General features: G+C 41.1%; 55 protein-coding genes and 26 tRNA genes. 31 read left to right on the forward strand and 50 right to left on the reverse strand.

Annotated features, from left to right (window positions below):
• The 6 genes from ACEYW6_RS27350 to ACEYW6_RS27375 form a co-directional block, all read left to right on the forward strand.
• On the forward strand, positions 1-2,486 hold a 2,486-nt coding region (locus ACEYW6_RS27350; RefSeq protein WP_412982235.1), incomplete at its 5' end, for a plasmid replication protein, CyRepA1 family.
• Positions 2,487-3,104: 618 nt separating this feature from the next.
• On the forward strand, positions 3,105-4,286 hold the full coding sequence (locus ACEYW6_RS27355) for a hypothetical protein (RefSeq protein ID WP_412982236.1): 1,182 nt from the start codon (positions 3,105-3,107) through the stop codon (positions 4,284-4,286).
• The gene (locus ACEYW6_RS27360) at positions 4,283-5,461 is read left to right on the forward strand and encodes a glutathionylspermidine synthase family protein (protein WP_412982237.1); all 1,179 of its coding nucleotides are present in this window, start codon (positions 4,283-4,285) and stop codon (positions 5,459-5,461) included. Before ACEYW6_RS27355 ends, ACEYW6_RS27360 begins: the two co-directional genes overlap by 4 nt.
• Before the next feature lie 375 nt (positions 5,462-5,836).
• The gene (locus ACEYW6_RS27365) at positions 5,837-6,259 is read left to right on the forward strand and encodes a hypothetical protein (protein ID WP_412982238.1); all 423 of its coding nucleotides are present in this window, start codon (positions 5,837-5,839) and stop codon (positions 6,257-6,259) included.
• Between the two features lie 57 nt (positions 6,260-6,316).
• On the forward strand, positions 6,317-6,592 hold the full coding sequence (locus ACEYW6_RS27370) for a hypothetical protein (RefSeq protein WP_412982239.1): 276 nt from the start codon (positions 6,317-6,319) through the stop codon (positions 6,590-6,592).
• Between the two features lie 209 nt (positions 6,593-6,801).
• Positions 6,802-7,032, forward strand: coding sequence for a hypothetical protein (locus ACEYW6_RS27375; protein WP_094344845.1), 231 nt, complete (start codon positions 6,802-6,804; stop codon positions 7,030-7,032).
• Positions 7,033-7,054: 22 nt separating this feature from the next.
• Here ACEYW6_RS27375 and ACEYW6_RS27380 read toward each other — a convergent pair whose 3' ends face one another.
• The 3 genes from ACEYW6_RS27380 to ACEYW6_RS27390 all read right to left on the reverse strand — a co-directional run bounded on the left by ACEYW6_RS27380 (position 7,055) and on the right by ACEYW6_RS27390 (position 9,332).
• Positions 7,055-7,987, reverse strand: coding sequence for a ParB/RepB/Spo0J family partition protein (locus ACEYW6_RS27380; RefSeq protein ID WP_174710982.1), 933 nt, complete (start codon positions 7,985-7,987; stop codon positions 7,055-7,057).
• Positions 7,974-8,615 carry a ParA family protein gene (locus ACEYW6_RS27385; protein ID WP_174710983.1) on the reverse strand — a complete coding sequence of 214 codons (642 nt, stop codon included), beginning with the start codon at positions 8,613-8,615 and terminating at the stop codon, positions 7,974-7,976. The genes ACEYW6_RS27380 and ACEYW6_RS27385 overlap by 14 nt, the downstream gene beginning before the upstream one ends.
• Positions 8,616-8,858: 243 nt before the next feature.
• Positions 8,859-9,332 carry a shikimate kinase gene (locus ACEYW6_RS27390; RefSeq protein ID WP_174710984.1) on the reverse strand — a complete coding sequence of 158 codons (474 nt, stop codon included), beginning with the start codon at positions 9,330-9,332 and terminating at the stop codon, positions 8,859-8,861.
• Between the two features lie 224 nt (positions 9,333-9,556).
• Here ACEYW6_RS27390 and ACEYW6_RS27395 point away from each other — a divergent pair, with 224 nt between their 5' ends.
• Both ACEYW6_RS27395 and ACEYW6_RS27400 read left to right on the forward strand, forming a co-directional pair.
• Positions 9,557-9,904: a hypothetical protein gene (locus tag ACEYW6_RS27395; protein ID WP_412982240.1), complete on the forward strand. Its 348-nt coding sequence runs from the start codon at positions 9,557-9,559 to the stop codon at positions 9,902-9,904.
• A 29-nt stretch (positions 9,905-9,933) separates the two neighbouring features.
• Complete coding sequence (locus ACEYW6_RS27400; RefSeq protein WP_412982241.1) at positions 9,934-10,281, forward strand: hypothetical protein; 348 nt, start codon at positions 9,934-9,936, stop codon at positions 10,279-10,281.
• Positions 10,282-10,384: 103 nt separating this feature from the next.
• On the opposite strand, the gene ACEYW6_RS27405 is transcribed toward ACEYW6_RS27400, so the two are convergent.
• The 28 genes from ACEYW6_RS27405 to ACEYW6_RS27540 form a co-directional block, all read right to left on the reverse strand.
• Positions 10,385-10,467: transfer RNA gene (locus ACEYW6_RS27405), tRNA-Ser, on the reverse strand.
• A gap of 8 nt (positions 10,468-10,475) precedes the next feature.
• A tRNA-His gene (locus ACEYW6_RS27410) sits at positions 10,476-10,549 on the reverse strand.
• A gap of 6 nt (positions 10,550-10,555) precedes the next feature.
• Positions 10,556-10,629, reverse strand: a tRNA-Ala gene (locus ACEYW6_RS27415).
• 3 nt (positions 10,630-10,632) lie between these two features.
• Positions 10,633-10,708 (reverse strand) — tRNA-Arg (locus tag ACEYW6_RS27420).
• Between the two features lie 6 nt (positions 10,709-10,714).
• Positions 10,715-10,790, reverse strand: a tRNA-Val gene (locus tag ACEYW6_RS27425).
• A gap of 5 nt (positions 10,791-10,795) precedes the next feature.
• A tRNA-Gly gene (locus tag ACEYW6_RS27430) sits at positions 10,796-10,866 on the reverse strand.
• A gap of 5 nt (positions 10,867-10,871) precedes the next feature.
• Positions 10,872-10,944: transfer RNA gene (locus ACEYW6_RS27435), tRNA-Thr, on the reverse strand.
• Between the two features lie 7 nt (positions 10,945-10,951).
• A tRNA-Met gene (locus tag ACEYW6_RS27440) sits at positions 10,952-11,028 on the reverse strand.
• A gap of 10 nt (positions 11,029-11,038) precedes the next feature.
• A tRNA-Leu gene (locus ACEYW6_RS27445) sits at positions 11,039-11,112 on the reverse strand.
• A gap of 9 nt (positions 11,113-11,121) precedes the next feature.
• Positions 11,122-11,193: transfer RNA gene (locus ACEYW6_RS27450), tRNA-Lys, on the reverse strand.
• Between the two features lie 6 nt (positions 11,194-11,199).
• Positions 11,200-11,274 (reverse strand) — tRNA-Lys (locus ACEYW6_RS27455).
• Positions 11,275-11,281: 7 nt separating this feature from the next.
• A tRNA-Leu gene (locus tag ACEYW6_RS27460) sits at positions 11,282-11,355 on the reverse strand.
• Positions 11,356-11,358: 3 nt separating this feature from the next.
• A tRNA-Pro gene (locus ACEYW6_RS27465) sits at positions 11,359-11,435 on the reverse strand.
• A 1-nt stretch (position 11,436) separates the two neighbouring features.
• Positions 11,437-11,514, reverse strand: a tRNA-Leu gene (locus ACEYW6_RS27470).
• Between the two features lie 9 nt (positions 11,515-11,523).
• Positions 11,524-11,597 (reverse strand) — tRNA-Gln (locus ACEYW6_RS27475).
• Positions 11,598-11,602: 5 nt separating this feature from the next.
• Positions 11,603-11,677 (reverse strand) — tRNA-Asn (locus ACEYW6_RS27480).
• Between the two features lie 9 nt (positions 11,678-11,686).
• Positions 11,687-11,760: transfer RNA gene (locus tag ACEYW6_RS27485), tRNA-Phe, on the reverse strand.
• Positions 11,761-11,766: 6 nt separating this feature from the next.
• Positions 11,767-11,840, reverse strand: a tRNA-Arg gene (locus ACEYW6_RS27490).
• 6 nt (positions 11,841-11,846) lie between these two features.
• Positions 11,847-11,934, reverse strand: a tRNA-Ser gene (locus tag ACEYW6_RS27495).
• A 4-nt stretch (positions 11,935-11,938) separates the two neighbouring features.
• Positions 11,939-12,019, reverse strand: a tRNA-Tyr gene (locus ACEYW6_RS27500).
• 7 nt (positions 12,020-12,026) lie between these two features.
• Positions 12,027-12,103: transfer RNA gene (locus ACEYW6_RS27505), tRNA-Glu, on the reverse strand.
• Between the two features lie 127 nt (positions 12,104-12,230).
• Positions 12,231-12,301, reverse strand: a tRNA-Trp gene (locus ACEYW6_RS27510).
• Positions 12,302-12,304: 3 nt separating this feature from the next.
• Positions 12,305-12,379 (reverse strand) — tRNA-Ile (locus tag ACEYW6_RS27515).
• 5 nt (positions 12,380-12,384) lie between these two features.
• Positions 12,385-12,458: transfer RNA gene (locus tag ACEYW6_RS27520), tRNA-Cys, on the reverse strand.
• Positions 12,459-12,464: 6 nt separating this feature from the next.
• Positions 12,465-12,538 (reverse strand) — tRNA-Arg (locus ACEYW6_RS27525).
• Positions 12,539-12,621: 83 nt separating this feature from the next.
• Positions 12,622-12,697: transfer RNA gene (locus ACEYW6_RS27530), tRNA-Asp, on the reverse strand.
• Positions 12,698-12,898: 201 nt separating this feature from the next.
• Positions 12,899-13,420: an HNH endonuclease gene (locus tag ACEYW6_RS27535; RefSeq protein ID WP_100904368.1), complete on the reverse strand. Its 522-nt coding sequence runs from the start codon at positions 13,418-13,420 to the stop codon at positions 12,899-12,901.
• Between the two features lie 675 nt (positions 13,421-14,095).
• On the reverse strand, positions 14,096-14,617 hold the full coding sequence (locus ACEYW6_RS27540; protein ID WP_185580267.1) for a GNAT family N-acetyltransferase: 522 nt from the start codon (positions 14,615-14,617) through the stop codon (positions 14,096-14,098).
• Positions 14,618-14,940: 323 nt separating this feature from the next.
• Here ACEYW6_RS27540 and ACEYW6_RS27545 point away from each other — a divergent pair, with 323 nt between their 5' ends.
• Entirely contained in the window at positions 14,941-15,147 is a 207-nt protein-coding gene (locus ACEYW6_RS27545; RefSeq protein WP_100904372.1) for a hypothetical protein, read from the forward strand.
• Between the two features lie 298 nt (positions 15,148-15,445).
• Positions 15,446-15,847, forward strand: a complete 402-nt coding sequence (locus tag ACEYW6_RS27550; protein ID WP_185580266.1) for a hypothetical protein — start codon at positions 15,446-15,448, stop codon at positions 15,845-15,847.
• A gap of 422 nt (positions 15,848-16,269) precedes the next feature.
• Here ACEYW6_RS27550 and ACEYW6_RS27555 read toward each other — a convergent pair whose 3' ends face one another.
• From ACEYW6_RS27555 to ACEYW6_RS27570, 4 genes are all read right to left on the reverse strand, one after another.
• Entirely contained in the window at positions 16,270-16,512 is a 243-nt protein-coding gene (locus tag ACEYW6_RS27555) for a hypothetical protein (RefSeq protein WP_104902482.1), read from the reverse strand.
• A gap of 416 nt (positions 16,513-16,928) precedes the next feature.
• Complete coding sequence (locus ACEYW6_RS27560) at positions 16,929-17,159, reverse strand: hypothetical protein (RefSeq protein WP_104902485.1); 231 nt, start codon at positions 17,157-17,159, stop codon at positions 16,929-16,931.
• Between the two features lie 94 nt (positions 17,160-17,253).
• A complete protein-coding gene (locus tag ACEYW6_RS27565; protein WP_104902486.1) occupies positions 17,254-18,339 on the reverse strand; it encodes a tyrosine-type recombinase/integrase in 1,086 nt (361 codons plus the stop codon).
• Positions 18,340-18,549: 210 nt separating this feature from the next.
• Positions 18,550-19,065, reverse strand: a complete 516-nt coding sequence (locus tag ACEYW6_RS27570; RefSeq protein ID WP_412982242.1) for a hypothetical protein — start codon at positions 19,063-19,065, stop codon at positions 18,550-18,552.
• Between the two features lie 281 nt (positions 19,066-19,346).
• Here ACEYW6_RS27570 and ACEYW6_RS27575 point away from each other — a divergent pair, with 281 nt between their 5' ends.
• The 4 genes from ACEYW6_RS27575 (at position 19,347) to ACEYW6_RS27590 (ending at position 21,527) form a co-directional block, all read left to right on the forward strand.
• A complete protein-coding gene (locus ACEYW6_RS27575; protein WP_412982243.1) occupies positions 19,347-20,210 on the forward strand; it encodes a DNA/RNA non-specific endonuclease in 864 nt (287 codons plus the stop codon).
• Between the two features lie 196 nt (positions 20,211-20,406).
• Positions 20,407-20,811 carry a DUF4112 domain-containing protein gene (locus ACEYW6_RS27580; protein ID WP_412982244.1) on the forward strand — a complete coding sequence of 135 codons (405 nt, stop codon included), beginning with the start codon at positions 20,407-20,409 and terminating at the stop codon, positions 20,809-20,811.
• 41 nt (positions 20,812-20,852) lie between these two features.
• A complete protein-coding gene (locus ACEYW6_RS27585; RefSeq protein ID WP_412982245.1) occupies positions 20,853-21,110 on the forward strand; it encodes a hypothetical protein in 258 nt (85 codons plus the stop codon).
• Between the two features lie 15 nt (positions 21,111-21,125).
• Entirely contained in the window at positions 21,126-21,527 is a 402-nt protein-coding gene (locus tag ACEYW6_RS27590) for a nuclease A inhibitor family protein (RefSeq protein ID WP_412982246.1), read from the forward strand.
• 65 nt (positions 21,528-21,592) lie between these two features.
• On the opposite strand, the gene ACEYW6_RS27595 is transcribed toward ACEYW6_RS27590, so the two are convergent.
• The gene (locus ACEYW6_RS27595) at positions 21,593-22,438 is read right to left on the reverse strand and encodes a DNA/RNA non-specific endonuclease (protein ID WP_412982247.1); all 846 of its coding nucleotides are present in this window, start codon (positions 22,436-22,438) and stop codon (positions 21,593-21,595) included.
• A gap of 239 nt (positions 22,439-22,677) precedes the next feature.
• Complete coding sequence (locus ACEYW6_RS27600) at positions 22,678-23,028, reverse strand: hypothetical protein (RefSeq protein ID WP_412982248.1); 351 nt, start codon at positions 23,026-23,028, stop codon at positions 22,678-22,680.
• A 171-nt stretch (positions 23,029-23,199) separates the two neighbouring features.
• Between ACEYW6_RS27600 and ACEYW6_RS27605 the strand changes: the two genes are divergently transcribed.
• Entirely contained in the window at positions 23,200-23,532 is a 333-nt protein-coding gene (locus ACEYW6_RS27605; protein WP_412982249.1) for a putative quinol monooxygenase, read from the forward strand.
• Between the two features lie 196 nt (positions 23,533-23,728).
• On the opposite strand, the gene ACEYW6_RS27610 is transcribed toward ACEYW6_RS27605, so the two are convergent.
• Entirely contained in the window at positions 23,729-24,001 is a 273-nt protein-coding gene (locus ACEYW6_RS27610; protein WP_069068080.1) for a GlsB/YeaQ/YmgE family stress response membrane protein, read from the reverse strand.
• A 326-nt stretch (positions 24,002-24,327) separates the two neighbouring features.
• Here ACEYW6_RS27610 and ACEYW6_RS27615 point away from each other — a divergent pair, with 326 nt between their 5' ends.
• Positions 24,328-24,705 carry an S-layer homology domain-containing protein gene (locus ACEYW6_RS27615; RefSeq protein ID WP_412982250.1) on the forward strand — a complete coding sequence of 126 codons (378 nt, stop codon included), beginning with the start codon at positions 24,328-24,330 and terminating at the stop codon, positions 24,703-24,705.
• Positions 24,706-24,792: 87 nt separating this feature from the next.
• Here ACEYW6_RS27615 and ACEYW6_RS27620 read toward each other — a convergent pair whose 3' ends face one another.
• The gene (locus ACEYW6_RS27620; protein WP_412982251.1) at positions 24,793-25,230 is read right to left on the reverse strand and encodes a hypothetical protein; all 438 of its coding nucleotides are present in this window, start codon (positions 25,228-25,230) and stop codon (positions 24,793-24,795) included.
• A 232-nt stretch (positions 25,231-25,462) separates the two neighbouring features.
• Between ACEYW6_RS27620 and ACEYW6_RS27625 the strand changes: the two genes are divergently transcribed.
• A complete protein-coding gene (locus ACEYW6_RS27625) occupies positions 25,463-26,926 on the forward strand; it encodes an FAD-binding protein (protein WP_412982252.1) in 1,464 nt (487 codons plus the stop codon).
• Positions 26,927-27,115: 189 nt separating this feature from the next.
• Here the strand turns inward: ACEYW6_RS27625 and ACEYW6_RS27630 are convergent, their stop codons facing one another.
• Positions 27,116-27,583: a hypothetical protein gene (locus ACEYW6_RS27630; protein WP_412982253.1), complete on the reverse strand. Its 468-nt coding sequence runs from the start codon at positions 27,581-27,583 to the stop codon at positions 27,116-27,118.
• Between the two features lie 247 nt (positions 27,584-27,830).
• Here ACEYW6_RS27630 and ACEYW6_RS27635 point away from each other — a divergent pair, with 247 nt between their 5' ends.
• Positions 27,831-28,322, forward strand: a complete 492-nt coding sequence (locus tag ACEYW6_RS27635) for a hypothetical protein (protein WP_412982254.1) — start codon at positions 27,831-27,833, stop codon at positions 28,320-28,322.
• Between the two features lie 36 nt (positions 28,323-28,358).
• On the opposite strand, the gene ACEYW6_RS27640 is transcribed toward ACEYW6_RS27635, so the two are convergent.
• Positions 28,359-28,967: a hypothetical protein gene (locus ACEYW6_RS27640; RefSeq protein ID WP_412982255.1), complete on the reverse strand. Its 609-nt coding sequence runs from the start codon at positions 28,965-28,967 to the stop codon at positions 28,359-28,361.
• Between the two features lie 285 nt (positions 28,968-29,252).
• Here ACEYW6_RS27640 and ACEYW6_RS27645 point away from each other — a divergent pair, with 285 nt between their 5' ends.
• The 4 genes from ACEYW6_RS27645 (at position 29,253) to ACEYW6_RS27660 (ending at position 34,060) form a co-directional block, all read left to right on the forward strand.
• Positions 29,253-29,501, forward strand: a complete 249-nt coding sequence (locus ACEYW6_RS27645; protein WP_412982256.1) for a helix-turn-helix domain-containing protein — start codon at positions 29,253-29,255, stop codon at positions 29,499-29,501.
• A 147-nt stretch (positions 29,502-29,648) separates the two neighbouring features.
• Positions 29,649-30,695 carry a DNA-processing protein DprA gene (locus tag ACEYW6_RS27650; RefSeq protein WP_412982257.1) on the forward strand — a complete coding sequence of 349 codons (1,047 nt, stop codon included), beginning with the start codon at positions 29,649-29,651 and terminating at the stop codon, positions 30,693-30,695.
• A 5-nt stretch (positions 30,696-30,700) separates the two neighbouring features.
• Positions 30,701-31,909, forward strand: a complete 1,209-nt coding sequence (locus tag ACEYW6_RS27655; RefSeq protein ID WP_412982258.1) for an HAD hydrolase-like protein — start codon at positions 30,701-30,703, stop codon at positions 31,907-31,909.
• 273 nt (positions 31,910-32,182) lie between these two features.
• Positions 32,183-34,060: a 3'-5' exonuclease gene (locus tag ACEYW6_RS27660; RefSeq protein WP_412982259.1), complete on the forward strand. Its 1,878-nt coding sequence runs from the start codon at positions 32,183-32,185 to the stop codon at positions 34,058-34,060.
• Positions 34,061-34,170: 110 nt separating this feature from the next.
• Here the strand turns inward: ACEYW6_RS27660 and ACEYW6_RS27665 are convergent, their stop codons facing one another.
• The gene (locus ACEYW6_RS27665; protein ID WP_412982260.1) at positions 34,171-34,722 is read right to left on the reverse strand and encodes a hypothetical protein; all 552 of its coding nucleotides are present in this window, start codon (positions 34,720-34,722) and stop codon (positions 34,171-34,173) included.
• 399 nt (positions 34,723-35,121) lie between these two features.
• On the opposite strand from ACEYW6_RS27665, the gene ACEYW6_RS27670 reads away from it, so the two are divergent.
• The 7 genes from ACEYW6_RS27670 (at position 35,122) to ACEYW6_RS27700 (ending at position 42,711) form a co-directional block, all read left to right on the forward strand.
• A complete protein-coding gene (locus ACEYW6_RS27670) occupies positions 35,122-36,714 on the forward strand; it encodes an alkaline phosphatase D family protein (RefSeq protein ID WP_412982261.1) in 1,593 nt (530 codons plus the stop codon).
• A gap of 388 nt (positions 36,715-37,102) precedes the next feature.
• Complete coding sequence (locus tag ACEYW6_RS27675) at positions 37,103-37,588, forward strand: hypothetical protein (protein WP_412982262.1); 486 nt, start codon at positions 37,103-37,105, stop codon at positions 37,586-37,588.
• A 148-nt stretch (positions 37,589-37,736) separates the two neighbouring features.
• Positions 37,737-39,758, forward strand: a complete 2,022-nt coding sequence (locus ACEYW6_RS27680) for a DEAD/DEAH box helicase family protein (protein WP_412982263.1) — start codon at positions 37,737-37,739, stop codon at positions 39,756-39,758.
• Positions 39,759-39,761: 3 nt separating this feature from the next.
• Positions 39,762-39,959, forward strand: coding sequence for a CxC ATPase DNA modification system associated small protein (locus ACEYW6_RS27685; protein WP_412982264.1), 198 nt, complete (start codon positions 39,762-39,764; stop codon positions 39,957-39,959).
• The gene (locus ACEYW6_RS27690) at positions 39,956-41,941 is read left to right on the forward strand and encodes a hypothetical protein (RefSeq protein WP_412982265.1); all 1,986 of its coding nucleotides are present in this window, start codon (positions 39,956-39,958) and stop codon (positions 41,939-41,941) included. The genes ACEYW6_RS27685 and ACEYW6_RS27690 overlap by 4 nt, the downstream gene beginning before the upstream one ends.
• A gap of 30 nt (positions 41,942-41,971) precedes the next feature.
• Entirely contained in the window at positions 41,972-42,481 is a 510-nt protein-coding gene (locus ACEYW6_RS27695; RefSeq protein WP_412982266.1) for a hypothetical protein, read from the forward strand.
• Positions 42,482-42,498: 17 nt separating this feature from the next.
• Positions 42,499-42,711, forward strand: coding sequence for a hypothetical protein (locus ACEYW6_RS27700; RefSeq protein ID WP_412982267.1), 213 nt, complete (start codon positions 42,499-42,501; stop codon positions 42,709-42,711).
• Between the two features lie 136 nt (positions 42,712-42,847).
• Here ACEYW6_RS27700 and ACEYW6_RS27705 read toward each other — a convergent pair whose 3' ends face one another.
• The 4 genes from ACEYW6_RS27705 to ACEYW6_RS27720 all read right to left on the reverse strand — a co-directional run bounded on the left by ACEYW6_RS27705 (position 42,848) and on the right by ACEYW6_RS27720 (position 45,343).
• Positions 42,848-43,300, reverse strand: a complete 453-nt coding sequence (locus ACEYW6_RS27705) for an Hsp20/alpha crystallin family protein (RefSeq protein ID WP_412982268.1) — start codon at positions 43,298-43,300, stop codon at positions 42,848-42,850.
• Positions 43,301-43,640: 340 nt separating this feature from the next.
• Positions 43,641-43,844 carry a hypothetical protein gene (locus ACEYW6_RS27710; protein ID WP_104902520.1) on the reverse strand — a complete coding sequence of 68 codons (204 nt, stop codon included), beginning with the start codon at positions 43,842-43,844 and terminating at the stop codon, positions 43,641-43,643.
• Between the two features lie 20 nt (positions 43,845-43,864).
• Entirely contained in the window at positions 43,865-44,350 is a 486-nt protein-coding gene (locus ACEYW6_RS27715) for a GIY-YIG nuclease family protein (protein ID WP_412982274.1), read from the reverse strand.
• 186 nt (positions 44,351-44,536) lie between these two features.
• Positions 44,537-45,343 carry a methyltransferase domain-containing protein gene (locus ACEYW6_RS27720; RefSeq protein ID WP_412982269.1) on the reverse strand — a complete coding sequence of 269 codons (807 nt, stop codon included), beginning with the start codon at positions 45,341-45,343 and terminating at the stop codon, positions 44,537-44,539.
• 42 nt (positions 45,344-45,385) lie between these two features.
• On the opposite strand from ACEYW6_RS27720, the gene ACEYW6_RS27725 reads away from it, so the two are divergent.
• Positions 45,386-45,826, forward strand: coding sequence for a hypothetical protein (locus tag ACEYW6_RS27725; protein WP_412982270.1), 441 nt, complete (start codon positions 45,386-45,388; stop codon positions 45,824-45,826).
• Positions 45,827-45,864: 38 nt separating this feature from the next.
• Here the strand turns inward: ACEYW6_RS27725 and ACEYW6_RS27730 are convergent, their stop codons facing one another.
• From ACEYW6_RS27730 to ACEYW6_RS27740, 3 genes are all read right to left on the reverse strand, one after another.
• A complete protein-coding gene (locus tag ACEYW6_RS27730) occupies positions 45,865-46,104 on the reverse strand; it encodes a hypothetical protein (RefSeq protein WP_412982271.1) in 240 nt (79 codons plus the stop codon).
• 35 nt (positions 46,105-46,139) lie between these two features.
• Positions 46,140-46,397 (reverse strand): hypothetical protein, encoded by a 258-nt coding sequence (locus ACEYW6_RS27735; RefSeq protein ID WP_412982272.1) that lies wholly within the window; start codon positions 46,395-46,397, stop codon positions 46,140-46,142.
• 110 nt (positions 46,398-46,507) lie between these two features.
• A complete protein-coding gene (locus tag ACEYW6_RS27740; protein ID WP_412982273.1) occupies positions 46,508-46,651 on the reverse strand; it encodes a hypothetical protein in 144 nt (47 codons plus the stop codon).
• Between the two features lie 170 nt (positions 46,652-46,821).
• Here ACEYW6_RS27740 and ACEYW6_RS27745 point away from each other — a divergent pair, with 170 nt between their 5' ends.
• On the forward strand, positions 46,822-47,070 hold the full coding sequence (locus ACEYW6_RS27745) for a hypothetical protein (RefSeq protein ID WP_193947052.1): 249 nt from the start codon (positions 46,822-46,824) through the stop codon (positions 47,068-47,070).
• A gap of 191 nt (positions 47,071-47,261) precedes the next feature.
• Here the strand turns inward: ACEYW6_RS27745 and ACEYW6_RS27750 are convergent.
• Positions 47,262-47,488 (reverse strand): hypothetical protein (locus ACEYW6_RS27750; RefSeq protein ID WP_412982275.1); only part of this gene is annotated, 227 nt, incomplete at its 5' end.

Below are 47,488 nucleotides of genomic sequence, written 5' to 3' on the forward strand. Positions count from 1 at the left end.
GTGAGAGGAGAGTGCTAGTAATTACCCATCGGGTGCAGCTTGCTACGCAGCTTGTGAAAAAACTGGGATTACCTTTCATTACCGAAGTGAAGCAGACTGAGCAAGGCTCACATTTCGGAATGGGGCTAGTAATTGATAGCTTACATCCAAAAAGCCAAGCTAAATTTAACCCTGATGAGTGGAAAGGGTGCTGGTTGATTTTGGATGAAATCATGCAGCTAATCTGGCATTTGTTGAGCAGTTCGACTTGTCAGACAGATCGCGTAGCCATCATCAAAAACTTCAAACGCCTGCTACTGAATGTTGTTAATTATGGTGGTAAAATCTTCATTGCTGATGCTGACTTAAACGATATTGGCATTGACTTTATCAAAGGGCTAATTGGGCAAGAGATTGACACTTTTATTGTGGAAAATACATTTCAGTTTGTAGAGCCTTGGCAGGTAAATTTAGTACAGGGTAATAATCCAGCACAATTAGTAAAAATCCTTACCCAAAAACTAGAGAATGGGGATAAGTGTTTTGTTGCTTTGTCTGGACAACGGGCTAGTTCTAAATGGGGTTCTCGCAATTTGGAGGCGTACTATAAAAAACTGCTGCCACACCTGAGAATTTTACGAATTGATTCTAAAAGTACAACTACTCTTGGTCATCCGGCTTTTGGCTGTACAGATGATTTAAATGAGGTAATTAAAAACTATGACCTCGTTCTAACTACCTCGACCATTGAGACTGGGGTATCAATTGAAGAAAAGCATTTTGATTATGTTTTTGGGATTTTTCAAGGCGTACAAACTACCGATGGTGTCAGACAGCATTTATCACGTTACCGCCTTCCAGTCCCTCGTTATATCTGGCTTAATCCAGTAGGCATCAATAGGGTAGGCAATGGCTCCAATAGTGTCAAGGCATTACTAGCAGGTGAGTACATCAAGAATAAAGCCAATATTAAAAAGCTCGTTGATTTGGGATTTGAGGAATCGATAGAAGGCAATTTTGAGAGTATTTGCATTAATACCTGGGCGAAGTTAGGGGCAATCATCAATGATGGGATGAATAGCTATGAATCGCAAATTATTAGTGATTTGAAATCTGAGGGACATATCATCTGTGAAGTGAGCGCGGATGAGTTACCGGAACCCGCAGAAGTAGAGACTACTAAGCAAGAAATCTACAACAATTGCAAATCAGAATATGCGGGACACTGTAAGAATGTAACTGCATCTGAAAGCATTACAGATGAACAGTTTTTGAAACTAGATAAACAAAATTGTAAAACGGAGTCAGAACAGCTAAAACATAGAAAAGGTGAGATTGAAAGGCGTTATAACGTGACCGTTACTCCCGAATTAGTAGAGAAAGATGATCAAAACTGGTATTCTATAATTCGACTAGATTACTACCTTGGCGTGGGTAGGGAATTTCTACCGGATAGAGAAATAAACGTCATGTCTACCGCTTTAAAAAATGGCGATGGAGATTATTTCATTCCCGATACTAATAAAAGCTTTATTGGGAAAAAAATTGATGCTTTAGACTGGATTGGGTACAAAGAGCTTCGAGAAACGGACGGATTGAGCAACAATCACCCATTAGCACAAGCAGTATTTGAGAAAGCAAAAACTCATCAGTCCGATTTGAGCTTAATTCTTGGCGCTAAGAGTAATATGTTTGCTCTTCTAAATACTCCCATGCAAGTCTGTCAAAAACTAGCGTCTCTTACTGGGTATAAATTCTCCCGATTGCGGCGAGAGGGAACACGAGGCAACCAAGTCTGGATTTACGGTGTCGCCGCGCCAGACTTCCAAAAAGATGATGAGGGGAATCTGGTTTTTGTCGATGGCCGCGCTGTTCCCGTTAGCGATCGCCGAGAGGAAGTTTTTACGGCATGGGTAGAGCGCGATATCCTAGCCAGAGAAAAAGCCGCCAAAGCCAAACTGGAGGCACAAGTACAAGCAACAATTCCCAATTGCCAATTGTCAGCACTTGCAGAAACCGAAATTAATACGCTGACTACATTACAAGAACAGTACGCAGAGCAAAAAACACAGACCCTAACAGAAGAAGTTGAGTCAATAGTCATCACTCATGACTCAGAAAGTCAGGTAATCATAGCTGAGTTACCAGTTGAAAATCATCAGCAGTCCACAGAAGCGGTAATTGAGAAACTACTAAAAATTTCTAATTGGGGAGAAGTTGCGGCGAACCAAGCCGAGATTGATCAAGTTTGGCCGCTACTTTCAGAAAACCAGCGTTCGCATCTCTGGCAACTTCATCAAAAATATCAGCAGCAATTGTCTTTAGAGGAATTGGCACAGCAGGCCATCGCTACACAAGCTGAAATTAAGGAAACGGGTTTTGGTTCCCACTTCCGAAGCTATGTTTTGAAAGCTGTTAGAGGGGGAATAGCGATCGCTCGGAAATGCTGGGGCGACAAGCAAGAATGCTCAATACCTTTAAATCAACTATTGCTAGCCACTGGTTAGAGTTTGTGTACCTGGTCAATTTTCAGAACACCAAACAATCATGACAAAAACAAAAATATCATATTTAGCAACCCCTGAAGAGGTAGCGGAGTATTGGCAAGTCTTTTTGCAGACTTTCTGATGGATTAGACCAGATAAAAAACAGTTGAAATCCATCACAGATGTAACCAGAGCGGTTGAGGAGTGATTAGTCAGTGCGATCGCCGTCGCTGTGTGGTATCGAAATAATCCGCACTATGCATTATATAGTTGTGATACTGTACCTGTGTTCAATCATACGCAATTAATCCCGAACAAAATTTTTCTAGTTTACTGGGATTAAGCCCTTGGTGACTAACCTACTTTTCATCCCCTCGTGTTTTTGATCAAGTCTAAGGGCATGACAAATGGGGCAAAGGGTTCTCAAATTTGAAGCGTGGTTGTGTGGGCAGGATTACCCGGATCTGGTAGAGTAACTTCTGCTTCTAAATTTTTACACTTCTGGTGGCAACCATTCTCTATGAATGAGTATCGCTTCAGTTTCCCTGTTCAATAATCCACCACTCGCTAATTTCGTGTTCAAACTTGATAAATAACGGGAACAATAATTATGTAGATGTATAAATATATAAAATAACAATGAGTGGAAAAAAGAAACCCTGGCTGCCTATAGTTATCGCAGCACTTTTAAGTTGGTTTGGCGTTAGTAAAATCCTGCAAATTACGAAAGATTATTCAGCACACCAACAAGCAATTACCGATGTACAGGCAATTGTTAATGAAAATAGTAATATTAATAGTATTCCCAATTTGGATGCTTTAAAAGCAAACCAAACCAAGATACAGCAAACCATTGAAAAGCTAAAACTAGTTCCAAATCTACCAGGATATCCATATCAGAATGCCCAAAATCAAATATCACAGTTGAATCAATTACTTGCTAAACTTGACTCAAAAATCCAGGTTGAAGAAGCAGCTTTCAATAATTTACAAGCTGCACTGAAATTAGATGAGGAAGCAGCAATACTAGTCCAAGATAAAGCTTACTCCAATAATTGGCAAGAAGCGAAAGGTAAATGGCAGCAGGCAATTAGCATTTTAGAAAAAATTCCTACAGCTACATATGTTTCCGATACAGCAAAGCTTGGAATATCATCTGTAAAACGCAACTTTAATGATGTAGATAAGGTGATTACAAGTGAACAAAAATCACTTCAAAACTTTTCATCAGCAGTTGAATTAGCTCAAAAAGCTACTAACCTTACTAAAGATACTACATTAATCACATTACCTGAATTATTGAATGCAAAGTTGCAATGGCAGCAGGCAATTAATTTACTTGTAAATGTTTCTTCGGCAACTAATCTATCTTTGAAAGCACAATCCCAACTTAGCATTTATCGCAATAATTATCGCCAAGTTAGTAATGCAATTGATGAAATTAAAAAATGTCTAACACAAAAAACTAGTTTTGAGAGTGAATGTACAGCAAGCGTCTCATTATATATTAGTCCTCCTGAAACCCTAACCGCATTGCTCGAAGATATCAAAAAAGAAGAAGATGCTAATAATCAAATTGCTTCTTCTGAATTTAACAGTACATCTGGTACTTCCTCAGATACTTCAGATGAATCTAGCAGTAGTAACTATAGCGGCTATAGTGGTGGTTACAGTAGTGGTTATCGTAGCCATTCCGGTTCAGTTTCCGTAAATGGATACACTCGTAGAGATGGAACTTACGTCAATAGTCACACCCGCAGCGCTCCAGGTTCTCGTGTAAGTGGTTTTGGTAGTTTTCGTTCTGGAGGAGCGAGTTCATGAACGATGTTAGGCATAAGTTTTACCAGCAGCATCAAGATATATTTAGCTGGTACGATGCCGATGAATATGCTTGCTATGAGGTGTTAATGGTTGCACCGGAAACCATAGAAAAAATCAAGCAAGCAGCAACAAGAGTTTGGCAGGTTTTAAACCATGCGGCTCTGGTTATGAAGCAGTTTGATGAACGGACTCTAATTGAATTTGATTATCCTCAATCAACCCTACGATTAATCAAAAATAATAAGCAAGTGCCTTTTATTGCCCGATGCGATTTTGCAGTTGTTGGTGATAATATCTACCTGCTTGAATGTAATGCGGAAGTGGCGACTTTTATAGTCGAAACATTCAAAATAAATGGGATAGTCGCTAAACATTTTGGGAAAGTAGACCCGAATATTAACGCTGAAGCCGTTCTTCAAATAGGGCTTAATCAATATATTGAAGAATCTGCCAAATATCTCAATAAATCTCCTGAAGACTGCAATATTATCTTTGCAGCCCTATCGGAAGCTCTCGAAGATATTGGTACTGTTGAATATTTAATGTCTTTGTGCCATTATAAATCTGCTTTTTGTCCAATCGAAAGTATTGCAATGGATGAGGATGGCTGCTACGACCATAGAGGTGAAGCAGTCGATATAATCTACCGCATATACCCAACAGAATGGATGGTAGAAGATAAAGACCCCAAATTTGGAGTAAGTCTCTGGGATTATTTTGAACCATTAGTCTATTCAAGGAAGCTAGCTTTAATTAATCCTGTCAGTGCTTTTGTAATGCAAAATAAAGCGTTAATGGCTTTAATTACAGAATTAGGATTTGATTTTTTTAGTCAGAATAATTTGGCAGGATTTGAACATTTTTTACCTACATTTATGGAACAAGATAAAATCAATCCTCCCTTAGTGTCAAAACCCACCTGGGGGAGAGAAGGGAGAGAAGTTAAAGTTATTAAAAGTAATCAAGAAATAGCTTGTAACCCAGACCCTGAGTACGCTTATTTTGCTAAAGTTTACCAAAAATATGCTGATTTACCAATTATCAAAGTAGAAGGAGAAGAGTATAGATTGCAGTTATCTTGCTTTTTGATCAATGGCGTTGCTGAAGGAGTGGCAGCAAGAATTGGTAAAGATGTGATTAATAATAACTCGAAATTTCTGCCAATTGGGTTTTAGGGGGAGAAGGGAAGAAACGGGAAAGTCGAATTTAGAATTTACCACCCAACAGGCAGGACAAGAAGGCATCGCTTAACTTTGGGATTGAATCATGAACACGCTCTAAAGACTTGATCAAATTCTGCAAAGTCATAATTGTAGACAATTATGATTGAATCAGACCATACTTGCAACTTACTGGGATTCCCAATTTGGGAATCTGGAAGTTTCGTTGTACATTCCACTTCGGTCTGGTCATGCAGGGATCGCTCTTTTTCCTCATTGACTTGCTCAATATGACTGTGGTTTATATGCGTCGCTCTTTTTGGGATGTAAGCTAAAAGCATCTGGGTTTATCTGTTTTTGTCTCGGCTGTTTGCTCTTTCTGTAATTGCAATGCTTTTGATTCTGTTACCCCTGATTGCTGTCTATGTGCAGTTAGAAATTGGCAATAAGCGTGTACCTCGGCTCAAGAAATGGTGTATTCAGTTTCCGATTAGCATTTATCTAGGCTGGATTAGCGTGGCAACCATTGTCAACGTAGCGTGTGCCTTGTATTTTCACGGGTGGAATGGTTGGGGGATTTCTGCTGTAATCTGGACTCTCATAATGTTATTGATAGCAACAGCAGTTGCAGCATTTATTGTCATCCAGCGTCGAGACATCGCTTATACAGGAGTAATACTCTGGGCATTGGTAGCGATCGCACTCAAACACTTTGATAACTCAATGCTCAGAAATGCTGCGTTGGTTTTGGCAATTGTCCTAGTTTTGACCGCTACGATTAACAGCTTACGCCCCCAACAAGAACATATTTAAGTGCGATGGCGTACCCGCCCACTGTAGGCTTACGCCCAAAAAGCTAGTATTCCCGTGGTGGCATTCACTTGCACGCGCTGGGGAACGTTACTCAAAGGGCATCACAACTGGCACGGAAAGTTACCTACGGCAGCAGACTGTTATCGCTATACACTAAATCATCCAGGGGTGCGTCTGGCGCTCACCGCCCCCAAAACTAGGCAGCAATTAGAAGAAAATCTCGCTGTTCTGCAAGCGCCCCAAATTGAAGCCGAAGAAGTAGCTAAATGGCACTCATACGGGAACTTGATTTATGGTAATGGGCAAGACGCATTTGATACTCAATGGGTTTGAGAGGTGGAATGGTTGAGGGGAGCGATCGCATAACACGAAACCATATTGGGATTTGACTGGGATGCAGACCTTTTTCTTAGAGGAAATTTGGCTCAGTAGCTGTTGCTCAGGCATACCTCGCAGCGTCGCACTTTGACATGATCCATCTGTAAGATAGCCATGTAATAGATGCTTGAATATAGAAGTCAAACAAAAAACCAATTATACCCATGTCGGAAATTGAAAACTTGGGAGTGAGTGTAGAAGAGTATTTAGAGGGATTGGCAGCAGGGATTGACATTTTAGAGTTGAAGCGGTTAGAAGCAAGGGGAATTCCCACCAATTTAGCTTTAGAAGTGATGGCGATTATACCAAAGGTAATCAATGGCACAGCCACACCTGAAGAGGTTGTCCGAGGACTAATGATTATGTCGCCATCCTTAAGAGAGCAAATTGAATAGTTTCGAGAATTACCACATTGGTTTACTTTGGGTTGTCGCCTTGCATCAGTGCATCTAACTGAGCTAACAACTTCTCTACTTTGGATTTTTTCTTCGGATCATCCCACACTTTCGCTTTTTTGAAGCGTTGAAAAGTATCATCAACGCGGTCTTTTATGGATGCTGATTCTGTTTGCTTTGATGACTCTGATTTAGACTGCTGCTCAATTTCTTGAATCTTACGCTTGATTTCGCTCAGTGAGAGATTGTAAGCGATCGCATCTTCTAAGAATTGTTTTCTTGTTTTTTCATCACCAACTCGTGCGATCGCTTTGGCTTTACTTGTCTCCAGTTTCCCCTGACGTAATACCTCTAAAATGTCAGTGGGCAAATTGAGCAATGGCAAACGATTGCTGATAAAAGAGTCTAGTTTAATATTGCCGAGCGAGGTCAAAACCTCCTCCACTACACTAATGACATCATTGCCAATAACGTTATTGGCAGCAGTTCTACCACGCTGTTGGTTTTGAATGTGATGTAGCAGTGGTGGTACTTCTTGGGGTGAAATTTTTAATTTGACAGCCAAAAGTCGCACAATCCCATCAGTTTCTTCAAGGTCAGTGAGTCCCGAACGAGCGAAGTTTTCAATCAGGGCAATTTCTAGAGCATCTTCATCACTGAGTTGACGGATAACTACAGGGGCTTCTACCAATTCCAGAATATGTGCTGCTCTGTAGCGCTTTGCCCCTGCTACTACTTCGTGTTTGTCACTGCCAGGGATAGGACGGACTAGAAGTGGTTCTAGAATGCCGTTTTTTCTGGCAGTAGCAACAATTTTGTCTACCTCTTCTGGGTCGATGTAGTACCGTAGTTCTGCTGTGGGCAGCACAATCAAACTGAGGGGCATAGTAGCCTTAGTCTGGTTAGCATCATCCCTAAAGATAAACTCTTCTACCATGCGTCTATCTCTTGCCATTGGTTACTCCCAAGGCTTCGGTAAACAGTGCCTCAAAATCTTTAGCTGCGCGTTTGGCTGTTGCTCCTGGTAGTCCCCAAACAGTCGTGCCTTGTCCTGGTGCATCAGCAATTACTTGAAGGTCATACACCATTGTTTTTAGTAAAGGAAACCCTGTGTTTTTTTCTGATAATGCTCTTTGGGCATCTTTGAGTAATACAGTTCCTTTTTTTGCGTGATTTAAAAATAAACCAACATGGGGCATACCACCTCGCAGTTCTCTTGCCTGCCGCAAAATTCTTACCATTTTTGATGTACTGTGCATATCTAGACCTGCTGGTTTACAGGGTACTAGGGCTAGGTCACATCTAGATAAAATTGCCTTGGTTGTTTCACTTAGGCTACCTGGCCCGTCTACAACTACAGCATCATATTGTTCTGCTAAAGTCGGCAGTTCATCAAATAAATCATCCGGGTCTATCATTGTTTTACACGGCAGTTGCAGGTCTTTCATCCAGTTAGTGCTACTCTGCTGTGCATCTGCATCTACAACTATCACTGTTCCTTGTTGGCTTAACCAATACGCCAGATGACCAGATACAGTGGTTTTACCAGCGCCCCCCTTCTGGTTTGTTAGCCCAATAATCATAATTTTTAGACGATACCTGCTAAATGTACTACTGCGCTGACATCACGATTAACTTTCACTATTTAGCAGCAATAGTATCAGTTTTTTTATGAGATGACTTGATAGTACTGCGATGGCTCCGCCCACCGCAGGCATCGCATCCCATTAGATAGGCCCTTTGCCAATAACGTTATTGGTGGAAATGCTTTTGTGAAAATCAGTGAAGTTAATTGTGCGAACTTCTCATGCAATGGCATTATTGGCTCATCTGGTAATTTCATGCTTTATGCCGTTAAATTGATGAAATATTGAGCGATGGGATGAATAACCGAATTCATCATTGCGTTCATAATATTGTTGAATCCAATTCTGTAAAAAATCAAAAGTTTGTGCCTGTTCTTCAGGCGATTGGAATTTATGCACTTCCCAAGGGCGATTGCGGTTATTTTCAAGACACTTATCAATGCCAGGATTGAGGAAATAAATTTCAGTTGAGAATTCAAGAGCAATTTTGAGTAGCGTAGTATAGCAACCTTCAATTACCCAAACAGTATTATTTTTTATGAAGTCTCGTAGATCCCTAACTGAATCTTCGTGATTACGCCGTATGGCAATTTGGTTTGCTTCCCATGCAATAGTATCGAGGTCGAGAACTGGAATGCCGAAGTCTTTGCCAAGTTTATTGGCAAGAGTACTTTTGCCAGAACCAGAATTGCCAAATATTAAAAATCGATGCATAACAATGATTTAATTAATAGTGATCGCAAGAGTGCTTCCTGTGGAGCATCACACTCTTACTTATCATCTGGTAAATACAATCTGCTGCTGTCAATCGGACTACATCTTTATGCATATTATGATTTTTTTGTAAAGACATTGGCTACTAAAATTTAAAATAATAGCTTTAATAGAAATATAAGATAATTTCTCACTTAATTAAATGGTGAGAAAAAGGAGTTGCTATGTTGACTCACACGATACCTATGCAATGGCTAATAGAGCTAGTGCAAGAATATCGAAACATTACTAAACGCAATCTGTTTTACAAAACAGTAAATTTGGCTTCTTCACCTTCAGACTTTCAATGGATCAGACAACTGTATTATTTATCCTGCGACTTTACAGCAGCAGTGGCGTTACGTTATGGTAGCTGCCAGGATGCACGTTTTCGTGATGCTTTTGGCGAACACGCTGCTGAAGAAGTGACGCACCCTGAAGAACTAGCTGATTGGATGCGTGAATCTGGCTTACTAGCTCCTGATGAACAACTAACTTCAATACTTCAATACCACCAACATTTGAAACTTTAGCGTTAGGGTCTTATTTTATCCGCTCTGTGATGCGTGAATCGATAGCACATCAGATTATTACTCTGAATTTGGTGGCAGAGGGGCTTGCTTACGACTTCTATGCCATTGTCAACCCTAAACTAGCCGAAGTAGGATTGACCCCTAAAGGTTATTGGTTGGTTCATCAAGAATCAGATATGGAACATCAAACTTTAGGGCTTGAGTTAATCCCAGAATGTGAGCGCAATTCATTGTGTGGCAGAGGATATACTCATACTATGTGGGAAGTGTTCAGCCTTTTTAACCAGTTATTATACTCTTGGAGTGGAATGCCAGTAGAACACAAACCCCAACTTCCTACACCTATAGAATTGGGTAGTTATAAGGGAAAATCCTAGTTGGTATTGAGCCGATAGAAAAGGGAATCCACCAGAGAGGTACTGCCCCTCCTATATCTGTGTTATCAGCACAGCGCCTCACTTTTCGGCTTCTGGTGGAAAGCGGAAGATGGAGGAATTGAACCCCCAGGTGTTACCCTGCTCTAGTTTTCAAGACTAGTTGCCCTCCCTTGAGCAGCATCTTCCATATAAGGGGTGTCTGGCGGGACTTGAACCCGTTATGACTGGTTCCACAAACCAGCGCCGCGACCACTTTGGCTTCAGACACCATCAATGGAATCAATGGGACTTGAACCCATAACCTCCTGCTTGCAAGGCAGGCGCTCTAGCCAATTGAGCTATGACCCCATGTGGCAGGAGTGACAGGATTTGAACCTATATAAAACCGTTTAGAAGACGGTTGCCTTATCCATTAGGCGACACTCCCATAAATTGGTAGCCCCGGCAGGGATTGAACCCGCGACTTCCTCTTTGTAAGAGAGGCACTCTCCCAACTGAGTTACAGGGCTAAGAAAGCGATCGACGAGATTTGAACTCGTACCTAGAGTTTGGAAGACTCAAATGCTGCCATTACACCACAATCGCATTGAAGCTGGTGACAGGAGTTGAACCTGCAACCTACTGATTACAAATCAGTTGCTCTGCCAATTGAGCTACACCAGCACTAATTTGGTGACGGGGGCAGGAGTTGAACCTGCCGATGTTCAGGTTATGAGCCTGACGAGCCACCGTTGCTCCATCCCCGCATATTCACCAATACCCCTGACTGGATTTGAACCAGCAACTTCCAAATTTTAAGTTTGGCACCTCTTCCACTTGGGTTACAGGGGTAAGTTTTGATGGGCGCTACAGGGGTCGAACCTGTGTCAGCCTGATTAAGAGTCAGGAGCATAACCGTTCTGCCAAACGCCCAAGAGTTGGTGGGTCGCCCAGGGGTTGAACCTGGATGAATCCGCTTAAAAGGCGGCTGCATACCCGCTCTGCCAACGACCCAATTTAGTACCCTTGGTGGGAGTCGAACCCACAAAATCTGGTTTCTAAGACCAGCACGTTTGCCAGTTTCGTCACAAGGGCAAATGGTCGGGATGGTAGGATTTGAACCTACAACCTTCAGCTCCCAAAGCTGCCGCGCTACCAAGTTGCGCCACATCCCGTTGGTACTCCTGACGGGAGTTGAACCCGTACATAGACTGTTTTTGAGACAGCCACCTCTTCCAATTGGGCTACAGGAGTATATATAAGCTGGGAAGGAAGGAATCGAACCCTCAAACTTCGCATTCAAAGTGCGACGGCTTTGCCTGTTTGCCTACTTCCCAATAAATGGCTGCCCCAGTAGGATTTGAACCTACAACCCCCGCGTTAACAGCGCGTCGCTCTGCCATTGAGCTATGGGGCAATGTGCCAGTCCCCCAGATCCGGATTGAACGGATGACCTCCTGTTCTTCAGACAGGCGCTACTACCAACTGAGCTACCAGGGGGTAAGGCGAGAACGGAAGGACTTGAACCTTCACTTTTCAGTTTCGTAGACTGATGTGTTATCCAGTTACACCACGTTCTCATAAGGCGGAGAGAGAGGGAGTTGAACCCACAGTGAGATGATGAATCTCACAACTGTTTAGCAAACAGCTTGCCCTGCCGATAGCAATCTCTCCAGAATGGGACGGGCTGGAATTGAACCAGCAACGCAAACGCGGCGGTTTTACAGACCGTTGCCCACACCAGTAGGCGAGCCGACCCATGAATTTGGTAGTGCAGACGGGACTTGAACCCGCTAATTACACGCTTGAAAGACGTGCCGCTCGGCCACTTCGCTTCTGCACCATGTATGCCATGTAAGTTGAAAAAGCTGTTGATTCACACACAGGAATTGAACCTGCATAGACTGTTTTAGAGACAGTTGCCTTACCATTAGGCGAGTATGTAAGCTTTTTCGGTCAGGACACGGCAACGCACAGACTAGGACTTGAACCCAGAACAACAGTTTTGGAGACTGTGGTGTTGCCATTACACCATCTGTGCATTTGGTAGCAGTGGCGAGAGTCGAACTCGCATATACCAAGTTATGAGCTTGGGGCTTTGCCGTTAAGCTACACTGCAACGTTTGGAGTCCAGGGCGAGAATTGAACTCGCACAGTCGGTTTTGCAGACCAATACCCTACCGTTAGGCGACCTGGACATACTACGAGGACGACAGGAATCGAACCTGTGACCACTTGCTTCGGAAACAAGCGCTCTTTCCGACTGAGCTACATCCTCATTTGGAAGCCTTGACGGGAGTTGCACCCACTTCTCTCTGACTGAGAATCAGAACGACTTATCTATTCGTCCACAAGGCTACACGGGGATGATGGGATTTGAACCCACGGTCTTTCGCTCGACAGGCGACTGCTTTAAACCGGACTAAGCTACACCCCCACGTTGGATGGCAATTATTTAGTTTTCATGGTTCAGAAGTGTTTGCGCTATGCCTTTTTGAGAGGCTGTAGTGCTTCACTACATATATACTACATAATGTATTACAAGGTGTCAAGGGCATACTACAAAATTTTGAGAAGAAGTGAGAGGACATTGTGATGTAATCGCGGTATTGCCCTCTCTGATTGAGTTTGAAGTAAATTACTCAGATTCACTCAGGCGTTGTGCGCTCCAAAACTGTTCGGCAAATGCAACTGCTGGGTGAATTGGGGCTTTAGGCTTGCTTTTGAGTACCATTCCAGCTTCATGAGGTAGGCGATCGCCTTTGGTTGAATTACACTTCTCACACGCAGTTACAACGTTGTCCCAGGTATGCTGCCCACCTTTTGAGCGGGGGATTACATGGTCAAGGGTCAGATGCTTGGTGCTACCGCAGTATTGGCAGGTGTGATTGTCTCGCTTGAGTACCTCACGCCGATTTACAGGTGGTACTTTCCAATGCCGTTCGGGATTACCAACGGTCAAGCGAATATGTTCGGGAACTTGTAGTACGACGCTGGGTGAACGAACTTCCCACTGCTTTGTAGTGCCAAAATTCAACGATTCTGCCTGACCTGTGACTAACAGCACGATTGCTCGTTTAATGTTGATGCGTGCCAGTGGTAGGTAGTTCTTAGAAAAGACCACCACCGAATTTTGTAATATGTGTGGTTGAGCTTGCATACGTTAAATCCACTCCTCAAAAAATAACCCCCGCCTCTGGTCATCAGGAGCGGGGGTCAGGTAGTTGATACTTTTTGCCCTATGTCGGTGCTGTAAGACATTTGCACCTCCCGCTTTGGATAAGTTGATCTAGATTCAGCCATCCGGTAATCGCTTCAAAAATACTTTCACGCTGCAATTTACTGCCGACAAAACAATACATTTCCTCAAACGCAAACAGCGCGAATACTCTGCCTAAACCCTTGTTGGGTCGGCAATGTATCACGCTGCTAATGGTTGAGGAGAATCTGCTTATCATTGAAGGTTTGTAGTATTTGTAATTGGGACTTATATCAATAATACAGTTGTAGTATACGTTTGTCTACTGCACAATTCTGGGGACGGGCGAACGCTGCGTGAATGCCTTGGCGGTAAAGGCTAAATTTGCAGATGGGGCATCATTTTTTCTCAGCACAACCTTCTAAAACCTTATTCCCCAGGATAAAAATTGCCGAGTATGGATACTCTTTATCTGACATACCATCGCTACAGGCATCGACTTTTTTGATGATTAAGATATTGTTGCCTTTGCCTTGAAGTCGGTTAACTGTAAATTTTTCGGTGAGCAGGCAGATTTAAGTGGGAACCATTATTGCTGCCATTCTCCCTCTTCATCCCGAAGAACTAATTCTACCCTTAGTTTTCATACCTAATTTGCTTTTCCTCTTTCAGTTTGTTTTTCTTAGTTGAGGATGGCACCAAATCGAAACGAAATACGAGCAAGTCCTGAATCTGAATGCTGTTTTCGTAGCTTGGCTCAGGTAAATACCAAAAGTAGTCCTGGCGCACATGATCCATCCGAAATCCGCACTTTTGATAAAAAGCAATGTTGGCGATACTTGAATTAGACGTGCCGACGAGTATCTGTCTCTTGCCGCGTTGCCTCGCCTCTTGAATCAACCAAGCAACGAACTCTTTACCTAAACCTTGCCTTTGAAACTCAGGGGCTATACCAAGTTCCATAATTTCGCAGGGGTCGCTGCGCCATTTCATGGTTGCTGCACCAACCAAGTGTTCGCTGTCGTCCATGCGATATACAACATCGACGAGGTTAGCAAGTCCCCATCGCAGCGCACGCTCCGATTGTTCTGCCAACAGTAGTATCGGAATCAGCGCTTCAAGTTCGTCGTCACGAGCTTGTCGAATAGCAATCGCCATTCATATTCCCCTTTAATCACAATTTATTTTTCAAAACTATAGTACCAAGTCTAATTAATCGATATAAACCAGGAAAAAGGAAATTAATCATCTAAAACTTAGTCCCAGCAAGGCTTTTAGAATTGAACTCTTCACAGTACAATGAGCGATCGCACCCTTAGATATTGTCAAGTGTGAACCGTATAGTGAGGAGAGCAATCGCTTACTTTCAACAGTATTAACGCAAGCTACATAACTGCTTTTGACAATAAGCCCGACATATCCAACACTGAATAAAGTTGTAAAGCGATCGCCCTACAATTTCCTCTAATAAATGGAGAAATATGATGGATGAAGACAAGCCCACAAAATCTAGAGTTATTACAGGAACATTTAAATATTGTAATTCTGGCAGAGAAGAAGAAAAAACAGTTACTTGTTTATTTACTGAAAGGTCAGAAAAGTTTGAATTAACAAAGGTGTATGTTGTTGAGTTTGGATGTGAGCTAATTTTTTGTAAATCAGATAACCACTTTTTGGTTAATGATTAGTGCGATGCCCACGGCAGCAAGCTCCACAGTCTAAATCCTGCAATAATATGAAAATCCTAATTAAAATTTGGCTGAGACTTCTACCAAATGACACCTTTTGCTTATTAGAAGATGAGTGTTTTAAAGAGATGGAAAATATAAAAATTATCGTTTGGGAAGAAGATATTAATAATATTGAGCAGAATTGAATTAATGGTGTTGCTTGCCGCCGTAGGCATCGCTTTTTATCCTCTAAGAAAATGAAGGAGTATTCACATACCTTATAAAGGTAGAATACAAAAACTGCAAGCACTTAAAAATGATGCAAACACTACCACTAGAACTTGAACTGGCAGCATCTCAAATTGCCGCACAGTACTATCCACACAGGCGGTTCAAGCTAATTTATCAAATTGTAAATAATTTTATTGATATCGAATTCCAAGGATACTATACAGAGGAATTTGTTAGCTCACGCAACCGCCCATCAAATCCAATTGATGATTTTTACCGTGATAAAAAAATAGATTTCACAGTTGGTTATGGAAACAATCGGCTCTCCCTATCTGCATGGTGGCGAAGAGCGATATTAACTTTTGATTACAATTCTAAATCTTGGAGCAATGAAGATGGAGAAGAAATTGCTTGTCCCTATCCAGATGGTGAACAATTCGAGATAATTGCAGCAGCACTCTACCCCTTGCTACAGCAGCATTACTAGTTAAAAGAATAAGGCGATACCTGCGGGGGGCTGCGCTTACGCTAACTTTCCTCTGGTGCAGACACACACTACTTGCGTTCGCTTGTAAATTGCTCCTTGGTGATAGGTGAAGGAGCGTTGCGCGTCTATGAAAAGGTTCTAGTTTTCTGGAATTCGCTATCTAGGCGGTGTAGTCCTTATTAGAACAGCGACTTATAAATAACTTCTATTAATAGCCCTTGGGGAATATAACCCCATCAAAAGCCCAGTCATCGTAACTGGGTTTTTGGTTTAAGAGAGATCGCTCTATTATCCTTTAAGAAAAATGGTGGAGCGATGCCTGCGGCGGGCTGTTCGGTGTCGCTCAAAACTTACTCGTAGTTGCTCCCGTCTGCGGATATCCCTTAGTCTTTGAGCGCTGGCTTGTCTGAGGATAGGAAATTTTACTCAATTTCAGTTTCTTCAGACGCTCGATGACTCGAAGAGGCTGCGCTATCACCTTGTACGGTTTTAAGAACTGATTCCAGACGATAACCAGCTTCACGAAGATAATATCCAGCCGCGCCAACGTCTTCAAAAACGTCATCAAATTGGGGATGAGTTGACGGAAAAATCTTTCTTAAGCGATCGCCCAGTCGCTCTAGTTCTTCTTGGATAGCGATTAGTTCTTGAGTATCATCATCCATACTTACCTACCACAAAGATAACTGCCCAGGTGTTACATTTGATTTACCACCTTGATGGTAATGAAGGTGACAACCACTGCAAAGAGCTATAAGGTTGCCTCTGTGGTTATTTGCCGGATTTCTGTCCCAATGATGTACCTGTAGGGTGTACACTCTGCGTTTTGAGCGTGTTAGATGTGATGTTTTTTCACCAGGGGCGATGCACTGTAACCCGCATTTTTGACAACGCCACTGGGCTTGTTGTTTAACTGAAGTGGCAATTTCTGACCAATTATCTGGATATAGAGAATGGGTAAACGTCATCAGTCTAATTAAACTAAAGCTTGACCAATTGTAATGCTTTCTAGCAGTACGAAAGCTTAACCAAATTCATTCATACATATAGGCGATGGCTCCGCCCGCCGCAGGCATCGCTACTAGCCATAAATATCTTTTAATACAGCTTCTAGCCCCGCATTTAAATCTTGCAGTGCTGCATCTATACTTTCATAACTTTCTTTTCCCTGCCAAAACATTCCACCACAATCGAGTGCGCGTACAAAAGAATTGAGAGGACTATCTACGTCATAACCAATTTCAATCCAGCCTTCATGCTCATCTACCCAACGAGCAATATTTGGGTAAGTTTTTTCAAATGAAACTTTCATATTTCCCTCCAGAACTAATCACCACATCACTCATCATCATCTGGCAAATACAAAGCGCTGCTATCAGTCAGCCGTTTATGGAATTATCAACCAATCAAAACCTCGGCAACACTGTACCCGTGCCTGCATCTTTTTTTGTGCGGACATAAGCCTTGGTTGTATCGGTTTTACTATGCCCCAACTGATTTTGCACCTCAAAAACATTCTTATAATCCACCGCCCTCGTTGCGTGAGAATGCCTGAGCCAGTGACAAGAAAATTTTACTTTGGCTACTTCAGATATGTCTTGAATCAAACTTTTAATCGAGCGATCGCTCAATGGCAGACCCCGTTTTTTTGGATCAGGTGACATATTAGGGAACACTGGCATTTTGTCACCAGCCATACCCCGGTACTTCTTAAACTGCGATGATGTCTCGTGGTCTAACCCTATCTCCCGGTACTTTCCCCCCTTCCCCCGAAACTTAATCGTGTAATACCCCCTTTGCCTATCATCCGGTGTCGGGTCTGGCTGCCATTTAAAATTGTGCCAATATAAACCCGGATAATCTTCCTTGGGTTTACCCGGTTCGTTACCCGGAACCGTCACGCGACCAACCTCGCCAACCCGCATCCCACTGTAAAAAAGCAGACAGAAAACCAACCAATGCTGCCCCCCTAACTGTTTGGCTGCATCAGCTAGCTTCTTCATCTCGAAATCTTCTAGATATCGCTCTGCCTTCGGTAAATTACTGAAATTGTCGTAATTTATACTACTTGCAATATTCCGCAAAAAATAGCCAATACTCTCCCCGCTCCCATAGCTCCACAGCGATCGCAATATCAGCACTCGGTTACTTTTAGTATAAGGGGAAACCTCACCCCAGGAAGCAATAAATTCTAGTAACAATGGTTGCTGTAGCAATCTTAAATCAGGTATACCTTGATTCCGTACCCAATCAAGCAATTTTTGACCAAATCGGTAGTATTTTCGTTTAGTTTGTTCGCGGTTTTGGCTTCCAGCCCAAGCCAAAATTAACTCCTCATCATTACCCACCGCAGGCGTGCGGTAATAATATTGCCGAATTACCTCCTCTACCAATTCTGGAGTTACTTGAGCATTAGTGTTTTTAATTACACTTGGTTGGGGAGTAGCAGGCAGAATTTCTACAGAGCCAATCTCAATATTAGTAACATCCATCTGGTCTTTAGGGTTACGCGACCATAAAAATATAGCTTCCTGGAAGTGCTGTTTCAGGAAGCTTTTATATTCTACGACAGCGCAGTAGATATGCGGGTATTACCTGGGTAAGCCGCATGAAGGTGCTTGAAGCGAATAAGGCAGTATGAAGCGGCACTGTGCCTTATCGCTTTAAGCACAATTAATTAGCCAAAGGTTGCGCCAAATCGTTTATTTCACCGGATGGTAAAGTCCATCTTTTGCATTCCATTCCCAACCTATGCCTCTGGGGTCGCGGTTACGAGTCCAACTGATAAATTCTTTGGTAGTGAGTTTTTCTCGTTCCGGTGCGAGGCTCGACGGACTTAAACCTAGTCGCGGTGCTAGATTTTCAGGGGGCAATGCAAGCAGTTCAACAGATGGCTGCTGGTATGGGTTAGCTTGTCTTCTTTGTTTGGGTTGACTGTTGTATCTATTTGATGAAATAGCCCGTTCGATGAGTTCTAGCTTTTTGGTCATTGCGTCGAGCTTGGTTTCTAGCTTCAACTCCAGCTGCTTAACTGATTTACTGCTTGGGGCAACATCGATATCAATATTGCTATCAAACTTGGATATTAATTCTTCTAAGCCTTGTAGCAAGGCAATTGTATGTCCCTCTCTGTGCAGTTTGGATAGTTCTCTGACTGCTGGAATTAAGGCGGTAGGGACGCGAATCATTTCGCTTGGTGGGGACTTTTGTTGAGTCATTTGATATCAGTTTTGATAGCAATAAACTGATTGTAGAGCCAAAGCGTTGCCTACGGCGGTAAACTACGCTCCCTCATTTTTCTTAGAGGAAATTTGAGCAAGAGAGCGATCGCTATCACGAAAAAGTATTCAGACAGTGGAAGGGACATTTGAAATTTGTAGATAATGGGCAAAATCGAAATTCTTAGAGGAAAACGGGCGATCGCTCTTGTATTGAAAAACTGGACATCCCCTCAAAAATGATGATGATTAATTTAATCTGCAATCTTTTTCTAAAATTTATGCGTTTAATCAATCGTTTTCAGGGTTTAGCTGTTGCCACTGCATTAATTGCTCTGTTGGGGTGTTCGCCAGCGCAAACCCAGGTGCCAACACCGACAACAGAAAAACCATTACAGCCAACGCCGATTGTACCTACCTCAATAAGCCCTCATCTGATGCTGGGAAATCCCAGCAGTGCAACCCCCACAAAGCTTACGCCTGATAATTACCTCATGGTAAAAAACCAGTACGCACTTTCCTACAATCAAAGCAAGGGAACTGCCAACTGGGTAGCTTGGCAGTTAAATAAGTCATGGTTAGGGGACGCAGAGCGCCAAAATAACTTTCGTCCTGATGGTACTTTGCCTGCGGGTTGGGTGCGGATAACTCCTTCTATGTACTCTGGTTCAGGATATGACAGAGGCCATATTGCACCATCGGGCGATCGCTCTCTAACAGTAGAGGATAATTCCTCAACTTTCCTGATGACCAACATGATGCCGCAGACACCGGACAATAATCGCAACACTTGGGGTAATCTAGAAGATTATTCCCGATATTTGGTAAGCCAGGGAAAAGAACTTTACATTGTTGCAGGCCCGAATGGTAGTCAAGGTGAACCCCTCAAAGGTAAGGTGACGGTTCCTCAGACAACTTGGAAGATAATTGTGGTTTTAGATAGCCCCGGCTCTGGACTTGATGGTATTACTGCAAGCACCCGTGTCATCGCGGTGAACATCCCTAACCAGGAAGAATTAAATAATGATTGGAGAGCTTACAAAGTAAGTGTTGATGAATTAGAAAAACTCATAGGCTATGATTTTCTCTCTAATATTTCCCCAAATATTCAAGAAGTTATTGAAAGCAAAGTAGATAATTTGTAAAGGATATTCCGACTCGCTCATAAACAGCAAGCTGTCAGATGCGCGTTAATACAGCGAACGCTTGGAAATTGTATCATCCATCTATCTGCTTTTGGAGCAGTATTGGTGGATTTTTATTCATACTTTTTCTTTCTAAAGGTACAAGACGAATAACTAAAAAGGGTGCAATTTAAGAGTAGTGCAAATATCGGAAATTATGGACGCTGCTAAACGCCTTGCTACTCTAAATCGCATCCGCAAACTCAGCCGTTTGATGGATACATCTATACGTATCCCGCTAACGGGTTTTCGGATTGGAATAGACCCAATTATCGGTTTGATTCCCGGTGCTGGTGATTTAATAAGTACAGCGTTTTCAGCTTACATCATATTTTTAGCTACTCGGTTTGGCATCCCACAGCGAGATTTAGCCAAAATGATTTTTAATGTAGGTTTGGAAACAGTCGTTGGTACTGTGCCTTTAGTGGGTGATTTGTTTGATGCTTTCTATAAGTCCAACATTCGGAATTTAACAATTCTGGAGCAGCATTTGACAGTAGTTGAACCAGAACTTAAAGAACTGTCTGATGAACTTTACTCTGGTAAGTTCAGCCAAGTTTAAGGAGACAGCGATTACAGTCGGGAATCTTAGGCATAGTACCAGTGTACTCTCTTGAAACAAGCAAGCGGTCGCACCTAGTTGACGGTGCAGTATATAAAGGTGAAATGGCTTTAGACCCTGCTCACCTAACTGATGTTTATTTTGATGGGGTTGGAACTTTTGATACTACATACATCCGCAACCAATTTATTCAAAGATTGAAAGACAGAGGATATAATTCTACAAATCTTCCTCAAGGTTGGCCTACTCAAATCAATCTTAATTCTCTGATTGGCAAACTCAAAAATCAATGCTCATAATTATAAATAAATTTTATGACTAACGAGATTACGGAAAAACTTAAACAAGCCTCCGATGGTTTGTTAATGATGAGTGAATCAGAGTATCCTTTTGAAGTATTTTTGTGGTCTAATCAAGTTCAAGAACCAATAACCGCTCAAAAAGTTCTTCAGTTAACAGGACATTCCCTAGAAACATCAGTTGAAGAAGTAGAACTAGATTATTTATTTCGTAACTGTGCTGTAGAAAAAGAATGGTATGATGAAATACAAAAACAAAATGTGCCAAAGTTTAAATCACTTGTCAAAACACTAAAGGATAATCTTACAGATATCAAGGTTTATCGTTTGGGTACGATAAATATTGATGTCTATATTGTTGGTAAAACTCCATCTGGAGATTTAGCCGCAATTTCGACAAAAGTTGTAGAAACCTAACCCGTAAATCATCAGCCTGTCTATCAATACAGACAGGCTTTAAGTTTTAAGTAAGCTAACTATTCTTACAAATTGTCAACTCTAGCTTCAATTGTACTTTGAACAGATGTAGAGACATTAGAGAGCAAATTGTAACCAGTGTTCGTTTCGATAGAATCAACACTGACTCTGTAGTTTCTCCAATCCACATTTCTGATACCTTGTGTATTTGGCATATTGACAGCAATTACTCTTGTGTTGGTAGTGACGTTGCTAGCAGTCGAATTTGATGAATCTAATACTACAATAACTTTCCAAGTTCTGGCCGGAACTGTAACGTTACCATTAGCAATTGTGTTTTTTGTTCCATTAGATCCAGTTCCACCAGTACCATAGGAACCGGAAATAATATAAAGTTCTTTCCCCTGGTTTACTAAGTCTCTAGAATAGTTTTCTAGTGCAGCCCAAGGCCCCTGATTATTATCAGGTGACTGAGGAATTATATTTGTCATTAAAAAAGTAGCAGAGTTATTGGTAATTGTGTTTGTCCTATCTGCTGAAGCAGTCATGTGTCCCCTGTCAAAACCGCTACCAGTGTAATCGGAAGAACTGACTCGGTAGCAGCTTGAAGGTAATGTAGTATCTGCACGAAAATCATCTTGGCGAGGTGCGCTTCCTAGCCATGATGTGTTTAGCTGCCAACTTACCCAATTTGGTGTCCCTCTATAGCAATTGTAAGAAACTGCGTATTGAGATTTGCTCAACAAAAGATTACTGTAACTACTGCCAGCATTACTAGGATTGCCCATTCTTAGATGAACACTTGAGGTTTGGGCAGTTAGTGGCTTTTGTAGATAATTAAGCAGAGTGAAAGATATTACTGCTGGTACAGCAATAGGTAGAATAGCCCTGAAAAAATGAGAGTTCTTCATTTGTTATTATTTGTTGAAACAAACTACAATTGTTTCTGTTAAAGTTACAGAAATTCAGCAAAACTTAGCGATCGCAATATAGCTTTGATTGTATAAACAGAGGTTAAAAAGCTGTAAACATTGCATTAACATCTAGTAATTATTTAGGTGATTATCTGAAATTAGATAAAGTCCCAAATAAGATGAAAAACTTATATATTATTTAGTTTCATAATTAAGCAATGGCGTGGCTGATCGCTCTACACCGAGTCATCCATCCAGCCGCACTCAGAGCAATCCCAATGCACCCGTGCTGACCAGTCGCGGTCAAATTCATACCCACACTGAGGACACTTCCCAGTAAACATAGGATGGGTATCTAGCAGTTCTAGCTGTTGCTGTTGCGTCAATCGCTGCTGTGGTTGCAGTATTAATTCACCGTTGTAATAACTGGCCCCCTCCGGTTCCCATAGTTCTGCTGGTTCGGCGTTGGGGTCTTCTCGAAAGTCCAAGCAGCTATCCCCCTGTGGCCCTGCTGGGTGAACGACACAGACGAGGTGAGGGTTGTGTGAGTAGAGGAGGCAGCGATCGCACTCTGGAATCTTAGGCATAGTACCAGTGTACTGCCACAAAACAGCGATCGCTTCCTCGGTGTAACTTTTCCTCTAAGAAAGAATTTATGAAGGGCGATCGCCTTATGACTAAATGATGCGAAGGCAATCCGCAGTAACTATTGACTAATGACTATGGACTAATGACTAATGACTAATTACCATTGACCAATGACTAACCAAACCATTCATGTTATAGCTCGTTTTGTGGCAATACCTAATAAAGTAGAAGAACTCAAAGCAATATTATTGGGACTGATTGAATCAACTAAACTTGAAGCAGGTGTCATTAAATATGAACTTTTACAAAATCAATCAGATCCAACAGATTTTACTTTTGTAGAAGAGTGGGAATCTGCGGCAGCACTGGATACTCACTTAGCGTCACCCCATGTGCAAGCAGCAATAGCCAAGCTAGAAGGATTAATAGCTGCGCCACTAGAAGATATCCGCCGTTATTCTATTTTGGCTGCGATACCTACTATCCAAGGAGCGGAATCTTGAAATGGTTGCAGACAGGACAGTTGGTTCTTTAATTCTTCTAGCCAGGGGTTGAAGGTGAACGGCATCGCACCCCAACAAAATAATATTAGCGCCTACCTAAATATAGGTAAGCGCTATTGTTTTATTTAAATTCAGGGAAAAATATAGTCAAATGAGTTCCCTGATTTTTACTATTAATTAATTCCAATTTAATTGATTACACAGCACTGCGACGATTTAGCAAGTTCCACAAGAAAACAGCGACAATTGCGCCAAGAACCGCTACTGCAATACCAGGAATGCTCAAAGTGGGGGCGGCTAATGTCAAGGTTCCTGTACTGAAGAACACACCCAAACTACCACCAACAAAAGCACCGATAATTCCTAATAAGATTGTTCCGAGAATTCCGCCGCCTTGATGACCGGGGTAGATAGCCTTTGCAATAGCACCAGCAATTAGACCTAAAACAATCCAAGCAAGAATATTCATTGTTTTAATTTTATAAACGTTTTTTACCAACAAATACACAATAGCAATCTAAACATTGACATTCAATCTACCAATAGAACCAACTATTAATAGCCTTGAGGATGAACGCTATTACTTCTGGTGATATACCCACTAAATTCAATGGATAATCAATAAAAAAGCTCCTAGTTGGTCTAAAACTAGGAGCTTCGTTTATTCATTGCTTGATAATTGCAGTATATGCATTTTTAATGATTGTTCTCATCTACTTTAAGAATTAAGCTAAGTTTGAAAGCCTAATATTAATTTGATAAGGTGAAGGAGTAAATGGCTTGTAGCTGCGACTAATGTTTAAGATGTCCTCAATTGCTGGCTTACTCCCATTCGCCACCCTTACAACTACCTTGGCACTAGCAACAATTATTTTATATCCATCAAAAACTCTTTCACAAATACCAAGCGAAGGGCGCAACACAGTTCCCCAGGCAGGTTGCCTATCTGGGTATGCTGATGGCACATATCGAGGTTCGCGCTCAGTTACGCGCTATGAATTTACTGCTGGCTTGAATACGTGCCTAAATCAGCTAAATCAACTTATTCCTGCTAACAGGGCGGATTTAGCAACGAAGCAAGATTTGGAAATTTTGCTCAAACGTCAGAGAGAATTAAATCAACAACTTCAAGAACTCAACGAGCGAGTTGATACCCCACCTGCTACAAAATAAGTATTCGACAGCAGTTAGTTTATGCGATGGACTACCCGCCATGAGTCGGTGGCATCGCTCCCACTTGGGCCATAACTGAAAATCCCATCACTCCCCATCCTTAACCTCTAACTGATAAATCCGCATTGATGGGTATTCGTCCATCATCCGCCAGTAATACCCAGTAGGCAGCGACGACACCCTACCACCGCAACGGTACAAAAAGATTGGCTCGTCCCGCTTCATCACTTTCTTAACTGTTTGCTCCAGGGTGGTGTCGGGGTTCTCGCTGTTGTACCAAATTAGGTGTGACTTTCCAGAATATCCAGCATTCAGCAAACTAGCAAATAGCCATTCCATCAGCGATTGAATCTGCTGTTGCTCAACGCCGCAGCTTTGTTGTCCGTAGCTATCAATAGTTGGCTGGGCTGATTTGGGTTTGAGGAAGTTTAAGAATTTCATGAGACTGGTAAACGCAACTATTACCAGGGTTCCCATTTGATAAGGTGCGATACCTAGCTTGGGCAATAAAGCGCGATCGCCCAAGAGGTCTAACTTTGACTCGCTTGTATTTTTTAAGGGCGATTTTTTCTCAAGTTAAGCCTTAACAGTATTTAACCGTATTTTTTATGGAATGTGGGGTATATTTTTTAATTTATGGCTGTGCCATAAAATTACACTTTTCACTGAAAATAAATTCAAGTTTAGTTAAGTAAACGCTAAAAAATACTAGCGTGTTTACTTAAGAAAACAACGATTATACTACCAAGTAAAAATTATGAGACAAAACACTTCACGTCGCTCAGTTTTACAAGGTTTGATTACCAGTGCAATTGTTATCGGGTTTGATTTAACTACTCGTTCCTGGGTAACATCTGCCAGTGCCACATCTGTTTTTGAAAGTTTACCTTCCTTAGATGGAGTACTTTACACTGATAATGCGACACTTAATGATGCCAGTATTGACTTTGGTAATATCGTGCATCGTCAACCGATAGCAGTACTAAAACCAGGCTCAATTGAAGATATTGTTCGAGTTATTCAATTCGCTCGGACGAGAAAGCTCAAAGTTGCCCCACGCGGTCAGGGTCACTCTACCTACGGTCAGTCACAAGTAGAAGCAGGCATTGTCATTGATTTAAGTACGCTCAACAAGATTCATTTCATTGGTACAGACCGAGCAATTGTTGATGCTGGAGTGGTATGGAGTCAGTTATTGCAGCAGACGCTTGCTATGGGATTAACACCGCCTGTTCTTACTGATTACATTGAAATTTCTGTAGGCGGCACTTTATCCGTGGGAGGTATTGGTGGTGCAACTCACCGTTATGGTGTGCAAGTTGATAATGTTTTAGAACTGAAGGTAGTTACTGGTACTGGTCATCTCGAAACTTGTTCACCCTCGTACAATCGCAATTTATGGCTTGCAGTACTAGCAGGGCTAGGTCAATGTGGAATTATCGTACAGGCAACTGTTAAGCTAATTCCCGCCACTACCAATGCTCGTGTGTTTCAGTTGTATTATGACGATTTAGCTACCTTTACTCGTGACCAACGCAAAGTCATCAATGATGAGCGCTTCAACTATGTAGAAGGTCAGTTAGTTTCTAATAATGCTGGTGGATGGCGTTATCTGCTAGAAGCCGCTAGCTTTTACAGTCCTCCCTCTGTACCTAATAACAGTTTGTTACTTACAGGCTTAAACTACACTCGCGGTACACAACAAATAGAAGATAAAACTTATTTTGATTTTCTCAACCGTTTAGCTCCTACAGTTGCCTTTCTCAAATCAATTGGTGTTTGGTCAAATCCTCATCCTTGGTTAAACCTGTTTGTGCCAGGTAGTGCAGTTAACAGTTTTGTTGGTGAAGTTGCTGCTAATTTAACGCTAGCTGACACAGGACAGGGCCCAATTCTGCTGTATCCAGTTAAAACTAAACGTTTCAAGCTACCCAATTTCCGGGTTCCAAACCAGAAGGTTGTGTTTCTGTTTGCCATATTGCGAACAGCAGTACCACCGGATGATTCTGTAATTACAAGAATGCTCAATGATAATCGTAGACTTTTTGAGCAAAATCGTGATTTGGGTGGTTATCAATATCCTGTAAACGCTCTGTCCTTCTCCCCTCATGATTGGCAGCAGCATTTTCGTCCAGTTTGGGGAAATCTGGTAAGTGCAAAGCGACGTTACGATCCAGATAATTTACTAACACCAAGTCAGGGCATTTTCGCAAACTGTTAGCCCAAACAAATCTGTTTAAATAATCAGAATTCTCAATAATGATGGAGCAGATTATTGGGTGCGTAGGCAAGCATTTACTGCTGTTCCATCGCATGGAGCCTCCCTTTATAGCGATCACTACTCGGTATTTACGTTTTGCTAACCATTTTTTAGAGGAAGTCTGCTAAATTTTGCTGAGTGAGTGTAGCACTACAAGGTACAGTACTGTTGCCCCCAGTTCAGTTTTACATTGTAGTCTTCGTGTTCTATGCAATCAAAAAAATCTATCTTGCCATTTGACAGCAGACCAATTGAATAGTTCCAACCACTCTGATTTAAGGCAAAAGTAACTGAACTAACAGAACCACAGTTATTTATTACATTATTGGCAATTAACTTCATAAATTGAGGTGAATTCATGATTGAATCAGTTGCAGCCCCTTCCATCAAAAACAGGTAATTGTAAGGACGACTTTCTGGATGATCTGGGTAACTCTCAGAAATATCTTGACTCCTAATTGATACTTCCACATTTCGACCCTCTGCAATGCGGCTTTGGGCAGCATTAATAGTTGCAGTACAGTCTTCTTTCACCGCCACTTTCTGTGCCTGTACTGTTGGAGTTAAAAACAGTAATATATCTAGAGCAATTAATCCAGTTGCAATAAGTTTATACATAGATAGTGAGTAGAACTTCTTTATTACCTTTATGATTCCCGTTTCTGTAACTTGGCTAGATTTGTCGAACTAACTTTTACAAAATCTTGATATAGCAACCCTTATATGAAGGCGATCGCATTACCCCATTTAATTATTCAATGGGTCATTAACTTTTCTTGTAAGAATTTCTATAAGTGCTTTATGTAAGAAGCAATGAAAGTGAAATAATAAACTAGTATGCCTTGCTGGTACAGGAGATACAGCTATGACCTACACCATGCACGACGCTCAAGAAGTAGCAAAGCTTGCTGCTGCTGACATCTCGGCTTGGCTGCGCTCCAAACCAGAAACTATTAGCGTTGTTAATGTTGAAAATGACCCAGATTACCAACGCAGAGATATTGACCTCATCTGGACAACGCAGACGGGTGAAATTTTGATTGAGATTAAGGGCGATAGATGGAACAAGACACGTAACTTGTTCTTTGAGACGCATAGCAACCTAGAGAAAGGAACCCCCGGCTGTTTCATGTACACTGAGGCGAATTGGCTGTTTTACTACTTTGTCAATACTCGCCAGTTGTATAGGCTACCCATGCCAAAGACGCGGGAGTGGTTCTTGATTACCATGAAGCGGTTTCGGGAGCGTGCCACAACAACGCCAGTGGGGAATAACTATTACACCACTGTGGGACGATTAGTGCCGATTACTACGGTGATGATGGAAGTGGCGGGGATTAAGATGGAGCAGCTGTAGGGGGGGAGGGGGCGATCGCTTTTGTTTAAATAATGCTTATCGAGAAACTTTTTTATCTTGCTCATATCTTAGTAAAGTCTCATATTGCATTTTTAATTTGTCTAAAGAAGTTTTAACATCCTGGTTAAATTCGGCAGGAAATTTCAGATCGGGATTGCCTTGAGTCGAAACGCCTTGCTCTTTCCATAAGCGATATAAACATCCACTCTGAGCCTCGTGCTTTAAAAACTGGTCAAAGCTTTCTGGTAATCGACCGGATTCTAAAAGATAACTTTTTGTGTTGATTAACTCAGCCTTTTGAGAATGAAGCGGCAGAAAGTATGTTTCAGCAAAAAACCGCCAGACTTTCCAATGTCTATCATCATTTTTATCAAATAGGGATTGCCTCACCTTGCCATTTTCTGAAGGTAAAACGCGTACTGCAACATCATATATAATCTGCGATTGCTGAACTAGACCCCATAACGGGCCATATAACTCTTCAATTTGGCGTTTTAAATGTTCTAATTGTGATTCCCGTTGCTGCTGTTTGATTAAACGACGGTTCTCTTCTTGCCAGCCACGAACTGTAATTATTGCTGTAATTATTGCGACAATAAGTGCAACTACAGCACCTATCAAAGCAGAAAAAAGTGTTGTATCCATTTTTACCTGCATTCCCTTCCTAATGACCAGTGCATATTCTCACTAATATAGTTGGCATTAGTGCGATAGCGTAGCTAATCGCCTAATTTGGGCGCTCTGCGCGATCGCCCATCCAAACTTTTCCTCTAAGAATTCAATTTCAACATCACTTAAAAAACCCCCCTTCATTAAAGCAAAAAATAATTTACGCGTATATACGGGGGGCACTCTGCTTTGGCATGATTAATATGTAACAAATAATATAGCATTTGCTACTTAAGCAAGTGAATCAAGTTTGAAAGCTAAATGACTATTAAAAAACCCTTGGCTATCAACCAGCCAGAGGTGGGGCAGATCATTCATGATTTGCGGCTTTTGGCTGGGCTTACGCAAGAACAATTCGCAGCTACTCTAGGCGTTACTTATACCACGATTAACCGTTGGGAAAATGGACGCTCTAAACCGTCGCCTTTGGCAATGGAGAAGATTCAGCAGAAGCTTAAGGAGATGGAGGGACAGGGTAAGGAGTTATTAGAGAAGTATTTCGTTAAATAGAAACTAAACTCACAGGAAGCTGACTTAAGTATATTTATCATGCCTGGACAGAAACAAACAGCGATAAACAGGCTCACCTGTATGAATGAATTAACGGTTAAGAAAATGAATATTATTAGAGGAGAGTAAATACATAGACTTATTAATATGGATAACATAGACAGTCAAGATTACTGGTTGAATGAAACAATTGCTTTACTTGCTCTTTCTTTAATGAAAGGAGTGGGATATTGGACTATTCGTAATCTTATTATTAAAGGATTGAGTCTAAAACAAGTTTTAAAAACCAACACCAGTGAAGAATTTACTGAATATCTTAGACAAGCTGGTTGCAAAAATGCAAGCCAATTAAGTGAAATTTGGCAAAACTCTATTCGGGAAATTTGGCAACAAGCAGTTCAGCTATATCGTGACCTTAAAAATCAAGGTATTAAAATTATTCATTATGGACAGCAGCAGTTTCCAGAACAATTAAAAGAAATTGATGAAGCACCTCAATGGCTATTTGTTCAAGGTAATATTTCTTTACTATATCAGCAAGGTATCGCTATTGTTGGAACACGCCATCCTTCAGAAGATGGAAAGTTTTTAGCTAAGTATATTGGTAGTTGTTTAGCCTACTGGAAAGAAGCAGTTACAGTGAGTGGATTAGCTTATGGAATTGACCAAACAATTCATCAAGAATCCATTAGATTTAATGTTCCAACTATTGCTTTTATTGGTACAGGAATATTACTTAATTATCCAGCTAATTCTGAAAAATTGCGTCAGCAGATTCTTGAAAAAGGAGGAACAATTGTTTCTGAATACTTACCATTAGAAAGCTATAGTGCTGAAAACTTTGTCAGAAGAAACCGATTACAAGCAGGATTAGCTCAGGTAGTTATTCCCATAGAATGGAAACCTAAAAGTGGTACAGCCCATACTGTGAGTTTTGCCAAAAAGGCTAACCGCCAACTAATTTGTCTTAAACTCCCTGATTGGTCTAATTCAGAACATCCTGAGCTATCAGTTGCACAAAAGATAGGAGCAAAGATTTTTACAATACCTGGACAAGAAGATGAACTTATCAAAACAGTTCAGAAATTGATTGGTAAAAAACAAAGTTCCCTTCAAACACATGAACCGATGGAAAACGATATTAGCTCGTCAACATCTCAACCTGATTATCATCAACTAACTTTATGGGAGTAATGAAAATGAGCCAAAAATTAAAATGTGTCATATTTGGCGATCGCTATGTTATTCAAGATGATGAATACTTACCAGAAATCGAAAAACTACTTAAATTTTTAGATTCTCGTAGCATAAAAGCTATTATCCTTTCTAATGATGATTTCACTGAACATGATGACAGGGTTAAACTTAGAGAAAAGCTAATTGAGAAACATCAATATTTAGATTGGCATATTGCAGATGCAGATAAAACATTAAGAAAACCAAGCCCTGGAGCAGTGCATTCGATATTAAATCAATTTCACTTAAACAATAATGAAGCTATTTATATTGGCAATAGTGATATAGATATGCAAACTGCTGTTAACAGTAAATTGCTTTTTCTCAACGCCACTTGGTATGAGCAACAAACAAAATATGGTTTTAATTTTCAACAACCCAAAGATATTGCTCATTTCATTGATATATTTTGCTTGCGAGAGCATTTATGGTCTTATGAAATAAAAGATGGTGATTTAGAATATTATGCTTTAGGAATTTATGGTACTAGAGAAGAAAAATATGATTATTCATTGGACGCTAGAGAAGCCGCAAAGTTTGGTAGAGGGCATCCGGACTTTTGGATTAAGTATTTACTTTCTGCTGTTTATTTTTCAGGATTGCATGAACGGATTAATTATATCGCTCCCTATCCAGGTCATGAACAAGGATCAACGTCTAGTATGGAAACAGAGACAATTACCACCTTTGCTAAATGTTTTCGGAAGAGCTATCTACTGGATTTAATACAAAGACACACAACGTCTCAAAAGTCATCTTATGCAAGAACTAGTGGAATACATTTAGACCATTTCAACCAATTAAATACGGTTCTTTTAAATCAATACCCTCTCCAGAATGAGCGGGGTAACAGGTATAAGCACTCTCCTTTAAAGAGAGATAAAACAGTTTTAGTGATAGATGATTTTTGTACTCAAGGTTACTCTTTGGAAGCTGCGCGTGTTTATATCCAAAAGACTGGAGCAAAAGTTATTTTATTATCTTTGCTTAAAACTATCTGGAAAGATTATGAAAAAATTTTAGAAATTGAAAAATTATCTCCTTTCAAAACAAATCAATTGCAACCTCCACTCAAAAAAAAGAAATATCCATTTTGGAACTACATTAGGGAGGAAGATGCTTCTCAAGAAATCCGATCTAAACTTCGAGAATATGATACTTGGAGCTGGTGAGTAACAATAAACAATCATGAATAATCATGATATGGATAATATAACGGATAACTCTGAAGATTATATTGCAAAATTATAAAATCAAATATTTGTTAAAATCACTGACACAATTGGGATTGGTGGCTTTACCTCTGGTTACTCATTTGTTACACGTACACCTTATCGATTTTCAAACACATCAGAATTTGATCTAACAGATAGTTCAAATTCTTAAAGCGTTCTCAAGCTTTAGCGATCGCCCCCCTTAAAAACCCATATAAACATCTACCATTTATGGCTACTCTAATTCCCTCATTTAATAGCTGCTCAATGCGAATGACTCCTGGCGAGAGGAGGTTAGCACAGCGCTTGGAGGAGAAATTAGAAGATGATTATTTACTTTGGTACGATGTGCCAGTGGGTAAGAAGCAATTGCACCCAGATTTTATCGTGCTGCACCCCAGCCGGGGCTTGTTCATCCTTGAGGTGAAAGACTGGAAGTTAGACACTATTCAAAATATCAACCCCTCCACAGTCACACTGCTTACTGAAGATGGAATCAAAGAAGTAAAACACCCACTACAACAGGCCAGAGATTATGCCCTAGCAGTCAACAAGATGCTAGAAAAAGATTCTCTTTTGGTGCAGCAGGAAGGTAAATATCAAGGTAAGCTGGTTATCCCCTACGGTTATGGGGTCGTGTTCACCAACATCACCCGCAAAGGGTTCAATGAAAGTGAACTACCAGCAGTGTTTGAGGAACACTTGGTTATCTGCAAAGATGAGATGTATGAAAACATCGATGCAGGCGAATTTCAGCAGCGAATTTGGGATTTATCGGCATATCAATTTGGCAAGACCCTCAGCAGCAGTCAAATAGATAGAATCCGTTGGCATATCTTCCCAGAATTACGCATTAGTGCCAAGCAGTTATCTTTGTTGGATTTAGATACTGACACTGAAGAAACGCCGCAGCTGCAAATCCCCGACATTCTCAAAATTATGGATTTGCAGCAAGAACAGTTGGCAAGAAGTTTAGGTGATGGACATCGGGTAATTCATGGTGTGGCTGGTTCAGGAAAAACCATGATTTTAGCCTACCGTTGTCAGCACCTTGCTCAAGTCAGTAATAAACCCATTTTGGTGCTGTGCTTCAATGTCTCTCTTGCTGCCAAACTCCGGCAGGTGGTTCAAGAAGACCCGCACAAAATCAGTCGCATTAAAGTACGACATTTTCATGGCTGGTGCATGGATTTACTCAAAAAGTATGACATCCCTAGACCCGACTCTAGAGAGTATCAAGGTGAAGATTATATAGAAGAACTGGTTCAAAGAGTAATTACCGCCGTTGATGCAAAATTAATACCGGCTGGCACTTATGGCGCTGTAATGCTCGACGAGGGCCACGACTTTAAACCAGAGTGGCTCAAATTAATTGCCCAAATGGTCAACCCCGAAACCAATTCTCTACTTATCCTTTATGACGATGCCCAAAACCTCTACGGTGAACAACGCACTAAGAAATTTAGCTTTAAGAGTGTAGGCATTCAAGCACAGGGGCGCACCACCATTTTTAAACTCAACTACCGCAACACAGCTCAAGTATTGGGGGTAGCCTATGAATTTGCTAAAGAAGTAATGCAACCCACCGAAACCCAGGATGATGACCAACAAATATTGGTAGAACCGACTAGTGCAGGACGGCAAGGCCCCAAACCAGACCTCATCCGTTTACCCAGTTTTAAACACGAGGTAGATTATCTAGCAGGGCGAGTGCAACAATTACACGAGCGAGATATCCCCTGGAACGAAATAGCAATTATCTATCGCTCCAACTTTATGGGCGAAAACATTTACAACAGTTTCCAACAAGCCCAAATCCCAATAGAGTGGGTAAATGCCAATAGTGACAGCCGCAACTATCACCCAGCCGAACAAAGCATCAAACTCATAACCATGTACTCATCTAAAGGGTTAGAGTTCCCAGTGGTGCTTATTCCTGGTATTGGTTATATACCTGACCAGTACGGACACGGTACACCAGAAGAAGAAGCTCGACTATTGTATGTGGCGATGACACGGGCGATTGAGCAGTTGATTATGACTTGCGATCGCTCCTCAGAATTTACCAGCCGTTTGGAGACAGTATTAGGTAAAGTGGCAGTAATTTGATTGTGTTTATCCTTCATTCAAGCGAAGAAAGCGATCGCTCTCCCCATCAAGAGAGAAAAAGTTAAGGATGCGTAGTTTACCAATCGCGCTCAAGCCTAAAAATAAGCAGTTTAACCAAGATAAGGATATTGTGGCGGTTTAATTTTCAATAATTCTGTCCAGTATTTTATAGCATTATGTTTGGTGGTTTCGATGTCACGGGATTTGTGAACTCTGCCTATTTCCATTAGAAAATATGTAAGTTTAAGAGCAGTAAGTAAGTTAATCAACCCTACTGCTTTAAAATGTTGTAAAAATAAGTGGAGCAGAATTTGTAATTTTTGTTTATGACGAAAATACATCCACCATTTCATTTGATGTATGGCGATACTGGTTTGATAAACTAATGTAGTTTCTACTTGGGTTAATTTATCTTTAGCTTGATAATAAAACTGCAATTCTTTGTCAAAATTACCTGCTTTCTGGGCTAAAGCAGCATCATCCGCTAATTGATAAGCCTGACTAATTAAGTTACCTGCCGTTTCTGCCTGCTGTTGAGTATAACCAAGTTTCATATATATAGTAGCTGCTGCTAATGCCAATTCTGTAAACTCCTCAGCATCATGTAACCAATATATTTGTGCTTGTAATTCCCCTAGTGTGGCTGCTAAAGTCTCATTCATATTCAATCTAAGTTTTCCTATAAGGCAATCTGGTAGTGATTGACCATAGCAGTATTTTAGGTGTTAGGAGATGCCTACTGCCTACGGCGGCAAGCTACGCGCCCCCATTTTTGGGGCCAAATGAGCAGTGATTCCAAAAGTTACGCTAAGGAATTAATGAGCTGCTTTTACCTTCTCTTTGAGTGATGATAATCCCGCGTTAATAAGGGCTTCCCGTAGTCCCTCAATTTCTGTTCTGAGCGAGTTAATCTCATCTACCCAAGCATTAAAGCACTATTAGTTCAGATTAAACAATTAAGGTTGTGTTGGAATAATCAACGCTTAACCTGATTGCAAAGAGGGATTAAAGTTGCGCTGTTACACTCTGCTGTGATTCAAACGCGACAATCAGGGGAGTATATGCAAAACTTCAACTTCGAGCGCTTGCTATCAAGTCGCTTGAGACGGCGACAAGTTTTGATTGGGACTGGAGCCTTAACTGGTTTTGCGATCGCCAATCAATGGTCTAACAAAGTTCTCGCCCAGCCCCGATTTTCTAATTATCCCTTTAGTCTGGGTGTTGCTTCTGGTGAACCACTTCCAGATAATGTAGTACTGTGGACGCGTTTAGCCCCCGATCCGCTCAATGGTGGTGGGATGCCACAATATAATGTTCCAGTGCAGTGGCAGATTGCTACCGACGAAAAGATGCGGCAAGTTGTCCGCAGTGGCACACAGATGGCTACTCCAGAATTTGGACACTCTGTTCATGTAGAAGTGCAAGGATTACAACCTGCACGATGGTACTGGTATCAGTTTAAGGTGGGCAATGAAGTTAGTCCAATCGGGCGGACTCGCACTGCTCCTAACCCGCGCGATCGCGTTGAGCGCTTCCGCTTTGCCTTCGCTTCCTGTCAAAACTGGCAAAGTGGTTATTATGCCGCCTACAAAAATATGGCTCAAGAGGATTTGGACTTAGTGGTTCATCTCGGTGATTATATTTATGAAGGCGCACCAAGTACAACTGCGCTGCGATCGCACGATGGCAATGGTGAACCATTTACCTTAGAGGAGTACCGTAACCGCCACGCTCTGTACAAGACTGATCCACACCTACAAGCAACTCATGCTGCATTTCCTTGGCTAGTCACTTGGGACGACCACGAAGTTGACAATAATTGGGCAGACGAAATTCCTCAAGACCCCGAACTACAATCACGTTCGGTGTTCCTTGCCCGTCGTGCTGCTGCTTTTCAGGCATATTATGAACACATGCCACTGCGGGACTTCTCAAAGCCTAGAGGTCTTGATTTGCAGCTCTACCGACGGTTGACTTTTGGCGATCTTGTTGAATTCAATGTCTTAGATACCCGCCAGTACCGTACCAATCAACCCTGTGGTGACGGGCGTAAGCCGCGATGCGCTGAAGCTACTAACCCAACTGCCACAATGACTGGTTCGGAGCAAGAGCGGTGGCTGTTTGAGGGACTAAATCGCTCTGGCGCACGCTGGAACGTCATTGCCCAACAGACTATCATGGCTCAGTTTGACTACAATACCGGAGTTGAAAAAGTCTTTAACCTTGACCAGTGGGACGGTTATGTTGCCTCTCGCAATCGCATTCTCGGTTTCATCCAGCAACGCCGCCCCTCAAACCCCGTAGTCATTACTGGGGACTGGCATTCTAGCTGGGTTAATGACCTGAAGGCTAACTTCGACGACCCCAACTCACAAACAGTAGCAACTGAGTTTGTTGGTACTTCGATCAGTTCAAGTTGTCCTTGGACATTCGACGTAGAAGCAGCATTGCCACAGAACCCGTGGGTGAAATATTTCAATGGAAGACTGCGCGGTTATGTTCGCTGCGATCTCAACCGCGAACGCTGGCGTACTGACTACCGACTGCTGCCTCAATCTCAACCTACCGGAATTGCAGTGTCTGATCCAAATGCACCCGTCATTACAGCAGCTTCCTTCGAGTTGCCAAATCAGGGGTTTGTAGCGCAAGTCTAGTAGGTATCAAGCCGCAGGATGTGGGAACGATGTCTAAGACGGGCTGCGCCTACGCACATTTACTATTTATTTTCTAGTACATTACTAGCCAGTTGTATGTAGCGAAGCGATGACCGAGCGCTGTAAGTTGGCTGCTGAGTTCTACAGCGTTGGGTCAACAACTGGCGATTTGTGGCTGTTCTGTTGTGTTGATATCTCATTTAAACGGCAATTTAGAGATAAGTTATGCCAAATTGCCAGAACCTTGAAACATGGCGGTGTAACTTCAACTTTTTCTTAGAGGAAAACTGACGAGCGATGCTCCTTAAAAACCACTCGGCGATCGCTTCCTCGCCACCTCACAACCCCAAATCCTGCTAAAATCCCTGTATTCAATACATCAACTACCATGTCTGGCAAAGGATTTGGGCAACCCCAACCTACAAAAATCGATAAACTTGTTGAATCTGCGGTGCGTTATTGCCACAAGCGACACCCAGAAGCCTTAGACCAAATTTTTGACAACCTGCCTGTTAAGCTCAACCAGCAAGTAGTAACAGGGATTTTGGCAACATTGCAGAAAGATATTGACACTTTGAGTTGGTTTTGCGGCTACATGGCATCAGAAATCAACCGCAGTGAGGACAACCAAAAGTCTCATCATCCCATTGCCGAACTTAGCAAAACTCTTATTAAATCGGGGATGGAACCGTTTACTGATTTTATGCCTTACCCAGGTTGCCGCATCGTCATACTCAATTCTGAGAAATTTGAATCATTGCCCCAGGAAGTCCAAGCTGTAGTGCAGCAGGTTTTTGACATTAGGGAAAGTTCACCAGAGGAAGCGCATCGGGTAAATAATGCCTTGTTGCAAGAGTTAGTGGTTCAGCACTAATAAAAGCATCCGAATTTATTAAAAACACACCATAGTATGTATCATGTGTAATACTGTATAAATTAGCTAATGCTAAACTGTCACCACTGACGATGGAGAATATTGAGGCACAGATGCAGAAGACGGTTGCGATCGCGGTAGGTAGTGAATGAACAGCCCATCTGCTCAAAACTTAGAAGGAAAAACTGTTATATCCAAGCTTGCTGGTAACTACCGCAGTGGTAAAGCCAATTTAGGTAAAGACTTTTTCGCTCCTTGCTTGAAGCACTGCATTCAATACAGGCGTGCTGTAGGTTATTTCTCAAGTGGGGCTTTGATTGCATGGGCTGAAGCACTCCCACGAATAGCAGCAGATGCAGTGAAGATTCAACTGATTATTTCTCCAGAATTATCCAGTGAAGATAAAGCTGCACTGGCGAGAGCAATGGACGAACTAGAATGCGGTAAGTTGCGACAAATTATTGCAGATCAAATTGTCAAAGATGCCCTCAGCCTAACAGACCAACCCGATTCTGCTCAAGTACGATTGCACTTTTTAGCTTGGATGGTGGCTAATGAGCGATTAGTACTGCGTTTTGCTTTCCCACAACACGTTAATCAACCTGGCATATTTCACGAAAAAATTGGAATATTTGATTTTCCTTGGGGTGATGCAGTTGCATTTACAGGCTCTGCTAATGAATCTAATCACGGTCACAATCAAAATTATGAGTCAATTGATGTGTATCGCAGTTGGGTTATTGCAGATGAAGAGAGGGTAAAAACAAAGATTGAGGAATTTGAAGAGGCTTGGTCAGGTCAAGCTATAGGGCTTAAAATTGTACAACTTTCTCAAGAGGCAATAAAGTTAGTACGCGATTACGCTCCTACTGAAAAACCGAATATTTTTCCAGAACCCAATAACGGTGTAACTCCTCAATTTATAATCCCAACATTAGAAGTTCCTGATTACAGGTGGCGGCATCAGCAAGAAGCGGTAGAAAAATTTCTTCAAGTAGGGCATGGTGTCTTAGAAATGGCGACAGGTACAGGAAAGACACGCACTACCCTTAAAGCTCTTAATCGCTTAGATGATGAGAACAAACTAGATGGAATCATTGTTAGTACAACAGGGACTGATTTACTTGACCAATGGAGTAAAGAGATTGAGCTTTGGGCTATAAAGCGCCCAAAACCTTTTCGAGTTTTGAAACACTATAATTCACATCATCAATTAGAAAGTTTTGTCAATAATCCTAAAGGAGCAGTAATTGTTATATCAAGAGAGAAGCTAGCTTCTCTATTTAAGCGTCTTAACAAAAATGCAAGAAAAAACTTAATTATTGTACATGATGAAGTTCATGGTTTAGGTAGCCCATCAATTCGTGAGCAGTTAAAAGGTCAGCATGAATCTTTTGGCTATCGGCTAGGTTTAAGTGCTACTCCAGAACGAGAATATGATGCAGAAGGCACTGATTTTATTTTTGAAGAAATTGGAGATGTCTTTTTTCAATTTAGTTTAAAGGAAGCAATTGAACGAGGCATACTATGTGAATTCGACTATATTTATCTGCCATATCAACTAACAGATAACGACAAGCAGAGGCTTCAGCAGGTATATTTTAGAAAGGCTGCTCGCTTGCGACAAGGGAGTCCTATGAGCGATACTGAACTTTGGATAGAACTCTCTCGTGTTTACAAAACTGCTGAACAAAAGCCTGATGTATTTGCCGATTTTCTGCGTACAGGCTCCCAATTTATTAATTCGACAATTATATTTATTGAAAACAGAGAATTTGGGGAGCCAATTTTAGATATAATCCACTCTCATATACACCGTTATCGTACTTATTATGCAGATGATGATAGACAAAATTTGGTTGAATTCGCAAAAGGAAATATTGATTGTCTAATTACTTGTCATCGCATTTCACAGGGGATTGATATTAAAAATCTTCAGAATGTTATCCTTTTTTCGTCAGCCCGCGCCAAGCTGGAAACAATCCAAAGAATTGGTCGTTGTCTCAGGATAAATCCTGAGACTCCACAAAAGCAATCTACAGTTATCGATTTTGTTTTACAAGCAGATGAAGAAGATAAAAAAGAGATGAATTCTAATGGAGAGATAAGCGCTGATGAAGAGCGTTGTCAATGGTTATCAGAACTTTCAAAAGTTAGAAGGAAAGAGTAAAAAATGTCTATAGCTCCAGAAATCATTAAAGCAATCAGAGATTCTATTAAAGAAGAAAGTCAACCAGAATCTGTTGCTAATAGGTTGATTGCTTGGCTTGATGAAATGAGTAGTTCAGAATTAACTAATACTGAGATTAGTGAACACCTTGATACAGTTCGTAAATCAATAAATATTGGAACAATTTTAGAGGAAGTATGAAACTTGAATTGGTGGGTTGGAGTAGTAGAGGGCTACGTTGCCCTGATGTAGATATTGACCTCATGTTTGATAATAATCCGGCGCGTGTAACTTTGATTCAAATGCCAAACGGGACGGGTAAAACAACCACACTAAAATTGATTAGAGCTGCAATGAATGGGGAAGCAAGTACATGGACATTAGAAGATATTAAAAGCTTACGTAGGCCAAGTGAAACTAATTCAGAAGGAAATTTTATTTTAAAATTAAGAGTTGATGGACGACCATTGACATTTGAATTAGTTTTTCATTTTTATGAAGGTAAAGTATATTATCGAACAACTTCACCAGGAAGTGGTGGAATTATCAATGGTTGGAACCCTCCTCCTAATGTTCGTCGTTTTTTAGATGATAGATTTGTTCATTTATTTATCTTTGATGGGGAATTTGCAAATGATTTGCTAGATTCAAATTTATCAGAAGCATCTAAAGCAATTGATGCTCTATTTCAATTATATTTACTAGAAGACATTAAAAATATAGCAGAAGATGATTGGCAAAAAAGTACAAAAAACAAACCAAATACTCCTAAGGGTTTGACTCAAAAAAGGAATAAAGTTCAAAAATTAGATCAACGTGTAAGGTATATTGAAAATCTTAGGGATAAGTTTGTTAATAGTCTTTCATCTTTAGAAACAGAAATCAACGAATTAGAACAAAAAATTCAAGACAAAGCAAAAATTGATAAAAATTTACGTAACGATTTTATTGCACAAAAAGAAAGAGAAAAAGATGCTACTCAACAAGTAGAAACTAGTGCAGCAAAAGTCATGAATCAGATTAGAAAACCTCATACTTTGCATAGATTTTTTGGCAGTTCACTAGTTGAGCTAAAACATCAGTTTGATAGGCTAAAACTCCCAGAAAGTACATCTAGTCAGTTTTTTGAAGAACTTCTTGAAGAAGAAAATTGCATTTGCGGTCGTCCTTGGGATGAGCATTCTCGTGAAATTTTAGAGAAACGTGCTAAATTGTATCTTGCTGATGAAGCATCCGGTTTCCTCAACAGTCTTAAACATAAAATCAGTGTGGAACTATCTCAAGATAGTAATGAAAGTGAAAAGGAATTAACAACTAGTATTGAACAACTAGTAAACAATCTCAAATTAAAGTATGAAGCCTCAACGCATCGAAGGGTATTAGAGGAAGAGCTTGTAAAACAAGGAGATGAAGAATTAAAGGAATGGCAGCAGTCACTTCAGAGTAAGAAAGGAGAGAAGAACAAAATAGAAGTACAATTACGAGAAATTAATCGTTCTTATCAAAGCTATCGAGATGATCCTCAGAATTATGAAATAATTTTATGCCTTCAAGCATTAAAAAAATTTCAAAATAATGCTGAAGATGAGCTAGCTGAAATAACAGGAACTATAGAGCTTCATAAAAGAACACGAGTTTTGAATAAAATAATTAATGTGGCTCTTCATAAGGCAAGAGTTAACTTACGTCAGGTAATCACTGAAGAATGTAATAGCAAATTACAGCAAGTACTTTACCGAGATCCAATAAAGATTGAAAAAATAGAACGTTCTATAAAGTTACTTAATCAAACAAATGCAAGCGTTGGTCAAACACTATCTGTGGGTTATACTTTTTTGACCACGCTTCTTAGTCGAGGACAGCATCAATTTCCTTTGGTTATTGATAGTCCTGCTAATCCTATTTCACTGGAAGTAAGAAGAGAAATTGCTAAGTTGATTCCTTCTCTTTGTCAACAATTTATCGGATTTACTATTTCTTCGGAAAGGGCTGGTTTTACAGATACTATTTATAATAATTGTTCAGCAGGTAATACAAAATTTTTAACTTTATTTAGGAAAACTTCAGGGACAAGTAAATTAATAGAATTGCTACCCAAGCATGGAGTTAATCAAACTAGTAATTGTGTACTTGTAGAAGGCAAAAATTATTTTGATACATTTGATATAGAAGAAGATGTTTAATAATAAGTAAATATGGTTAAGTATTTTCGGATGCGTCAAGATACTGAGGATTGGTTTTCTAACATAAAAGACCAGGAACCAATTCAAACTAAGTTTGATATTTATTACTTTTGTCTGATGCTTGGATTTTCATCAGGACGCTGTAGTAACCCTGCTAAAAAATGTCCTGAATTTACTGATTTCGTTGATAATTTTGTGAAAGATTACCGTTCTTCCCAAACATTGATTATTGGCTTACTGTTAAGAACTGAATTATCTCGTTTAGGAATAAGTATAAATGAGAAAGATGAAATCAGAAACCTTTTATTAGACTTGGTAGATCCTACTACCCAAACTAATCTTACAGATAAGGGAATGGATAAAATGAATGAGTATGCTAGTGGTGGTTATGACTATATTGCTGAACAGTTAGATTCAAAACCTTATCATGTTGAAGAGTTTCTAATAACTTATACAAACCTTTTACAAGAAGCTGTTGATAATAATCCAAAATGGCAATCTGCGACAGTAGAACATACTGAAATTTTGGAGCAAATTTAAAGCGATCGCCCCCAACCATGACCAACATCCACGACCTCGGCATGACCGATACCAAGTATGCCCAGCTACTAGCCCAAGGCTACGACCCCAACCTAGAACACCAGTTGATAGAGTTTGGCGAAAACCCAGACCAAGCCAGGAAGCTAGCGCGAATAGTGGGACTGACACAAGACAAAGCACCAGAGACTGATCAGGAGTGGGAAGAATTTATGGCAGTTTGGGGGGATTAGTTTTGGGGAAAGCGTCGCTCCCCTATTCTTAGAGGAAAAAAGAGCGATCGCATACAAAAAAGCCCAGTCATCTCATAACTGGGCTTTTAGCTATCTCAATCAATTATTGGAGGTAGAGTAGTCTCATCAGAACCCATTAGGCAGCAGGTTGTTCTAAATTAACCTTGACAACTTTGTTCTTTTCTTGCTCAGTTTTTGGCAGTGTCAAATTCAAAATGCCGTCTTTATAATCTGCGGTGACATTGGTATTTTGAACTCTAGCAGATAGAGGAATTACACGTTGGAATTTACCATAGTAGAATTCACTTCTTGTAGTGCCATTGTTTTCGGTTTTAGTTTCCGATTTCCGTTCACCGCTAATGTGAACAGCATCTTGGGTGACTTGAATATCCAGGTCTTTAGCTTCGAGTCCTGGTAGTTCTAGCTTCAAATGAATAGCATCATCAGTTTCTTGCAACTCAGCCGCCGGAACTTTGATAAAATCTCTGTCAAGCCGTGCAGATGGGACTCTGGTATCTCCAAATAAGCCGTTGATGTGACGTTCTAAAGCGTTCAATTCTTGCCAGGGGTTGTAACGAACTAGTGCCATAACTCTTTCTCGGATTAATCAGCTATTGTTTAATGGTTTTTGCACTTGGTTTTGTGCTTATGCATTTATAATAAGTATGGTTAAAACTCCTGTAAATTCGGTTTTCATCACCTAATAAAAGGATAATTACCGCACCATCAAAGGCATGAAAAAAGATTACGGTTTACTCTAATTTTGAGGTTCGGTAAACCCGAATAATAACTATTAATACCAATAATAATCAACTAATAAATCTGCTATTGAAGGGGATAGTGCAGTTAGGGGTTGCTTATATTACCAAACTAACAATCACACTCGCTTTACTCGCTTCGCCATCGCACTATTCAATAAGCATTTCGATTTAGTCATCAGGAAACTGCCAAGATGAAATACTTTCTACATCTTTGCTACTGCATTTAATACAAGTAACATCAAATGCTGAATCCATCCACTCATAATCGCAAGCACGACAATGACAGAAAATATTATTACGGTTGGCATCTTTTATACCCTGATGCCATTGCTGTAGTTGGTCAGGATTTTGAAAAGGTAAATTATCAGACATTTTAATCACCACGAAACACCCTACTTAAACGGCTGCCCCCACCGCTCCCAATTTTCCTTGTTGAACGGCGATCGCCACTTTTGAATCAGGCTCAACTCTAGCGCCTGCCGTGCGCGTCGTTCAACTGGAGCATCCCACCAAAAACCAATATTAACTGCCGTCTCTATCTGATAGCGATAATGTAAGTCTTGGTAACTGCTGATGTAATCTTTACATCCATGAGTCCCACGCCAGCGTTTGTTACTACGACAGGTTTCGCCAATATAAAGTAATAGGGAAGCAGCACTATCAATCACAAAATACAAAGCTGCTTGACCAAAATCATCTGGCATCCGGTAAAAAGCCATTGGTTGTAAATGCAGCGTAAACGGATCAATCCGGTCTGGGTCGCAGTGGTTGGGTGCAATGTCGAATAATGTCGCCTGCTGCACTGGCTTGGTTTCCCTCACCCGTTGCTGATAGTCCAAAATTTGTGTTTTCCACTTCAGCAGGGCATCAGCACTCATCACCAGCGCCTCTGCTCTACGTGCTGGTATGGGTTTCACTTCTGGAAATAGGTTTAGTTGATTGGATTCCAAGGGTATTACGGGAGCGTGCCGACTAGCTGATTATCCCCCAAAACTGAATCGAGTAAACCTGTTAACGGGTTTAGGCGATTCGCATTTTTTGAAACCGGAAACGGAACAATAAACTTATTTTTGCGCCCAAACCTGCGTGACGCGAGGGATGCAAAATATTGTTGTTTCGTCAGCAGCCAATGCCCTTATTTGGGCAATCGTCTGGTCAATCTCTTCTTGTGTTGTCAGTCCAGCTTCAATGAAAGCATCAACTGCCTCAAATAATGATAAATCGACTAGGCGCTTGGTGTTAGAGCGCACTACAACGGGTTGCACCAAAGAAACGGACGGTGCAACCAACCCAACATCCTGAAAAACTCGGTATAGTGTGGTTCCAAGACGAAAATGCTGACCGCGAATGTCACTGATAGCTAAGAAAAGTTCAAAACAACGCTCATAAGCTGGGGATGGCGGATCACAAAAGGCACAGCTAAAGTCTGCTTCCTCGCACACCATTAATCCACCAGGCTTAAGAAGCGATCGCATTTGGTCGAGTGCATCAGCAGGACGAGTTAAGTGCATTAGCAAAAAGCGGCAGTAAACCAAGTCAAAAGATTCTTTAGGTAATCCTATATCGTAGGCATTGCCAAGGGTAAATTTTATATTGCTTAAACCCTGAGCCTGTGCATTCTGCTGCGCCTTTTCTAGCTGTGCGGCACTCATATCTACACCAAAAACAGAGCCGCTAGAACCAACCTGTTGGGCCAGCCAGTTAGAAACATTACCAGTTCCGCAACCGATGTCAGCTACTAACATTCCTGGCTCAAGTCCAACTTGCCGGAATAAGAATTCTGTATAGGGCTTGTGGATGATGTTGAGGATTGAAAGCCGATGTGCGCCTAACTCCCCTGTGGCAAGTGTATAGCGGTCATCTTGTGCCATTTTTATCCCCCCATACTACATACAACTTTCAGACTTCGGTAATTGTATAGCTCATCTGACCGTTTAGATACTGCAAAGCTTCTACAAGAAGCACAGCGCATCGTTGCCCAATTAGAAGCAGAAATTAAAGAGTTACGGCAAAGTAATAACCAGTTAGAAGATAGCAATAACCAATTAGATATAGCCAACAAACAATTACAACAGGAGAAAACCGCAATGTCAGCCAGCGCACCACAGCAACCACAAACAGTTACTCTCGATGTCACAGAGTTAGATTCCTGGCTAGAGAAAAAAGTTATTGAGGTAGTGAACAAGGTAACTCACGGGGGAGCAATAGCACCTGCTACTAATCGCTATAACCTGTCAAGCCAACTGTCTAAAGCTAAATCAATTAAAGTATTTAAATCACAGTCAGCTTTACTAGCCATAAATGGGGCAAATGAATCCATTTTCAAATACTCTGGGCGTTTGTGTTTGGGCTAGCCTTAAAACTAAATCCAATTAACTTTCTTTAGCTTTGTTTAACTTTCATCTTCCCAGTTTTCACTCCAATTAATAGTATCTATCGATTCCAATAAGAGCGCCGCTCTTACTGGTTCATAATCTGTAACCGTGTAATGAACTTTTAAAATATTAAACTCAATGCATTGCTCATCCCAATAGATACAGATTGTTTCTCCAGCCCTGGGAACTTGAGGCATTTCAATACTTTTGAGAGTTAATTTTTTGGAATTGGGAGTGTAGACTAGTTTGATCTTCATCTCTGTAACTCCTATTATCGGTGATTGCTTTTTAGTCAGTTTTCCACATCTTGAGTATCACCGTAAGCAAGCTTGATAGCCTCTAACCACAATTCTTTAGGCGCTAATTTGACCGCTTCAACTAACCCAAAGGACTGGAGCGACATGGCTAGTAGTTGCTTGGCATCTTGTTTGGACTTCCCTATGTATCCATCTCTGAGTTCTAATTTCTCAGGGCAACGGGCAACGAAATCATCAAACTTAAGTGGTTGTGATTCCAAACCAATTTTTTCTAAATCTTTTTTCTTAACCATAGTTTGCACGGATCTAGAAAGGAGATAGGAGCAAGGTGAAGGGTTTGCCAGCGTAGCTAGCTTGCCACGGTAGGTATCGCCTTAGTCTCTCCACGCACCTATCCTATCAATTAACACCAGGATTTAGTGAACCGCGTCGCTCTTGACGGGCGGTTATGCGATCGCGCCGTTGTCATGCCAAGAATTGAGATCCTAGCGACAAGTGAGAGGATAGCCAAACTTGCCGCCCCTCGCAACACTTTCTCATCGCTCACTTCCAAGTATCTCTGCAACTGCTCCCTTCTTTCGATGCCCCGAAATTTCCTAAATTATCCGCAGTGGAATGGAACTTCTCGACAACAGAGCAGAGAAAATTTTATCAGGTTGGTAGCTGAGGGTTTGTTTTGGGATTGCTAAGGATAGTGTCAAAAGTGGTGTATTAGTCGTGAGCGAATCAGAACAGCCTTCAAAACAAGACAAGCTTTCCGAAAAACAAATGATTGTCCAAGGTCTTCTGTTCGTTTTCGTGTTGGTTCCATCTGTATTTTTCGTTTTTAGTATTATTATTTCGGATTATTTGGCTCAAACGCCACCAGATCGCTCGTTTGATGATGCAGCTAGAAATTCAAAGGCTCTAGCTTGCGAATCAAAAAAGCAAAACGAGGGCGGTGAGCCGAGGGATTGTTGGAAATAACAAAACCTTGTGTGATACTCCTTTTTCTTGCGTGGATAGGTAGATAGGGGTGATCACTTGGTGTAAAGTGCTTGTTTTTGGTAGTCAGCTGGTACTTGCAGTTGTGCTGTACTCATTGCTTCCATCCCTGCATTGGAAATGCTTACAATCCGAGAGGTAAAGCGGATGGCTAGCTGTTTAGGGGTAGAGAACTACAGCAGCATGAGAAAGGGCAAGTTGATTGAAGAAATACTAACCAAGGAATCAGTAGCGGCGTAATTGACCAGGGGTAGCCGTGACAGCGATACCCCTAACTTAGAGATTGTAGGCAAGCGATCGCTCTTGTAACGTGCGGGTACGCCATCACCAGCGTCGTCTTTGACATGAGATTCCAGAAAAACCTCACGAATCAAAGCCGCCTGTGCTTCTAATTTTTTAA

The organism is Nostoc sp. UIC 10607 (genome assembly GCF_047228265.1).
GTDB lineage: Bacteria > Cyanobacteriota > Cyanobacteriia > Cyanobacteriales > Nostocaceae > Nostoc > Nostoc foliaceum_A.

Bases quoted from the DNA above. Each gene is read 5' to 3' on its own strand.
- ACEYW6_RS27355 (WP_412982236.1), top strand. From the start codon at position 3,105: ATGAGTGGAAAAAAGAAACCCTGGCTGCCTATAGTTATCGCAGCACTT.
- ACEYW6_RS27360 (WP_412982237.1), top strand. From the start codon at position 4,283: ATGAACGATGTTAGGCATAAGTTTTACCAGCAGCATCAAGATATATTT.
- ACEYW6_RS27365 (WP_412982238.1), top strand. From the start codon at position 5,837: ATGCTTTTGATTCTGTTACCCCTGATTGCTGTCTATGTGCAGTTAGAA.
- ACEYW6_RS27375 (WP_094344845.1), top strand. From the start codon at position 6,802: ATGTCGGAAATTGAAAACTTGGGAGTGAGTGTAGAAGAGTATTTAGAG.
- ACEYW6_RS27380 (WP_174710982.1), bottom strand. From the start codon at position 7,987: ATGGCAAGAGATAGACGCATGGTAGAAGAGTTTATCTTTAGGGATGAT.
- ACEYW6_RS27385 (WP_174710983.1), bottom strand. From the start codon at position 8,615: ATGATTATTGGGCTAACAAACCAGAAGGGGGGCGCTGGTAAAACCACT.
- ACEYW6_RS27390 (WP_174710984.1), bottom strand. From the start codon at position 9,332: ATGCATCGATTTTTAATATTTGGCAATTCTGGTTCTGGCAAAAGTACT.
- ACEYW6_RS27395 (WP_412982240.1), top strand. From the start codon at position 9,557: ATGTTGACTCACACGATACCTATGCAATGGCTAATAGAGCTAGTGCAA.
- ACEYW6_RS27400 (WP_412982241.1), top strand. From the start codon at position 9,934: ATGCGTGAATCGATAGCACATCAGATTATTACTCTGAATTTGGTGGCA.
- ACEYW6_RS27535 (WP_100904368.1), bottom strand. From the start codon at position 13,420: ATGCAAGCTCAACCACACATATTACAAAATTCGGTGGTGGTCTTTTCT.
- ACEYW6_RS27540 (WP_185580267.1), bottom strand. From the start codon at position 14,617: ATGGCGATTGCTATTCGACAAGCTCGTGACGACGAACTTGAAGCGCTG.
- ACEYW6_RS27545 (WP_100904372.1), top strand. From the start codon at position 14,941: ATGATGGATGAAGACAAGCCCACAAAATCTAGAGTTATTACAGGAACA.
- ACEYW6_RS27550 (WP_185580266.1), top strand. From the start codon at position 15,446: ATGATGCAAACACTACCACTAGAACTTGAACTGGCAGCATCTCAAATT.
- ACEYW6_RS27555 (WP_104902482.1), bottom strand. From the start codon at position 16,512: ATGGATGATGATACTCAAGAACTAATCGCTATCCAAGAAGAACTAGAG.
- ACEYW6_RS27560 (WP_104902485.1), bottom strand. From the start codon at position 17,159: ATGAAAGTTTCATTTGAAAAAACTTACCCAAATATTGCTCGTTGGGTA.
- ACEYW6_RS27565 (WP_104902486.1), bottom strand. From the start codon at position 18,339: ATGGATGTTACTAATATTGAGATTGGCTCTGTAGAAATTCTGCCTGCT.
- ACEYW6_RS27570 (WP_412982242.1), bottom strand. From the start codon at position 19,065: ATGACTCAACAAAAGTCCCCACCAAGCGAAATGATTCGCGTCCCTACC.
- ACEYW6_RS27575 (WP_412982243.1), top strand. From the start codon at position 19,347: ATGCGTTTAATCAATCGTTTTCAGGGTTTAGCTGTTGCCACTGCATTA.
- ACEYW6_RS27580 (WP_412982244.1), top strand. From the start codon at position 20,407: ATGGACGCTGCTAAACGCCTTGCTACTCTAAATCGCATCCGCAAACTC.
- ACEYW6_RS27590 (WP_412982246.1), top strand. From the start codon at position 21,126: ATGACTAACGAGATTACGGAAAAACTTAAACAAGCCTCCGATGGTTTG.
- ACEYW6_RS27595 (WP_412982247.1), bottom strand. From the start codon at position 22,438: ATGAAGAACTCTCATTTTTTCAGGGCTATTCTACCTATTGCTGTACCA.
- ACEYW6_RS27600 (WP_412982248.1), bottom strand. From the start codon at position 23,028: ATGCCTAAGATTCCAGAGTGCGATCGCTGCCTCCTCTACTCACACAAC.
- ACEYW6_RS27605 (WP_412982249.1), top strand. From the start codon at position 23,200: ATGACTAACCAAACCATTCATGTTATAGCTCGTTTTGTGGCAATACCT.
- ACEYW6_RS27610 (WP_069068080.1), bottom strand. From the start codon at position 24,001: ATGAATATTCTTGCTTGGATTGTTTTAGGTCTAATTGCTGGTGCTATT.
- ACEYW6_RS27615 (WP_412982250.1), top strand. From the start codon at position 24,328: ATGTTTAAGATGTCCTCAATTGCTGGCTTACTCCCATTCGCCACCCTT.
- ACEYW6_RS27625 (WP_412982252.1), top strand. From the start codon at position 25,463: ATGAGACAAAACACTTCACGTCGCTCAGTTTTACAAGGTTTGATTACC.
- ACEYW6_RS27630 (WP_412982253.1), bottom strand. From the start codon at position 27,583: ATGTATAAACTTATTGCAACTGGATTAATTGCTCTAGATATATTACTG.
- ACEYW6_RS27635 (WP_412982254.1), top strand. From the start codon at position 27,831: ATGACCTACACCATGCACGACGCTCAAGAAGTAGCAAAGCTTGCTGCT.
- ACEYW6_RS27640 (WP_412982255.1), bottom strand. From the start codon at position 28,967: ATGGATACAACACTTTTTTCTGCTTTGATAGGTGCTGTAGTTGCACTT.
- ACEYW6_RS27645 (WP_412982256.1), top strand. From the start codon at position 29,253: ATGACTATTAAAAAACCCTTGGCTATCAACCAGCCAGAGGTGGGGCAG.
- ACEYW6_RS27650 (WP_412982257.1), top strand. From the start codon at position 29,649: ATGGATAACATAGACAGTCAAGATTACTGGTTGAATGAAACAATTGCT.
- ACEYW6_RS27655 (WP_412982258.1), top strand. From the start codon at position 30,701: ATGAGCCAAAAATTAAAATGTGTCATATTTGGCGATCGCTATGTTATT.
- ACEYW6_RS27660 (WP_412982259.1), top strand. From the start codon at position 32,183: ATGGCTACTCTAATTCCCTCATTTAATAGCTGCTCAATGCGAATGACT.
- ACEYW6_RS27665 (WP_412982260.1), bottom strand. From the start codon at position 34,722: ATGAATGAGACTTTAGCAGCCACACTAGGGGAATTACAAGCACAAATA.
- ACEYW6_RS27670 (WP_412982261.1), top strand. From the start codon at position 35,122: ATGCAAAACTTCAACTTCGAGCGCTTGCTATCAAGTCGCTTGAGACGG.
- ACEYW6_RS27675 (WP_412982262.1), top strand. From the start codon at position 37,103: ATGTCTGGCAAAGGATTTGGGCAACCCCAACCTACAAAAATCGATAAA.
- ACEYW6_RS27680 (WP_412982263.1), top strand. From the start codon at position 37,737: ATGAACAGCCCATCTGCTCAAAACTTAGAAGGAAAAACTGTTATATCC.
- ACEYW6_RS27685 (WP_412982264.1), top strand. From the start codon at position 39,762: ATGTCTATAGCTCCAGAAATCATTAAAGCAATCAGAGATTCTATTAAA.
- ACEYW6_RS27690 (WP_412982265.1), top strand. From the start codon at position 39,956: ATGAAACTTGAATTGGTGGGTTGGAGTAGTAGAGGGCTACGTTGCCCT.
- ACEYW6_RS27695 (WP_412982266.1), top strand. From the start codon at position 41,972: ATGCGTCAAGATACTGAGGATTGGTTTTCTAACATAAAAGACCAGGAA.
- ACEYW6_RS27700 (WP_412982267.1), top strand. From the start codon at position 42,499: ATGACCAACATCCACGACCTCGGCATGACCGATACCAAGTATGCCCAG.
- ACEYW6_RS27705 (WP_412982268.1), bottom strand. From the start codon at position 43,300: ATGGCACTAGTTCGTTACAACCCCTGGCAAGAATTGAACGCTTTAGAA.
- ACEYW6_RS27710 (WP_104902520.1), bottom strand. From the start codon at position 43,844: ATGTCTGATAATTTACCTTTTCAAAATCCTGACCAACTACAGCAATGG.
- ACEYW6_RS27715 (WP_412982274.1), bottom strand. From the start codon at position 44,350: ATGAGTGCTGATGCCCTGCTGAAGTGGAAAACACAAATTTTGGACTAT.
- ACEYW6_RS27720 (WP_412982269.1), bottom strand. From the start codon at position 45,343: ATGGCACAAGATGACCGCTATACACTTGCCACAGGGGAGTTAGGCGCA.
- ACEYW6_RS27730 (WP_412982271.1), bottom strand. From the start codon at position 46,104: ATGAAGATCAAACTAGTCTACACTCCCAATTCCAAAAAATTAACTCTC.
- ACEYW6_RS27735 (WP_412982272.1), bottom strand. From the start codon at position 46,397: ATGGTTAAGAAAAAAGATTTAGAAAAAATTGGTTTGGAATCACAACCA.